The sequence below is a fragment of the Streptococcus sp. NLN76 genome, assembly GCF_015686645.1.
Lineage (GTDB): Bacteria > Bacillota > Bacilli > Lactobacillales > Streptococcaceae > Streptococcus.
This window is the reverse complement of sequence record NZ_JADPMS010000012.1, coordinates 1-44968: the sequence shown is the minus strand read 5'-3', so window position 1 is coordinate 44968 and position 44968 is coordinate 1. Positions and strand designations below refer to the sequence as shown.

40 protein-coding genes, 1 rRNA gene and 1 other RNA gene are annotated in these 44968 nt (G+C 44.3%); 5 read left to right on the top strand and 37 right to left on the bottom strand.

The window, feature by feature from the left end:
- The 4 genes from I1A59_RS03660 to I1A59_RS03645 form a co-directional block, all read right to left on the bottom strand.
- Positions 1 to 119 (bottom strand): 16S ribosomal RNA (locus I1A59_RS03660); the annotation flags it as partial.
- A gap of 464 nt (positions 120 to 583) precedes the next feature.
- Positions 584 to 1126, bottom strand: a complete 543-nt coding sequence (gene raiA / locus I1A59_RS03655; RefSeq protein ID WP_196091460.1) for a ribosome-associated translation inhibitor RaiA — start codon at positions 1124 to 1126, stop codon at positions 584 to 586.
- A gap of 80 nt (positions 1127 to 1206) precedes the next feature.
- Positions 1207 to 1626, bottom strand: a complete 420-nt coding sequence (locus I1A59_RS03650) for a ComF family protein (protein WP_196091459.1) — start codon at positions 1624 to 1626, stop codon at positions 1207 to 1209.
- A gap of 242 nt (positions 1627 to 1868) precedes the next feature.
- Positions 1869 to 3158 carry a DEAD/DEAH box helicase gene (locus tag I1A59_RS03645; RefSeq protein WP_196091458.1) on the bottom strand — a complete coding sequence of 430 codons (1290 nt, stop codon included), beginning with the start codon at positions 3156 to 3158 and terminating at the stop codon, positions 1869 to 1871.
- Between the two features lie 54 nt (positions 3159 to 3212).
- On the opposite strand from I1A59_RS03645, the gene I1A59_RS03640 reads away from it, so the two are divergent.
- Positions 3213 to 3860 carry a YigZ family protein gene (locus tag I1A59_RS03640; RefSeq protein WP_196091457.1) on the top strand — a complete coding sequence of 216 codons (648 nt, stop codon included), beginning with the start codon at positions 3213 to 3215 and terminating at the stop codon, positions 3858 to 3860.
- A 38-nt stretch (positions 3861 to 3898) separates the two neighbouring features.
- Here I1A59_RS03640 and I1A59_RS03635 read toward each other — a convergent pair whose 3' ends face one another.
- The 18 genes from I1A59_RS03635 to I1A59_RS03550 all read right to left on the bottom strand — a co-directional run bounded on the left by I1A59_RS03635 (position 3899) and on the right by I1A59_RS03550 (position 23408).
- Positions 3899 to 4261, bottom strand: coding sequence for a S1 RNA-binding domain-containing protein (locus I1A59_RS03635; protein ID WP_196091456.1), 363 nt, complete (start codon positions 4259 to 4261; stop codon positions 3899 to 3901).
- Positions 4258 to 5658, bottom strand: a complete 1401-nt coding sequence (locus I1A59_RS03630) for a Cof-type HAD-IIB family hydrolase (protein ID WP_196091455.1) — start codon at positions 5656 to 5658, stop codon at positions 4258 to 4260. The genes I1A59_RS03635 and I1A59_RS03630 overlap by 4 nt, the downstream gene beginning before the upstream one ends.
- 9 nt (positions 5659 to 5667) lie before the next feature.
- Positions 5668 to 6306: a response regulator transcription factor gene (locus I1A59_RS03625; protein ID WP_196091454.1), complete on the bottom strand. Its 639-nt coding sequence runs from the start codon at positions 6304 to 6306 to the stop codon at positions 5668 to 5670.
- Positions 6284 to 7297: a sensor histidine kinase gene (locus I1A59_RS03620; protein ID WP_196091453.1), complete on the bottom strand. Its 1014-nt coding sequence runs from the start codon at positions 7295 to 7297 to the stop codon at positions 6284 to 6286. The genes I1A59_RS03625 and I1A59_RS03620 overlap by 23 nt, the downstream gene beginning before the upstream one ends.
- Positions 7294 to 7983 (bottom strand): cell wall-active antibiotics response protein LiaF, encoded by a 690-nt coding sequence (gene liaF / locus I1A59_RS03615; RefSeq protein WP_196091452.1) that lies wholly within the window; start codon positions 7981 to 7983, stop codon positions 7294 to 7296. Before liaF ends, I1A59_RS03620 begins: the two co-directional genes overlap by 4 nt.
- A 217-nt stretch (positions 7984 to 8200) precedes the next feature.
- Positions 8201 to 10123 (bottom strand): Stk1 family PASTA domain-containing Ser/Thr kinase, encoded by a 1923-nt coding sequence (gene pknB, locus I1A59_RS03610; protein WP_196091451.1) that lies wholly within the window; start codon positions 10121 to 10123, stop codon positions 8201 to 8203.
- The gene (locus I1A59_RS03605; RefSeq protein WP_196091450.1) at positions 10120 to 10860 is read right to left on the bottom strand and encodes a Stp1/IreP family PP2C-type Ser/Thr phosphatase; all 741 of its coding nucleotides are present in this window, start codon (positions 10858 to 10860) and stop codon (positions 10120 to 10122) included. The genes pknB and I1A59_RS03605 overlap by 4 nt, the downstream gene beginning before the upstream one ends.
- Positions 10861 to 10882: 22 nt before the next feature.
- Positions 10883 to 12202 carry a 16S rRNA (cytosine(967)-C(5))-methyltransferase RsmB gene (gene rsmB, locus I1A59_RS03600; protein WP_196091462.1) on the bottom strand — a complete coding sequence of 440 codons (1320 nt, stop codon included), beginning with the start codon at positions 12200 to 12202 and terminating at the stop codon, positions 10883 to 10885.
- Positions 12189 to 13118, bottom strand: a complete 930-nt coding sequence (gene fmt / locus I1A59_RS03595; protein ID WP_247644692.1) for a methionyl-tRNA formyltransferase — start codon at positions 13116 to 13118, stop codon at positions 12189 to 12191. Before fmt ends, rsmB begins: the two co-directional genes overlap by 14 nt.
- A 20-nt stretch (positions 13119 to 13138) precedes the next feature.
- A complete protein-coding gene (locus tag I1A59_RS03590) occupies positions 13139 to 15517 on the bottom strand; it encodes a primosomal protein N' (protein WP_196091449.1) in 2379 nt (792 codons plus the stop codon).
- 102 nt (positions 15518 to 15619) lie between these two features.
- Positions 15620 to 15934: a DNA-directed RNA polymerase subunit omega gene (rpoZ, locus tag I1A59_RS03585; RefSeq protein ID WP_196091448.1), complete on the bottom strand. Its 315-nt coding sequence runs from the start codon at positions 15932 to 15934 to the stop codon at positions 15620 to 15622.
- A 27-nt stretch (positions 15935 to 15961) separates the two neighbouring features.
- Complete coding sequence (gene gmk / locus I1A59_RS03580) at positions 15962 to 16588, bottom strand: guanylate kinase (RefSeq protein ID WP_196091447.1); 627 nt, start codon at positions 16586 to 16588, stop codon at positions 15962 to 15964.
- Between the two features lie 120 nt (positions 16589 to 16708).
- Positions 16709 to 18316: a ribonuclease Y gene (locus tag I1A59_RS03575; RefSeq protein ID WP_196091446.1), complete on the bottom strand. Its 1608-nt coding sequence runs from the start codon at positions 18314 to 18316 to the stop codon at positions 16709 to 16711.
- A gap of 924 nt (positions 18317 to 19240) precedes the next feature.
- Positions 19241 to 20833, bottom strand: a complete 1593-nt coding sequence (locus I1A59_RS03570) for a cell division site-positioning protein MapZ family protein (protein ID WP_196091445.1) — start codon at positions 20831 to 20833, stop codon at positions 19241 to 19243.
- A 16-nt stretch (positions 20834 to 20849) separates the two neighbouring features.
- Positions 20850 to 22010, bottom strand: a complete 1161-nt coding sequence (locus tag I1A59_RS03565) for a class I SAM-dependent RNA methyltransferase (RefSeq protein WP_196091444.1) — start codon at positions 22008 to 22010, stop codon at positions 20850 to 20852.
- 53 nt (positions 22011 to 22063) lie between these two features.
- Positions 22064 to 22430, bottom strand: an RNA gene (rnpB, locus tag I1A59_RS03560) — RNase P RNA component class B.
- A gap of 13 nt (positions 22431 to 22443) precedes the next feature.
- Complete coding sequence (gpsB, locus tag I1A59_RS03555) at positions 22444 to 22812, bottom strand: cell division regulator GpsB (protein WP_196091443.1); 369 nt, start codon at positions 22810 to 22812, stop codon at positions 22444 to 22446.
- Positions 22813 to 22874: 62 nt separating this feature from the next.
- The gene (locus tag I1A59_RS03550) at positions 22875 to 23408 is read right to left on the bottom strand and encodes an SLOG family protein (RefSeq protein WP_196091442.1); all 534 of its coding nucleotides are present in this window, start codon (positions 23406 to 23408) and stop codon (positions 22875 to 22877) included.
- A 66-nt stretch (positions 23409 to 23474) separates the two neighbouring features.
- On the opposite strand from I1A59_RS03550, the gene recU reads away from it, so the two are divergent.
- Positions 23475 to 24074 carry a Holliday junction resolvase RecU gene (recU, locus tag I1A59_RS03545; protein WP_196091441.1) on the top strand — a complete coding sequence of 200 codons (600 nt, stop codon included), beginning with the start codon at positions 23475 to 23477 and terminating at the stop codon, positions 24072 to 24074.
- Entirely contained in the window at positions 24071 to 26281 is a 2211-nt protein-coding gene (gene pbp1a / locus I1A59_RS03540; RefSeq protein ID WP_196091440.1) for a penicillin-binding protein PBP1A, read from the top strand. The genes recU and pbp1a overlap by 4 nt, the downstream gene beginning before the upstream one ends.
- A gap of 230 nt (positions 26282 to 26511) precedes the next feature.
- Here pbp1a and nadE read toward each other — a convergent pair whose 3' ends face one another.
- The 11 genes from nadE to rsmH form a co-directional block, all read right to left on the bottom strand.
- Positions 26512 to 27336, bottom strand: a complete 825-nt coding sequence (nadE, locus tag I1A59_RS03535) for an ammonia-dependent NAD(+) synthetase (protein WP_196091439.1) — start codon at positions 27334 to 27336, stop codon at positions 26512 to 26514.
- Positions 27333 to 28793, bottom strand: a complete 1461-nt coding sequence (locus I1A59_RS03530; RefSeq protein ID WP_196091438.1) for a nicotinate phosphoribosyltransferase — start codon at positions 28791 to 28793, stop codon at positions 27333 to 27335. Before I1A59_RS03530 ends, nadE begins: the two co-directional genes overlap by 4 nt.
- A gap of 162 nt (positions 28794 to 28955) precedes the next feature.
- Positions 28956 to 29867, bottom strand: coding sequence for a thioredoxin-disulfide reductase (trxB, locus tag I1A59_RS03525; RefSeq protein ID WP_196091437.1), 912 nt, complete (start codon positions 29865 to 29867; stop codon positions 28956 to 28958).
- A 78-nt stretch (positions 29868 to 29945) separates the two neighbouring features.
- Complete coding sequence (locus I1A59_RS03520; protein ID WP_196091436.1) at positions 29946 to 30137, bottom strand: DUF4059 family protein; 192 nt, start codon at positions 30135 to 30137, stop codon at positions 29946 to 29948.
- A 14-nt stretch (positions 30138 to 30151) separates the two neighbouring features.
- Positions 30152 to 30895 carry an amino acid ABC transporter ATP-binding protein gene (locus I1A59_RS03515; protein ID WP_196091435.1) on the bottom strand — a complete coding sequence of 248 codons (744 nt, stop codon included), beginning with the start codon at positions 30893 to 30895 and terminating at the stop codon, positions 30152 to 30154.
- A 10-nt stretch (positions 30896 to 30905) separates the two neighbouring features.
- A complete protein-coding gene (locus I1A59_RS03510; protein ID WP_196091434.1) occupies positions 30906 to 31664 on the bottom strand; it encodes an amino acid ABC transporter permease in 759 nt (252 codons plus the stop codon).
- Between the two features lie 16 nt (positions 31665 to 31680).
- The gene (locus I1A59_RS03505) at positions 31681 to 33021 is read right to left on the bottom strand and encodes a DEAD/DEAH box helicase (RefSeq protein ID WP_196091433.1); all 1341 of its coding nucleotides are present in this window, start codon (positions 33019 to 33021) and stop codon (positions 31681 to 31683) included.
- Positions 33022 to 33342: 321 nt separating this feature from the next.
- The gene (gene mraY / locus I1A59_RS03500; RefSeq protein ID WP_196091432.1) at positions 33343 to 34335 is read right to left on the bottom strand and encodes a phospho-N-acetylmuramoyl-pentapeptide-transferase; all 993 of its coding nucleotides are present in this window, start codon (positions 34333 to 34335) and stop codon (positions 33343 to 33345) included.
- Between the two features lies 1 nt (position 34336).
- Positions 34337 to 36604: a penicillin-binding protein PBP2X gene (gene pbp2X / locus I1A59_RS03495; RefSeq protein WP_196091431.1), complete on the bottom strand. Its 2268-nt coding sequence runs from the start codon at positions 36602 to 36604 to the stop codon at positions 34337 to 34339.
- Complete coding sequence (gene ftsL / locus I1A59_RS03490; RefSeq protein WP_196091430.1) at positions 36601 to 36912, bottom strand: cell division protein FtsL; 312 nt, start codon at positions 36910 to 36912, stop codon at positions 36601 to 36603. The genes pbp2X and ftsL overlap by 4 nt, the downstream gene beginning before the upstream one ends.
- A gap of 10 nt (positions 36913 to 36922) precedes the next feature.
- Positions 36923 to 37870 carry a 16S rRNA (cytosine(1402)-N(4))-methyltransferase RsmH gene (gene rsmH, locus I1A59_RS03485; protein WP_196091429.1) on the bottom strand — a complete coding sequence of 316 codons (948 nt, stop codon included), beginning with the start codon at positions 37868 to 37870 and terminating at the stop codon, positions 36923 to 36925.
- Between the two features lie 130 nt (positions 37871 to 38000).
- Between rsmH and I1A59_RS03480 the strand changes: the two genes are divergently transcribed.
- Together I1A59_RS03480 and I1A59_RS03475 are read left to right on the top strand one after the other, a co-directional pair.
- Positions 38001 to 39356 carry a potassium transporter TrkG gene (locus I1A59_RS03480; RefSeq protein WP_196091428.1) on the top strand — a complete coding sequence of 452 codons (1356 nt, stop codon included), beginning with the start codon at positions 38001 to 38003 and terminating at the stop codon, positions 39354 to 39356.
- Between the two features lie 11 nt (positions 39357 to 39367).
- Entirely contained in the window at positions 39368 to 40039 is a 672-nt protein-coding gene (locus tag I1A59_RS03475) for a TrkA family potassium uptake protein (protein WP_196091427.1), read from the top strand.
- A 146-nt stretch (positions 40040 to 40185) separates the two neighbouring features.
- On the opposite strand, the gene I1A59_RS03470 is transcribed toward I1A59_RS03475, so the two are convergent.
- From I1A59_RS03470 to glyQ, 4 genes are all read right to left on the bottom strand, one after another.
- Positions 40186 to 41028 (bottom strand): aldo/keto reductase, encoded by an 843-nt coding sequence (locus I1A59_RS03470; protein WP_196091426.1) that lies wholly within the window; start codon positions 41026 to 41028, stop codon positions 40186 to 40188.
- Positions 41029 to 41140: 112 nt separating this feature from the next.
- On the bottom strand, positions 41141 to 41401 hold the full coding sequence (locus tag I1A59_RS03465) for a DUF896 family protein (RefSeq protein ID WP_196091425.1): 261 nt from the start codon (positions 41399 to 41401) through the stop codon (positions 41141 to 41143).
- A gap of 8 nt (positions 41402 to 41409) precedes the next feature.
- On the bottom strand, positions 41410 to 43434 hold the full coding sequence (gene glyS, locus I1A59_RS03460) for a glycine--tRNA ligase subunit beta (RefSeq protein ID WP_196091424.1): 2025 nt from the start codon (positions 43432 to 43434) through the stop codon (positions 41410 to 41412).
- Between the two features lies 1 nt (position 43435).
- Positions 43436 to 44350: a glycine--tRNA ligase subunit alpha gene (glyQ, locus tag I1A59_RS03455; protein WP_196091423.1), complete on the bottom strand. Its 915-nt coding sequence runs from the start codon at positions 44348 to 44350 to the stop codon at positions 43436 to 43438.
- Positions 44351 to 44968 lie beyond the last annotated feature (618 nt).

The window sequence follows — 44968 nt, the reverse complement described above, 5'->3', positions numbered from 1 at the left end:
GCGTTACTCACCCGTTCGCAACTCGTCCAGAAGTGCAAGCACTTCCTTCAGCGTTCTACTTGCATGTATTAGGCACGCCGCCAGCGTTCATCCTGAGCCAGGATCAAACTCTCATCAAAAGTTTGAGCTGTTGCTCATTTTTCTGTCGCTGACAGATTTGTTCTGCGTTAAATCTTCAGACTTCTTTGTTAAACCTCCTTGGTGAACCTTAGTTCTACCTGCGTCAGTTTGCCTTGAAGTCTTTTGATTTAGCTTCGAATTTATTATTGACAGGTAGTATTCCTACTACCCACACATTGGTATTCATCTTGTTCAGTTTTCAAAGGTCATGTCTCTCACGAGACAACTTAATCAGTTTATCAAAACCTCAACGACTTGTCAACACTTTTGTTTAACTTTTTTAAAGTTTTTTTGTTTTCGTTCGTTTGAGCCGAACTATTTTACTGATTGCGTCCCGTTTAAGGAACTCTCCCTTCAGGACTTTATTAGTATACAACATGATGATGGTCTTTGCAAGGGGGAAATGTAATTTTTTTCAAAAAAATGAAGGCTGGGTGAATTCCCAGCCTCGATATGAAGGTGTTTATTTAACTTCGAGAAGTCCAAAACCACCGTCTTCACGTTTGTAAAGAACGTTAGTTGAGTCATCTTCTGCATCTTTGTAAATAAAGAAGTCGTGACCAAGAAGGTCCATTTGAAGAATAGCCTCTTCTACACTCATCGGTTTAAGATCGATTTGTTTAGAGCGAACAATTTTGACTGGATCTTTTTCTTCTGCCTCAATCAATTCATTGGTGAAAATTTGACCTGTCGCAACTTTGGCTCTATGTTTTTTCTCAATCTTGGTTTTGTTTTTACGGATTTGACGATCAATTTTATCGACCACTAGGTCAACGGAGCCATATAAATCTTGGGAAATATCTTCTGCACGAAGAGTTAGGGAGCCAAGTGGAATGGTTACCTCAACCTTAGCAGTTTTTTCACGATATACCTTTAAATTGACCCGTACATCGAGTTCTTGTTCATCCTGAAAATACTTGGAAAGCTTTTCAAGTTTTGCAGTAACATAATTACGTATTGCTTCTGTTACTTCAATGTTTTCGCCACGGATACTATATTTAAACATATATATACCTTCCTTCTAAGCTAGAAGCTTTTCTATATATATAGTATAACGTTTTCACTTCAAAAATGCAAGCCCTTTCCTCATCTTGCGATGGAAAATGTGAAAACATTTTGACTTATGTTTTCATAAATTATTTTCTTAGCCTGGGCCAGAGTCGCTCCTGTTGTGTAAACATCATCCACTAATAGTACTCCTTTAGAGACCTTAAGAGACTGCTTCAATTCAAATACCTGCTCCATTTCTAACCGTTTTCTCCTCCCCTTTCCAATTTGATGCTCAACCTCAGCCTTTTTCAATAGTGGATAGTAGGTAATTCCTGCAGCTTCTAGAAATCCTTCAACTTGATTGAAGCCCCTTTCTTGATACCTGTGGTCTGATACCGGTATTGGTACCACGGTATAGCCCTTCCATTTTCTAAGGCTTTCTTTTACTTCTTTTGAAAAAGCAAAACGAAGCTGGTAATCTCCCCAGAGCTTGTAACGAACAAAATAGTCGGCCATGTTCTTCTCGTATTGGTAAAGGGCTGTATGACAGATCGGGTGTCCTCGTTCTTGCCATAACATACAATCTGAACAGAGTTCTGAGCTACCTGACTTTTGACAAGACGGGCAGCAGTTTTTATCTATTTTTCGAAAGGATAGTCGGCAGGTGGAGCATAGATACTCTTCATTTTTTACCATAAAAAATAAATCTGCGAATAATAGGGGACTTACAATGATGCTTTGACAAAGGATACAACGGTTCAAAATCCGGCCTCCTGATTCATCTGCTTGATTTCTTGAATAGCTTGCTTGATAGCGCGAGTCTGTTCTTGGGCGAAAAAAAATACGAGGCCAAGTGGTCGTTCTGGGCTACGGCCAACACGTCCTGCTATCTGCACTAGGCTACTTTTCGTATAGAGAGGATGGTCAGCTTCCAGAACAAACACATCCACCTTTGGAAAAGTAACCCCCCGTTCTAAAATTGTGGTTGTGATCAGAACTTCCACGCGCCCTGTCCGAAAGTCTTCGACCAGTTCTTTCCGATTGGGAGTCTGAGAGGAGACGAAGGCTGCTCGAAGATGGGGATGCAGTTGACTTAATTTTTGATAAAATGCTTTGCCCCATTGGATCAGAGGAAGAAATATCAAAAGCGGAAAGTCACTTCGACGTTGTTCTTTAAAGGAATGGAGAAACTTCCTAGGCAATCGACCACCAGCTTGATAACCAGACCAATAATGTACTTGAGGGACAACCAAGGGATTCTGGTGAAAACGTTTAGCCAAGGCCAAGCGTTTTAGGTCTCCTCTTTGAATCCATTCTTCCAACCTAGGCGTTGTCGTGGCCGTAAGAAAATGTAAGGGTGCCTTCGGCTTTCGTGCTTGGTCAACAGCTGCATACAACTGGTCGTTTTCATCAAAAGGAAAAGCATCCACTTCATCAACAATCAGCAAGTCAAAAGCTTGATAGAAGCGAAATAACTGCTGAACTGTCGCCACAACGAGTTGACTTCTCCGATAGGGCTCTCCCTCACCATAGAGAAAACAAGAAGCCACTTCAAAATCTCTTTGTAAACGATGATGGAGCTCCCGACAAACGTCAATCCTAGGACTTGCCAATCCCACCACTCCACCTTGATTGAGGTAATGAGTCAGCAAAGGATAGAGCATTTCCGTTTTCCCTGCACCGGTTACAGCATGAACCAGACAAGACCACCCTTTCATACTATAGTCACGCAGCATCCGAGCTACCTTTTCCTGGTCGCTGCTAAGTTGGCCCAACCAACGACAACTCTCTGTCGTCGGAAAAGGCTGCTGTTTCAGATAATACAGCTGTTCATCCGATCGCACGCGCCCCATCTGGATACACTCACGACAATAGAGGGCCCCTTGCGGGAGACGATTTTTTTCATTTAACTGACTTTGGCACCTTTGGCAAACCCATTGACCCTTGATTTTTTCAATACCTGGCATCGTAAGAGCCACAGACTTCAGTTTTTCTGGCCATTCCCTTGCAGGGAGACGTCTGCCCCAATAATTTTTTTCATCTTCCATACTTCTTTATTCGAAAAAACTTGCATTCTTTTTTACTTTGACTACAATAGAATTATGGAATTTAGAACAATTACTCAAGACGGCGCTGCCGAACAAACTATAAAAAAATCCCGTTTCCTCTGTCAGGCTAAGCGGGTTGAGACGGAAGAAGAGGCACGTGCCTTCATTCAAGCTGTGAAAAAAGAACACTACAAGGCGACTCATAATTGCTCGGCCTTTATTGTGGGAGAAAAATCCGAAATTAAACGCTCCAGTGATGATGGCGAACCAAGCGGAACAGCTGGTGTACCTATGCTGGGAGTTTTGGAAAATCACAATCTTACCAATGTCTGTGTCGTTGTCACTCGCTACTTTGGCGGAATTAAACTGGGGGCGGGTGGGCTGATTAGGGCTTACGCTTCTAGCGTGGCTCTAGCGATAAAAGAATTAGGCATTGTCCAACGTAAGGAGCAAATGGGCTTGCAGGTGGAACTCTCCTACTCCCAGTATCAAGAATATGGAAATTTCTTAAAGGATCAAGAATTGGAGGAATACGATACCCAGTTCACAGATACGGTTCAAACTCTGCTCTACCTAGATAAGGAACGACTGGAATCAGTCCAAGCAACTTTGACTGATTTTTATCAAGGAAAAGTAAACTACCAAGAAGTCGGCTTGCGGGAAGTTGAGATTCCCCAATCCCTATATGAGAACCAGGAATAGAAAAAGAACTTGCCTTGAAATGAAGGCAAGTTCTTTTTCTATTCCTCATGATTTTTCAGATAATCCAAGGCTTCTTTGGTCCAGTTAGAAAGGTTCTTTCCTAATGGACGAAAACCAGATTTATAGCGGTCGTTCGTAAAACGTCGACGTCGAGGGAAGCGATGTTTCTCCTCTTCCAAGGTTCGCATAGATAAACTAGCTTTACCAGAGTATTCGTCATAATCTACGACTTGAACAGTAATACTTTGTCCTACCTTCAAAATGTCACTGATATTCTCAATAAATCCAGTCCGAATTTCGGAAATATGGATTAAACCCGTTGTACCATTCTCAAGCTCTACAAAGGCTCCATAGGGTTGAATACCACTAACAACACCCTTGTATTTTTCGCCAATTCTCATTCCTCCACCTCAATTTTCAGAATGATCACGGGTTCTAAAGGTTTATCCATCATGTCTACTTCAACATGGGCAATCTTATCAAGAACTTCAAAAGAAGTGGGATCCATTAACTGACCAAAGACTGTATGTCGACGATCCAAATGAGGAGTACCACCCGTTTCTGCATAATATTCTGCAATCGGTGCAGGCCAGCCCCCTCGAACCAATTCTTTTTTATTGTAGGTTCCACCTGTGTTCTGAACAATGAAGAATTGACTACCATTGGTATGGGGACCAGCGTTGGCCATAGATAAGGCACCACGGAGGTTGTAAAGTTCTTCATGGAATTCATCTTCAAATTCACCACCATAAATGGATTCTCCACCCATACCAGTTCCGGAAGGGTCTCCGCCTTGAATCATAAAATCTTCAATGATGCGGTGGAACGTTACCCCTTCATAATAACCTTCCTTGGCAAGACCAAGGAAATTGGCAACTGTTTTAGGTACACGATCAGGAAAAAGTTTGATCTTCATAGTCCCTTGGTTGGTCTCCATGCTAGCCACAGGTCCTTCGACTTTCTCCAAATCCAATTGTGGAAAGTTTAACAGTTTAGGAATCAGCCCCATTTCCACTAAAGCATGTTCAATTCCATTCTCTTCCACTAACTTGGTCACAAAGTCCGCCTTGTCCTTAACGGAATCAAGAGCTCCTCCCATGGCAACTGCCAATCCAGCTAGATCAAACACCTCCAAATCATTTAGACCATCACCAAAGACCAAAAGATTCTCCGGCTTGAGGTTTAAACTTTCCAGAACTTTTTTGACACCAACCGCTTTTGACATATCCTTGATTACAACATCGCATGAATTAGTGTGCCAACGAACCAGACGAAGATCTTTAGCTAATTCCTCTGGCAAGGCTAAATCCTGTTCTCCTTCCTCGAAGGTCCACATTTGGTAAATGGCTTCTTTTTGATCCAAGTCCGGATCGATCTCAAGTCCAGGATAGACAACGTCAATGGCTTCATTTATGAGTGGGGAACGTTTAGAGAGGCTAGCCTGATCTTTTCCAACCAACCCATAAGCCACTTCTTGGTTAGCAGCCCAATCTTTATAAGCTTGAACCTGTGCCTCTGGGATGGGTTGGCTAAAAACAACCTCACCCTTGGCATCTTCCACATAAGCCCCGTTTATCGTTACCAGATAATCAGGTTTAAGAGCTCGCAATTCTGGTACAACACCAAGAGGTGAACGGCCAGTCGCAATTCCCACCTTAATTCCAGCTTTTTTTAAGTCACGAAAAACACGCTCAATCGAAGCTGGGATAAAGCCTGTGTCCTTCACCCGTAAGGTATCGTCAATATCAAAGAAAACAATTTTTATTTTTTTTGCCTTATATTTTGTTTTAGTATTCATGTTTACTCCTTATCCCCAATCCTCATCTGATTGCACCAAATGATGTTGAAAGGCATAGATAACTGCCTGTGTTCGATCACTGACTGCCAATTTTGAGAGGATATTTGAGACATGTGTTTTAACTGTTTTTAATGAAATAAAAAGTTCGTCTGCAATCCGCTGATTTTCATAGCCTTTGGCCAAAAGGGCGAGGATATCCCGCTCCCGGGGGGTTAAGTCTTCGTGCAAAGGACGATTGAGGCGGTGTTGTTCGAATTTTTGAGAAACTTCAGTCTGGATAGCCATCTCCCCTTGCGAAACTTTCCGAATCGCACTGAAGATTTCATCCGCCGAGGAAGTCTTGAGAATATACCCCTTGGCTCCAGCTTCTAAAACAGGATAAATCTTTTCATTGTCCAGATAAGAGGTCAAAATTAAAATTTTAGCTTCCGGCCAAGCTTCCAAAATATTCAATGTGGCTTGAATTCCATCGACATCAGGCATCAAAAGGTCCATGACAATCACATCTGGTCGCAATTCCAGCGCCAATTCCAAGCCTTCCTTGCCATTATTGGCTTCACCAATAACCAAGGTATCCACCTGCAAGTTAAGATAACTTTTGAGGCCCAATCGGACCATCTCATGATCATCCACTAATAGAATTTTCATCGAGTTCTCCCTTTAAAATTGGTATGCGAATATCAATCGCGACTCCCTGATAGGGAGCCGTTCTGAGGGTCATTCTACCTGCCATATCTTCTACCCTCTCTTCCATATTGGCCAAGCCATAATGGAAATCTTTGGTTTGATTTTTTTGAAACCCTACCCCATCATCGACCATTTTCAGCTGCAACTGACCCGGTGTCTGTCTAAGATAGACTTCAATATGTTTTGCTTGAGCGTGGCGCAAGGTATTGCTGATAAACTCTTGCACAATCCGATAACAATGGTTTTCAATTTCAGACGACAAGTTTCCAACCGAAACTTCTAGACGTGTGGAAATTGAGCTCTTTTCCTCCACTTCTGAAAGCAACGTTTTAAGAGCAGTGACTAGGTCACGTCCCTCCAGTTCCCTGGGACGCAAGTGAAGTAACAGGATCCGTAAATCATTCTGGGCGGTATTCAAGATACCCTCCACTCCTTGCAGCTGTCCCCGCATTTCATCCGCATCGATACTGGATTGCCGGAGACCCGAGACCATCATGCTTGCGGCAAAAAGCTCTTGGCTGACCGTATCATGTAGATCACGGGCAATTCGTTGCCGTTCTTCAGTGATAACCTGGGCCTTCTCAACCAACTCCTGGTTCTCCTGCTCCTGACGATTTTCCTGCAAACTTTGAATAGACTCTCCTAGTAGCTGGAGATCAGCGTCTAAGATAGGGTCATCCAAACTCGTGTAGGTTTGGCCTTTACGAATTTGTTCTAGGGCTGGATGCAGGCGATTGCGCATGGTTTGGGCACGCCATATCTGAGCCAAAAAGGCCAAACCGACTGTTCCTACCGACAAAGCTAGCAACATTGCCAAAATCTGGAGTCCAATCCAATCTCTTAACCAGAGATCAACCCAATTATAGTCTAGTAATTGTAAAAATTTTGTCGTTAAAAAAAAGAGGAGTCCAAAGGTTGCCACAAAAATAAAGAGATAAACACCCTTTCTCATCGGCGAATCACCTCCACGTTCCCCAAGAGGCTGGAAATAACCAACTTGACAGAGCGATTGGCCTGATACAAATCCTCGCTATGAATCTGTAACTGTTCATTGCGCAAATAGTAGGATTCATCGAAGAAGTGAACATCTCCATACAAAGTGTTCACAGATAACTCAACGGCAAGGTCTATTGGGACATAGATCTTGGTGTGACCGACGACCTTGCGAATCAGGATAAGATTAGCTTCAGGACCAATGACCACTTGGTCTAGATAGAGAGTATCATTACCACTAAAGCGAAAGAGATTCAAATCCTCAAAATCCTGATCTTCTGCTAAAAAATAAGAGAAATCTCCAATCCAAGTATTACGCTGCTTTGTTCCAGCCTGTGGTAGATGAGTAACTACTGTAGGCTTATGTTCCCGATAAAGGTAAGGAATACTGGCTGTAAATCCATAAATTAAGCCAAAAATAATAGCTGCCATCCCAAAGGGGTTGAGACTAAAGGCTAGAAAGAGAAACAAACTCAAGGCCACCAGGAGTAGATTGGACTGGCTGTCCACCCGATAATAGTGATACAACAAGAGACAGAGTACTAAAAAGAGTATCCCCCTTGTCAGATCATCTGTAAACATCGTTAAGAGAGCGAGTGTTACTAGAATTAACTCGATCAATACAAAAAAATGAATTTTTCTCATCACAAGCTCCTTGTACCTTCTTATTGTATCAAATGGGAAGCCTCCTGAACAGTAACAACCCACGGAGAACCAAAAAAGGCCTGGTCTAGTTCCCAAGCCTTCTTCATTTTGTATACTCTTTTAGTTTATCTTTTATTACTGTGTTAGCTCGTCTTGCCGTACTTCAGTACTGTCTGCGACTCGCTGCCTTGTACTAAAAGCAAACTCAAAGACTATATTATTCCTCTATGTTGGATTGTGAGGATGTATCACTTCGACTAGAGGTTGAGGTTTCCGTGCTGGTATCCGTATCGATCAAGCTATCATCTGTTGGTGATGAATCAAAACTGGAACTATTAGATGAATAGCTGGATTGATTTTGAACAACCGCTGCAACCGTCAATTCAATATTTGCAGACTTAACATCTATAATATTTCCCACCAAGGGATTTTGCCGAACAATGATATCGGACTGGGCAGCTGTCACATCATTCGTCACGCGCCGTGTGATTCGGTTAGCTGGAACTCCTAAGTTAATGAGAATATCCCGCGCATCCCTATAAGTCATCCCCGTGAAATCAGGCATCTCAATCGTGGTCGCTTGGCGAGCTACTTGCAATACAATCTTCGTTCGTCCGGTCGGATCAAATTCTGTTCCTTCCTCAGGAGTCTGAGCTAGGACAGTCCCAGCTTCTTCATAGGTATCATCTACTTCTTCAATCTGAATCAAGCGGTCAGGCACCTGATGTTCCTCCCGTAGGATATGCTCAGCTTCACTAAGAGTCCTTCCCACCAGATTTTCCATCTTAAAGCGGGTTCCCTCAGCCGACACAATTAAATCAACCGTCGAACCTTCACGTCTTTGGGTACCAGATTTCGGATTGGTCCGAATGACATTTCCTGGTTCTATTTCTGTCGAAGCTTCTTCGGAAACATTCCCAACGACAAGTCCTGCAGCCTCAATCTGGCTCCTTGCATCGGCTAAGGGTAGATTTTCAACTTGAGGAATGACTGCAGATGCCGGACTAAGGAAGATCAGGGATAAGACTGCTAAGACTACCAATACAAAGGCTCCAAAAACCACCTTGTAACGCATACGAATACGCCGACGACCGTGTTTCATTTTGGCGGTAGCCCCAGATTTCTTCTTGTTGACTGGCTTTTTCTTTGGAGTAGCTGGCTCTTCTGCTTTAGAGTCACCCTCTTCCTTTTTGGCAGGAAGTTCTACTGGACGGGCTGGTGCTGGAGTCACCTTTGGACTGGGAGTAGATTTGGGAAGTGTTTTAACTTCTGATTCTTTTTCGGAAAATTGTAGGATTGGCTCATTGCGGCGCTCGTAAGAAAGACTGGTGGAAAGATCCAAGTACATATCCGCAACCGTCTTATATCGGTCTTCCAGTTTCTTAGCAGTGGCCTTTATGACAACATTTTCCACGGGATTCACTACCCGAGGATTCTCTTCCCGAATAGAAGGGAGGGGTTTTTGAAAATGCTGTAGGGCAATCGTAACTGCACTATCCCCGTCATAGGGAATATGCCCCGTCAACATTTCATAGAAAATAATTCCCATCGCATAAATATCCGATTGGACAGTTGCCTTGGAACCCCGCGCTTGTTCAGGCGAAAGGTAATGCACGCTTCCTAGCATTGAATTGGTTTGCGTCAAGCTGGTTTCCGCAAAGGCTACCGCTATCCCAAAGTCTGTGACCTTAACAGTCCCACCCTTGGTCAAGAGAATATTTTGCGGCTTCAAATCACGATGGACAATCCCTCGCATATGGGCTAGACGCATAGCCAGAAGAATTTCCCCCATGATACGGACAGCTTCTTCATTACTAAGAGGAGCTTTTTCCTTTAAGTAACGTTTTAAATCCAGGCCAGACACATATTCCATAGCCAGATACTGCTGACCTTCTTCTTCCCCAAGATCTGTAATACGAACGATATTGGGATGGTCCAATTCGGCCATAGCTCTAGCCTCACGTTGGAATCGAGCTACTGCTACCGGGTCTGTCTGATAGTTTGTCCGTAGAACCTTAACAGCTACTTCCTCCCCATCCAAAATCAAATCCTTAGCAAGGTAGACATCTGCCATTCCTCCACGTCCGATCTGCTCCAGGATTTTGTAACGACCAGCAAAAATTTTACCGATTTGGATCATAGCTGGTCCTCCTGCTGATAACGAACAAGCGCAACCGAGATGTTATCCAGACCACCTGCATCATTGGCCATTTGAACCAAGGTTTCAGCTTTTTCATGAAGCGATAATTCGCTAGCCAGAATTTCCTTAATTTGCTGATTGGTCACCATATTGGTAAGCCCATCACTATTAATAATTAGGTAATCCCCTTCCTGAAGCACAGCTAAGCCAATATCTGGCTTAACTGGATCTTGTTGTCCAATAGACTGGGTAATAATATTTTTTTGAGGGTGATTCATAGCTTCTTCTTCTGTAATTTGCCCCGCTTTCAAGAGCTCATTAACCAAAGAATGATCACTGGTCAACTGGATATATTCCTGTTGATCCCAGATACTAACCCTTGAATCTCCGACATGTGCAAAAACAGCCTGGTTGCCAATGATAGCAACAGCATCCAAGGTTGTACCCATTCCACGAAATTCTTCTTCTTGTCCCATGGCATGGATTTTTTGATTTTCGATTTCCAATTGGGTTTCAAACCAGGCACGCATGGTATCAATTGAATTGATATCGGTATTGACCCAAGCAGCTCCCAGGTCAGTCACCGCCATCTCACTAGCAATGTTGCCAGCTCGGTGACCTCCCATTCCATCGGCTAACACAATCAGAGGATTACCCGCGTGGTTACGAAATTGATTGACAAAATCTTGATTATTGGAACGTCTTTGTCCCACATCTGTCAACAATGCAATCTCCATGTCTTCTTATTTCCTCCTTCAATCAGGATTTCTTTCTTAGTTGGCTGATAAAAAATCCATCCGTCCCGAATAACTCAGGTGTGATTAGAAGACAGCCATCTACCATCATCTCTGTCTTAGGATGAATGAGCGGAACCTGTTCAAAGTCAGGATGTCCTTCTAAAAACTTTTGGATCACTTCTTGATTTTCTTTTGCAAAAATTGTACAAGTACTATACGTTATTATACCACCTTCTTGCAAGGTTTGACAAACACTATCCAATATCTCCAACTGAACCGCTTGGAGTTGGTTCAAGTCCTCCTGATTTTTACGATATCGAATGTCGGGTTTACGACGCAGGAGTCCAATTCCTGAACAAGGAGCATCGACCAGAATCTTATCAAAGTACCTAGGTGGAAAAACCTTGTGAACAGCACGCGCATCCAAGCGTTGGGTTTTAATTCGATCTGTCAAACCCAGGCGGTGAGCAGTTTCCTCAATCAGAGCCAACTTGTGGTCATATAAGTCCAATGCTACCACCTGCCCCTTATCCAAATAAGAAGCTATATGGGTGGTTTTCCCACCAGGTGCACTACAGGCATCCAAAACGCGTTCCCAACCTTCTAAGTTCAAAGTGGGAGCCACCAGCTGGCTGGACTCATCTTGAATAGTCACGAGTCCTTCTTTAAAAGCCTGGCTGGCAGCGAACGGACCATGGTCTTTGACCAAACCGCAAGGTGAAATCTCAGAGTCCCTAGCATCCAATTGGTCACGCAAGCTTGCTTTTTCCGCCAAGTTCTGAATCCGAATGCTAGCTCGATTTCGCCAGAGAAGACTGGCCATAATAGCTTCAGCACGTTCCTGTCCGTATTCAGTAATAAGATCGCGAACCAACCAGACAGGTAGCGAATAGGTCACCGATAGGCGCTTATTAAGGCGCTTGATGCTAGCTGGATCAGGTACACCTTGGTCCTGAATTTTACGCAGAACTGCATTAACATAGCCGCCAGCTGCAGAGTGCAGGCGTTTTTTGACCAAGTCAACTGCTTGGTGGATGGCTGCCCGATTTGGAATTTTTTTCAAATAGAGCATTTGATAAAGGGTCAGGAGCAAGACGGGATAAACTGGGGAATCTAACTGATCACGGTCTGGGATAAAAGAGGATAAATACCACTCCAAAGTAATTTTGCGAGTCAAGGTGCCATAAACCAATTCAGTCACCAGGGCCTTATCTGTGTTAGAAAGGTGACACTGGTTCAACGCCTTGTTCAAAGCTAGGTTGGCGTAGGCTCCTTGTTCTAGAACTGCTTCAAGAATTTCAAGGGCAAGCCCCCTTGCCGTTATTTGTTTACTCAAAGCGATCTCCTACCTTTACTTCCCGTCCAACGCCATTAAGGAAATCCTGAATAGGCATAGCCGCCTTACCAAAGGGTTGTAGACGAAGAATGGCTACGGCACCACTTCCAGTCCCCACATGCAAGGATTTCTTATCGCGGAAAATGACCTGCCCCGCAGGCCCATGCCCATCAACGAGCTGAGTTTCTTGAATTTTTAAGCGTTCCCCCTGCCAGAAGGTATGGGCTACTGGCCAAGGATACATGCCTCGGACTTGATTAACCAAGGCCACCGCAGGCTTACTCCAATCCAACTGCTCTTCCTCCGGTTTGATATTAGGAGCGAAGGTTACTAAATTAGGATCCTGGGGCTCTGGTTGAATTTCTCCTTTAGCATAGGTCTCTAATTTTTCCAACAAAAGGTCACGACCCAAAATAGCTAATTTTTCAAAGAGGGTTCCCACATTGTCTTCTTTCTCAATTTCAAGCGAAGCCTGCGCAATCATATCTCCAGCGTCCATCTCTTTGACCATCTCCATCAAGGTCACGCCAGCTTCTTTATCCCCATTAATCAAAGCATAGTGGATGGGTGCTCCACCCCGATACTTGGGCAGAAGGGAAGCGTGCACGTTCACTGCAAAGTCAAAGGCAGCTAAAAGCTTTGTTGGTAAAAACTGGCCAAAAGCTGCTGTGACAATCCCATCCGCATCCAGCTGCATCAAAACTTCCATTTCTGGACTTCCGGATAGCTTTTCTGGCTGAAATACAGGTATGTCATGAGCTAAAGCCACTTCCTTAACTGGAGTCGTCCGCAGCAGTTTCTTGCGACCAACTAACCGATCTGGCTGCGTAACAACCGCAACAACCTGAAACCGTTCATCTGCTAACAAACCTTCCAAAACCGTGGCCGCAAAGGCAGGGGTTCCCATAAAAATGATATTCATGAATCAATCCTCTTCTTTCCTTACTGGGGTTCGTGGTCAATCGTCAGTCGAACCTGTTGAAATTCTTTAGTCTGGCTCAAATCCAAAACGCGGTTAAGCGCCGTTTCTAAACCAGCTTCTTTCCTGTATTTAATCAATATTTGATAGTGGTATAGATTGTGGGTCCGACTAATGGTCGATGGAGTAGGTCCAAGAACCACTACTTCAGCAGACAAGTACTGCCGAATGAGACCAAGAGTGCGATAGGCAATCTCCTCTACGACCCGTGCCTCCCTGTGGGAAAAATGCAAAGCCACTGTGAAATAATAGGGAGGGTAGCCTGCTAATCGACGAATACGCATTTCCTCTTGATAAAAGCCTTCGTAATCCTGTCGGGAAGCAAAGCCAATCGCATAGTGTTCTGGATTGTAGGTCTGCAAATAAACCCGACCAGGCTTATTGGCCCGACCTGCCCGACCTGCCACCTGCGTCAAGAGCTGGAAAGTCCGCTCAGCAGCCCTGAAATCAGGAAGGTGAATCCCCGTATCCGCATTGAGCACACCCACCAAAGTCACATTTGGAAAATCCAATCCCTTGGCAATCATTTGTGTCCCTAAAAGGATATCTGCTTCCCCACGACCAAATTGTCCCAATAGTTTCTCGTGGCTACCTTTTTTTCGGGTTGTATCCACATCCATACGGAGAACTCGAGCCTGAGGGAGAAGCTCATTTAGCTCCTCTTGCGCTCTTTCAGTCCCAGTTCCATAGTAGTGGATATCTCGACTCTTGCAGTTCGGACAGGTCTGGGGAATTCCTTTTCGAAAATCACAGTAGTGACAATTCATGGTTCGGGTAGACATATGTAAGGTTAGGGAAATATCACAATTAGGGCAGGTATCAACTTCACCACAAACCCGACACATCATAAAACTAGAAAAACCACGCCGATTCAGCATCAAGACAGCTTGCTCTCCCCGCGCCAAAGTTTCCTCCAAGGCTTCTAAAAGAGGGGGGCTAATATTGCGGTCTTCCTTACTGGTCTGGTAATCCCGTAAATCTATGACTTCGACTTGTGGAATCAACGCTTTGGGGTTGGCTCTCTGCGTCAATTCAACAAAATCATAGACACCACGCCAGGCTCTTGCTCGCGATTCTAGACTCGGTGTTGCCGACCCCAAAACCAAGGCAGCCTGATGATACTGGGCCCGCAACAATGCCACATCTCTTGCATGATAGCGTGGATTCGTGTCCTGCTTATAACTCGACTCATGTTCCTCATCAATAATGATAATACCAATATTGGTTAAGGGAGCAAAGATTGCTGATCGAGCCCCAATCACAACGCGAGCCTGACCATGGGCGATTTTCCACCACTCATCATACTTTTCTCCAGCTGAAAGCCCCGAATGCAAAATGGCTACCTCTTGACCAAAGCGGCCAATAAAGCCCTTTGTCATTTGGGGGGTCAGAGAAATTTCTGGTACCAAGACAATCGCATTTTTCCCGGCTTTTAAGACCTCCTCAATAACCTGCAGATAAACCTCAGTCTTCCCGCTTCCCGTAATCCCTTCTAGCAAAACGGGTTGGGTCTTTTCTTCCCCAACATGAGCCAGAATTTTCTTTTTAGCCTGAGCTTGTTGATCATTCAACCTGGGGGCCTGAGTGGGCTTAATCCCTTCAAAAAAACTGGCAGACCGCGAGACACTTTTCTCAAAAACTTCTAAAGCACCTTCGTCCGTTAAGTACTTGGTCACTGGACTGGTGAACAATTTATTCAGTTCCGTCAATCGACCTTCATTTGGATGTTGCAAAAGGAACTCACGCGCCTCTAGCCGTTTAACGGCTTGTTTGCGTATCTCAAGCTTTGACAAGACTTGAGGGTTGGGCCGGTACCACTTCTCATACTTGAGAGTCGCCTGATCCTCAGCAAGATATTTCACTTCAACTTGTCCCTTGGCTACCCATTTTTGTACCTGGACTAACTCCTCAGGGCTCAGCTTAGAAGCACGCCGCCCTCCTCCGCTTGGAAAAAAGGTAGTGGCATCCGCCAGGTCTAATCGATCAGTGGGGAGGTACAATTTATCATACTGAGATTGCAACAGGCTGGGCATCATCATTTTGAGCAGTTGGATTTTAAATGAAAATACTTGGTGACGTAGTTGCTCCACCAACCACAACTGCTCCTGGTTCAGAATGGGGATCTCATCCAGAACTTCGACGATCTCTTTGAGTTCTAAACCTTCTTTCTCCTCTCCCTTAAGGCCTATAACTACCCCCTGAATCAAGCGATTCCCATTGCCAAAAGGCACATGTACACGAACCCCGACTTGGATATCCTCCTGCCATTTATCTGGAACTCTATAAGTAAAGGGACGATCGGTTTGCCCCGTCGGCACATCTACAATAATCTCTGCCAGCATCTTTACCTCCTTAAAGGCTCAAAAAGGGAGTCTCTGGGACCTCTTTTACACGTGTCCCCTTTGACTCCCTCCATTTTGTGGACGTCTAAGAAGCTGCCTTGCTTAGATTTTTCCACCTTCTTCTTTTTCTTTGGCAATTTGTTCTTTAATTTTCTTCTCTTCTTCTTCCTGACGCTTGCGCTCTAGCTCAGCCTTCAAGCGAACCAATTCACGCTTAGCTTCCGGATCAGGGTGAATCACCACCGTACCAGCCTCGATTTCTTCCAAAGCACGAAGCGTTGACTTCACAGATTTGAAATCTTGAGTCGCTTCCGCACCCGCTTCTAACTCGTGAGCCCGCTTGGCTTCAAGAATAACAAGGGAATACTTGGAGGGTACTTGATCTAGCAAGGTGTCAATAGAGGGTTTTAACATCATAATGGAATACCTATTTTTCTATAAAAACTAACGAACGGTCGCAGTATTGCGCACCATGTCTTGGTAATGGCCGATAACGCGATCAACGCGAAAATGTTCCGCTTCGATGACACGCTTCACACGCTCTGCCGCAAGGGATACTTCATCATTAACGATGGCATAGTCATATTCCCGCATCAAGGCAATCTCTTCTTTCGCCTTTTCGATACGTTGGGCAATGACATCCGCAGAATCGGTCCCACGACCAACCAACCGGCCCTGAAGTTCATCTAAGTCCGGCGGAGTCAAAAAGATAAAGACCGCATCTGGAACCTTCTGCTTAACTTGCAACGCTCCTTGAACTTCTATTTCCAAAAAAACATCTATCCCTTTATCCAGGGTTTCATTGACATAGTTCAAAGGTGTGCCATAATAATTGCCAACGTATTCAGCATACTCCAACATTTGACCTTGGCGAATGAGTTCTTCGAACTCTTCGCGAGTCCTAAAGAAATAATCCACACCATCGACTTCTCCAGGACGCTGAGCTCTGGTGGTCATGGAGACTGAGTACTGAAATTGGTTATCAGAACTTTCGAAAATTTCTCGTCTAACAGTCCCTTTCCCAACACCGGAGGGACCTGAAAATACTATTAATAAGCCGCGATCAGCCATGAGTTCTCCTTCAATATCTTTAAAGTCTAGTCTATCAAAAATGACTACCATTTTCAACCAATTTTCTTGTATCTAAATGAAAAGCCCCTCTTGGTTTGAACCAAAGAAAGGACTTCTCAATTATTTAGCAAATTCAATGGCTCGAGTTTCGCGAATAACAGTGACCTTGATGTTTCCAGGATAATCTAAGTTGTTTTCAATTTTTTCACGAATATTGTGAGCCAAGAGGGTCATCTGGTCATCTTTTAGTTTGCTTGGGTTGACCATAATGCGAATTTCCCGTCCCGCTTGAAGTGCGAAGCTGGATTGAACACCTTCAAATTCGGTAGCGATATCCTCAAGATCACGTAAGCGTTGGATATAATTTTCCAAGGATTCACTGCGTGCACCTGGGCGGGCTGCACTGAGAGCATCTGCAGCAGCGACAATAACTGCAATTACAGAAGTTGGTTCGACATCACCATGATGGCTTGCGATGGTATTAATGACCACAGGGTGTTCTTTATACTTACGAGCCAATTCCGTTCCAATCTCAACGTGACTTCCCTCTACTTCACGATCTATCGCTTTCCCTAAATCGTGAAGGAATCCAGCCCGGCGAGCCAATACTGGATTTTCACCTAACTCACTGGCAATAATACCCGAAAGTTTGGCCACTTCAATGGAATGTCGTAGAACATTCTGTCCGTAAGAAGTCCGGAATTGCAAGCGGCCCATCATTTTCATAAGATCCGGGTGCAGATTGGGTGCCCCAATTTCATAAGCTGCATTTTCCCCGTATTCACGAATACGTTGGTCCATCTCAAGTCGGTTTTTCTCCACCAACTCCTCGATTCTAGCTGGGTGAATCCGACCATCCTTGATCAAAGCCTCCAAGGTCATCCGGGCGATTTCTCTACGAATTGGGTCAAATCCAGACAACACAACCACTTCTGGAGTGTCATCAATGAGGACGTCAATCCCAGTTAAACTCTCAAAGGTTCGAATATTACGACCTTCTCGACCGATAATACGACCTTTCATATTGTCGTCAGGCAAGTGAACGATGGCGTTCGTTTGTTCTGAAACAAATTCTCCCGCCATGCGTTGCATGGCCTGTGAAAGGATGTCTTTTGCGACCTTATTGGAACGCTCCTTGATTTCCCATTCTGCCTCCCGAACCCGATTGGCAATCTCAGAAGTGAGTTTGACCTCAACCTCTTCTAAAATCTGTGTCTTGGCCTGATCTGGGGTCAAACTTGCAATACGTTCGAGTTCTGCTCTCCCTTGATCTTCAAGGGCTGCGACACGTTCCTGACGTGCATCAATTTGTTTAGACTGTTCTCCAAGAGACTGCTCTTTTTGATCCAAAAGCTCTTCCTTACGAGCCAACTTTTCATCTTTACGATCTAAGCTACCGGCTCTCAGAGTCAAACGATTTTCCGTTTCCTTGAGCTCTTGACGTTCTGTTTTGAATTCAGCTGCTACATCTTCTCGGTACTTCCGAGCTTCTTCTTTTGCTTCTAGCAAAACTTCCTTTTTAAGGGCCTTAACCTCACGCGTCGCCTCCTTCATTAAGGATTTAGCTTCCCGCTCAGCCTGACCACGAACAGTTGTCGCTTCTTGTTCAGCATTTAAGAGTGCCAACGCAGCTTCCTCCTGCTTCTTGGCCGTCGCTTTGAGACCAAGGGCACTTCCTGCTCCTAAACCAATGATGACGGCAAAAACAAACAATCCAATTGTTACCATGTTTTCACCTCATTATTTCAAATTGAATGCTCTATAACATTCTTTACTATTTTATCACAAATCATCTCTATATTGTTCATTTATACTAAAAATCCCACATATAATGTCCCATAAATGCAAACCAATCAATTTGATTTAGCCAAAAAATATCGCTATACAGCCTCTTACTTGAAAAAGAATTCAACGTTAGCTTCAAAGGTGAAACATTCAAAGAATCACAAGCTAAGTTCTAGGAGGATCTTACGATAGGAATAGGGACCTAGGATACCTCTATAAACTTCAGATAGTCACTCAGAAAATCAAAAAAGCTTGCAGAGACTCTTTGCAACTCCCTAGACCTTTGCTGTCTGTACTGTTGTTATTTTTACAAGTGGGTTGGAGGTAAAATGAAGGGCTGGGTAACAGACTTAATAATGAAGACTGAGTAACAAAGAGTGTAAGAAACAACCATGAGTCCATTCCATAGCTCTATTGTTCTGGGAAACATTCAATAATTAATGTTCAAACCGGGTTTTAATAATCCGCTAAACTTATATTACGAGGAGGCTGTAAGGATTTAAAAACACAAACCTCATTTTTTTAAAAAGAATTTTTTAATATTTTTCATACTGGACAAACTTCAAAATCGGAATACTCGAAAAATTTCAAAAAACTGACTAGGAAAACCGATGATGGTTGAACTGAAGTTCACCGAAGAGTCTTGACAACGTCAGATTTTGAAATTTAATGAGTATAGTCTTTTAGTTTACTTTTAGTACAAGGCAGCGAGTCGTAGACAGTACTGAAGTACGGCAAGACGAGCTAACACAGTAATAAAAGATAAACTAAAAGAGTACATCACTTTATAGATTTCCTCCAATCCTCTCATCACACCACTTTCAAAAAAATAAGACTGGATGATGTTTCCAGTCCTATTTCTACATGTTAATAATCAAGAGCATCCGCTCCACCAGGTGCGTTCCCTACGTAATAACCAGTTTTAGCATTAATACTGAAGAGATAGGTTCCGTCAGGTTTAAAGAGGTTGAAGTAGGCGTTCCCATTAATGATATTCACCCGCTCCAGGATGTACTGGTTGCCTACAATGTAGCCGTTGCGACGGGCATCATCCAAAATCCGTTCCAGTACACCCGGAGTAAAGAACCAAGCTTGATTTTCAGAGTCCACCAATTTTGCAGGATCATATGGTACGCGACTCAACTGACGTTGGATTGGAATACCCCAGTTGATGTAGCCGCCACCAGCTGGAACAACTGCTGTTGCTGCTTCAGGCGTAACCACCATTGCTGGATAGGCTTGTCCACCTGGAGAGATCGTTGTGGTCGCAGGTGCTGGATTTACTGGAGCTGTCGCTTGCACGGGTGCCACAGGCGCAGTCTCAGTCGGAGCCGGTGTTTGTGCTTGTGCCTCTGTCGTTGCAGATCCGGCGTTGGAAGCAGCGTTAGCCGTTTGTGGTGCTGGCGCTGCCACAGCCTCTTGCCGTCCTTTCTCTAAGCCTTGTTTAATTAAGGCGTTTAAGCTCTCGTTGCCACTATCGATATCACCAAAAGATGCATTAGCTTTGGGTCTAGCATCTGCCTGAATTTCACCATCAACTAAAACTGGTGACTCAAACTGCGCATTGAGGTCTTGAATAGCAGAGATTTCCTTGGACAATTTGTCATAAGTCTCCTTAGCCTTATCATACTCTTTGGTATTTCTTAGCTTATTCAGAGCTTCTTGTAGTTTTGGTAAATCTCCAAAGGCAGCATTCTTCAATGCTGTCTTCTCTGACGAAGTATAAAAGGTATCCAACAAATCATTGAAGGCCTTCAAATTTTCTTCCACTGTCTTTTCATCCTGGCTCGAACTCGAACTAGATGAGCGACTTGAGGAACTAGATGAAGTGGTTTGTTGGTAAGACTGTTGCGATTGTTGCAACAAGGCATAGCTAGTCCCACCTAAAACAAGAATCGCTAAAGCAGCAGCCGCTGAGTATACAAAGGATTTTTTCTTATAAAAAGGAAGGTTGGCCACATGCCGTGCCCCCTCAGCAGCAAACTCCTCGGTTGCTGAAACCGTTGAATGAACCGAAGAAACTGCTGCAGGACTAGCCGCAAATGTCACATCCACCTCACTGGTTTCTTCCTCCGGCCCCGTAGAAGATGCTACTGATTCCACCGGGATCGAGTCAAAAACAGTTGTTTGTCCCAAATCATCAACCTTATCCGCAACTTCAGAAATTGCTTCACTGTTAAAAGTGGAAGCCACTTGAATGCTGGTCTCAGAGCTTAGGTTCTCCGAAACTCTCCTAGTTGCTTCGGACAAGTCAATGGTCTGGGTATCAAATTTAGCTTGCTGGATTTCATCTTTATGCTGCTTGATATACTTGTCCAAGGCATTATCCCCGGCCACAATCCCCGCTTTACTTTCTTCATTCTTGCGGACCGCTTCTGCGACGGTTAGATCTTGCGCCTGTTCTAGGTCCAAGATGCCATCATGTTCCGATTGCGGCGGAATTCCATCTTGTTTCGACATATGATTCTCCTTCTAATTAAGATTCACTCTCCGAACGTCTCACGCGCTCTCCGTAATATTGATAATAATCTACTCTTAGAGTTCCATTATACAATTTTCTCTTCTTATCCGCCACACTGCCAAATTTCTCCTCAAATTGACTGTCACTAGTCAGAATGAACTTACTCCAAGTTTTCAGGGGAGCAAACGTTTCTCCCATTTCCTGATACAAGCGGGTCACGCCTTCATCATCCATCAAGCGTTCCCCGTAAGGGGGATTGGCAATAATGACGCCATTAATAAGATCTGTCCGAAAGTCTTGTAACCGCATTTGCTTAAAGGAAATACTTGAAGCCACACCGGCTCGTTTCGCATTTTCCTGGGCCAAGCTCACCATCTTCCCGTCAAGATCGGAGGCCATAATTCTTAGATCCAGATTCGTCTTCTTGGCTGCTTTAGCCTCTTCTTTTACCATTTTCCAAAGAGCTTGATCAACCCAAGGCCATGCCTCGAAGGCAAAAGACCGCTGCAAACCAGGAGCCTGGTTGAGTGCCTTCATTGCAGCCTCGATCACAATGGTTCCAGACCCACAGGTGGGGTCGACTAAAGGTTTATCTGGGAACCAATTCGAAAGATTAACTAAGGCAGCGGCCATATTTTCCTTGAGGGGCGCCCCTCCCTTCTCGGTACGGTAACCACGTTTAAAGAGACTGTCGCCACTAGTATCTAGCAGAACCGTAACTTGATCCTTAAGAATGGCTACTTCAATAGAGAATACAGGGCCTGTTTCAGGCACGGGAACACCTTCTGGGCGCGCATAAACTTTCTGCATTTTTCGAACAATCGCCTTTTTAGTAATCGCCTGCACACTAGGTTCATTATGTAACTTGGATCGAACACAACGAGCCTTAGAAACAGGAAATTGAACACCAAGCGGAAGATAGTCTTGCCAATCGATGGCAAAGACACCTTGATAAAGGTCCTCAAAAGTCTTGGCTGGAAACTGTCCCAAGACTAATTTAATCCGATCAGCAGTACGTAGCCAAAGATTGGTGCGCATAAATATCTCCTGGCCGCCTTGAAATCGAACCTTGCCATTTTCAACCTGACAGTCAATTCCCATATCTCGTAGCTCACGCCCCACCAAGGCTTCCAGACCCGCTGCAGCCGTTGCCACTATTTGAAATTCTTTTTTCATACTTTTCCTCTATAAAACAAAAGCTAGCATACGCTAGCTACCTATGTGTAATTTTCTATAAGCCATGTTCTGTTCCGGAAATAACTAGGTCTTATTTCCTTCGATAATCATCTGTCTACCGGTATCCCGGTCAGGATGCTCCGTTCGGATTCCAGGCATCCCATGCCCCGACCAAAATTTGGGTTGCTAGCTTGAGGGGTTTACCGCGTTCCACTTTTCCCGTTTCCAGGAAAACTCCGTCACTGTGGCACTTTCAGGTCTAGTAAAGCTTATCCGTGGACTTAGCTTTTTCGACCGCCGTAACGATTTCTCGTCCCTAGGCTTATGTCTTCGCCTAGCACAAACACTACCAGCATCACAGCTGGTGCTAGCATGGACTTTCCTCATACTTGACAAGCAAGTATGCGATTATCCAAAAATTACACGTTCTTGATTACAAACCTTTTTCGACAATCTGTTTGCCAAAGACCTCTTTCTCAAGACGGTTCAAACGGCGTAAAATATCATAATTGGAAACTGAAACCGCCTGTTCCTTGGGAAGAGCTGTCTGAGTATAAGTCGGTTGTACAGGTGCTTGTGCCTGTACCCGTGGTTGTACTGGCTCCTGGGGGCTTGGTTTAGCAACTTTTTTCTTTAATTCTTGGATTTCTTGTTGCAATTCTTTAACCAGAGCTGCATAGGTTTCATAATCTTTGATGACATCATCTAGAAACTCATCAACTTCTTCTTTATTATAGCCCCTTACGGCTGTCTTAAAATCTTTGTCAAAAATATCTTTCGAGGTAAACTGAATACTGGCCATCTCTCTCTCCGTTCTGATTTATAAGTCTAATTATATAAAATATTTTGTAAGTTTAGCAAGGGCTAGCCATTATCTTTTGAAAAATTTTCCGCTTCTTCGTTTAATTCGGAAAAACCCAGCAATTGTAAGGGGATTCCTTTTTCTTGGGTTGCAATCCTCAAATAGTTGAGGTTAGTTGGATTTTCCTCATCATATAATAGTAAAACTTCTCGGGCATGCCTTAGCAGAAGTTCTTGGTAAGCCTTGAGCTGTCCCGGATTTTCATAGGTTTCATATGCCGCGGCAACATAATCTAGACCTTTAAAACGCTCTAAGACTGCTTGATTGGCTTCGTTCCAATTTTTTCCTTGATCTTGAAAAAGAAAAACACAAGCCATCTGAAAATCGTAACCTTCAGCTCGAAGTTCTTCCAAAACATCAAGTGACCAGGCATCGAAACCAAGTTGACCACGAAAAACAATATAATCAATGCCTTCTTCAAGGTAGCGACGATAGGTGCGCTTAAGAAGACTTTTAAGGATTGGAAGACGTGCATCTTTGGTACCAAAAATGCCCAGTTCAAAACTGGTGTAACCTGCTGCTAATAATGTCGCCATTTTAAAACAGTTCCTCTTTCTAAAGTGTGGTATAATGGTTGGGTGTAATGTTGCAAAAGGAGGCTTATGGTTCAGTATCCGTCCAAACTTGCAAGACAGACCCGTTCAGGCCTGCCTCGGTCCCAAAAGAAGAGGACCAATTTTGCCAACCGGGGAATGTCTTTCGAAAACATGCTTAATGAAACCAATTCCTATTATCTCACAAAAGGGCTAGCTGTGATTCATAAAAAACCGACGCCAGTGCAAATTGTCCGGGTGGACTATCCCCAGCGAAGCCGCGCTAAAATTGTAGAGGCTTATTTTAGACAAGCGTCTACTACGGATTACTCTGGAGTTTATAGGGGCTATTACCTCGACTTTGAAGCCAAGGAAACGCGGCAGAAAACAGGTATGCCTTTGAAAAATTTCCACGCCCACCAGATTGAGCATATGGGACAGGTCTTGGAACAGGAGGGAATTTGCTTTGCTTTGCTCCACTTTTCAACATTGCAGGAGACCTATCTGCTTCCGGCAGAAGCTCTCATACGAAGCTTCCAAGATAATTGGAAGTCTCTTCCTATAGAGTTTATTCGGGAACATGGCTACTCGATTTCTTTGGGGGCCTTCCCTAGCGTACCCTATTTGGAAATCATCGAAGAACATTTAATAGGTGGTAAGTCTAAATGAAGAATTTTTCATGGCCGAGACTAGGCAAGTTTCTTGTCCTCGGAATGCTATCGCTCTTCTTGGCATTGGTTGCCTTGGGGGGAGCGGTTTTCCTTTATTTTGCAATCACATCCCCAACCTTGTCTGAGGAACAATTGATTGCGACAACTTCCTCCAAAATCTATGACAATCAAAACAACTTGATTGCAGATTTGGGTTCGGAGAAACGAGAGAATGCTTCGCCGGAAGAAATTCCAGTCGAATTGGTCAATGCCATCGTATCCATTGAGGACCATCGCTTCTTTGACCACCGTGGCTTGGATGCCATTCGGATTGCGGGAGCAGCCCTCAATAACTTGACAAGCAGTGGAACGCAGGGAGGATCAACCCTAACACAGCAATTAATCAAGCTGACCTATTTCTCTACCGCTGCATCTGACCAGACTTTGAGCCGGAAGGCACGGGAGGCTTGGCTAGCTATGCAACTGGAGCAACAAGTGACCAAGCAGGAAATCCTAACCTACTACATCAACAAGGTCTATATGTCCAACGGAAATTACGGAATGAAGACGGCCGCTCAAAGTTACTATGGAAAAGATCTCCGTGACTTGAGTTTACCACAATTGGCTCTCTTGGCTGGAATGCCTCAGGCACCTAACCAATACGATCCATACACCAATCCCGAAGCAGCCCTAGAACGTCGGAATTTGGTCTTGCGTGAGATGAAGGACATGAATTACGTCTCCGCTGAACAATATGAGCAAGCCATCAACACACCAATTACCGATGGTCTTCAAAGTCTCCGCAGGACTGAAAGCTACCCAGCTTACTTGGATAACTACCTCAAACAGGTAATTGAACAAGTTGAAACGGAAACAGGTAAAAACTTGTTAACAACTGGTATGGAAGTCTACACCAACGTTGATATTGAAGCTCAACAGCAATTGTGGAATATCTATAATACCTATGATTACGTTGCCTATCCAGATGATGAAATGCAGGTTGCATCAACCATCGTGGATGTAACAAATGGACGCGTTGTTGCCCAACTCGGTGGTCGAAACCAATCCAACAACGTTTCATTCGGAACCAACCAAGCGGTTGAAACCAATCGTGACTTTGGTTCCTCTATGAAGCCTATCACTGATTATGCACCTGCAATCGAAAATGGTATCTATGATTCAACAGGAACTTACGTTTACGATACCCCTTATAACTACCCTGGCACTAACACACCGGTTTACGACTATGACCGCCGTTATCTAGGAACGATTACGCTTCAATATGCTATCCAAGACTCACGGAACGTACCGGCTGTCCGGGCCTTGGAAGCTGTCGGTCTTGAAGACTCCCTTCAATTCCTCAATGGTTTAGGAATCAACTATCCTGATATGGTTTATGCCAACGCCATCTCAAGTAACACCACGATTTCAGATCGTCAATACGGGGCTAGTTCTGAGAAAATGGCTGCAGCCTATGCTGCATTTGCTAACGGCGGAACCTACTATAAACCGCAATATGTCAATCGTGTGGTTTACCAAGATGGAACTTCCCAAGACTTAACAGATAAAGGAAATCGGGCTATGTCTGAACAAACAGCTTACATGGTTACCGATATGCTCAAAACTGTTTTAACGCATAATACTGGTAGAAACGCAGCAATCGCTGGTCTCTACCAAGCAGGTAAGACCGGTACCTCCAACTACGGAGATGACGAGGTCCCTTTGCTGACTCGATCTACCGCTGGTTCTTACATTGCTGCACCGGATGAACTGTTTGTAGGATACACACCACAATACGCCATGGCAGTCTGGACCGGTTACAATAACCGCTTCACACCAGTCCTCGATAGTGGTATTGACGTTGCGACTAGCGTTTACCGGAACATGATGGCCTACCTCCATCCAAACGGAAATGAGGACTTCCCAATGCCAAGCGGTCTCTATCGCAGCGGAAGTTATGTCTTCAAAAACGGAGCAGATACTTCAAATGCTGCTCGAGGTGCACGCCAAGTTCCAAACAACACCAATACCAACCGTTATGATGACGAAGACGATGAGGATACCTATTTACCATCAAGCTCTAGTAGCACTATCCCATCTTCCACTGAAGATGGAACACTTCCTTCATCTAGTTTCGATACAAGCTTCCCTAATCCCAACCTACCATCTTCAAGTGAAGGAAACGGGGCCAACAACACGGGAAGAAATCAATTCGGTTTTGAGTAGTAATGAGTAATCCCAGCGACTTATCGCTGGGATTTTTTCAGCAGATACTCAAAAAGCTCAAGTTTCGCATTAACTTGAGCTTTTTTAAATTACACTGAACTAATTTCAAAATTAGAATACTTTCGAAATTTCAAAAAAATAACAAGGAAAGCCGATGAGGCGTGCATGCACGCAATCAATAAGTCGATCAAAGAGGCTTGACAAAGTCAAATTTTGAAATTCAATGAGTATTACTTCCAAAAGTCATCAAATACTGTAATCGGGAGATGGCGTTTATGTTGGGCTTTGAACCAGAGTTCTTCAATTCGAGCTTGGTCTTGAGCTAAAACACTTTTCCCTTCTAAATAATCATCAATTGTTTGATAGGAAACTCCTAACGCTTGTTCATCGGACAAGAGCGGTTTCTCTTCTTCCAGATCTGCAGTCGGTACTTTTTCGTAAAGAGCAGCTGGCGCTTGCAAGGTTTGCAAGAGTTGACGACCCTGGCGTTTATTAAGTCGATACAGGGGGAGGATATCGGCGGCACCGTCTCCAAACTTGGTGAAGAAGCCTGTTAAATTCTCTGCCGCATGATCTGTACCAATCACAGCCCCTTGTTGCGCACCTGCAATGGCATACTGAACCTGCATCCGGGCTCTAGCCTTGATGTTGCCTTTATTAAAATCGGAAATACTTTGGCCTGCAAACTCTAAGCTTGCAACCAAAGCATCTACACTTTCTTTGATATTCACAGTTACAACTTGGTCTGCTTGGATAAAATCAAGTGCTGCTTGCGCATCCGCTTCATCTAGTTGTTGACCGTAAGGAAGACGTACAGCAATAAATTGATAGTTGGGATCACCCGTCTCCAATCGTAACTCTTCCATAGCCATTTGTGCCAAGCGACCCGCCAAGGTGGAGTCCTGTCCACCCGAGATACCAAGGACATAGGTTTTCAAGAAGGGATGTTTCTCCATGTATTCCTTGAGCAATTCAATACTTCTGCGGATCTCTGCCTGAGCATCAATTGCGGACTTTACTCCAAGAGCCTGAATAATTTCTGCTTGTAAGCTCATGCATCTACTCCTTCTTCCATAGCTTGACGGCGAACCTTTTCAATCAGTTCCATTTTGTTTTCCCAAACGTCTCGGGCCAAATCTACTGGATAATCCTGTGGATTAAGAACGCGTTTGTACTCATCCCAGAGTTTGTCAAAAGCTGTACGCGCATGAGCCTGAATATCCACCAAATTCGGAGACTGGTAAATCTGTACTCCATCTTCAAAAATTGTTTTTAAAAGAGGAACTGCTTGGAAATCCTTGACTCGTTTGTTGATATAGGTATAGGTAGGGTGGAACATTTCCAATTCAGGTAACTGATTCACATCCTGATCCGCAAAGGAAATGTAATCTCCTTCGGATTTTCCCTTACTGCCACTGGTAATTCGCCAAACCTGTTTCTTACCTGGAGTGGATACCTTTTCCGCATTGCTTGACAATTTAATGGTATCCCGCATTTGTCCCTGGTCATCTTCAATAGAGACAATTTTGTAGACTGCACCTAGTGCAGGCTGGTCGTAAGCTGTAATTAACTTGGTCCCGACACCCCAGACATCAATTTTAGCCTTTTGCATCTTGAGGTTAAGAATCGTCGTCTCATCCAAATCATTCGATGCGTAAATTTTCGCCTCGATAAAACCTGCATCATCTAGCTGCTGGCGGACTTTTTTTGAAATATAAGCAATATCACCCGAATCAATCCGGACACCTAAGAAGTTGATTCGATCTCCCATTTCCTTGGCGACACGAATCGCCGCAGGCACACCTAGCCGCAGTGTATCATAGGTATCTACTAAGAATACACAGTCACGATGGGTTTTTGCGTAAGCTTTAAAAGCTTGGTAGTCATTGCCGTATACTTGAACCAGTGAATGGGCGTGGGTCCCTGCCACGGGGATCGCAAACCGTTTCCCAGCCCGGATATTACTGGTTCCAGATGCCCCTCCAATAAATGCGGCCCGGGTTCCCCAAATGGCCGCATCCATCTCTTGAGCCCGACGGGTACCAAATTCTAGCAGCGGCTCATCCCCGATAACAGACTTAATCCGTGCAGCCTTGGTTGCAATCAAGGTTTGGTAGTTAATGATATTTAAGAGGGCTGTTTCCACCAACTGACACTGTGCTAGTTCTCCTTCAATCTGCATCAAGGGCTCGTTCGCAAACACCAGATCCCCTTCTTGCATGGACCGAACGGTTAAGGTTAACCGGAAATTCTTAAGGTAGGCTAGAAAGTCCTCCTGGTATCCCTGATCACGTAGATAACTTAAATCTGATTCAGTAAAGCGGAAATCCCGGAGGTATTGAATTACCCGTTCCAAACCAGCAAAAACAGCGTAACCATTCTTAAATGGTAATTTCCGGAAATACAATTCAAAAACGGAGTGTTTTTGGTGAATACCTTGTTCAAAATAAACCTGCATCATATTGATCTGATACAGATCTGTATGCAAGGTCAAACTATCATCTGGATACATATTGACTCCTTCAAAAATACTAGTCCTATTATACCACATGAAGGAAGCTGTAAAAAGCTAGGAATTGATGGTAGATTTCACTGCTTTCACAGTGTTTTCATTATGGACGTTTATTCTAGAATCTACATAACAAAAAAGGCTGAGACAAACCCAGCCTAATCATTATAATTCTGAAATATATTTATAGACCTGCTGACCAGCCATTGCTCCATCGCCAACAGCTGTGGTAATTTGCCGAAGGTCTTTTTGACGAATATCGCCAATGGCATAAATACCATCTACTTTGGTTTTCATCTCGTGATTGGTTGGAATCCATCCGTTTTCGTCCGTGATCCCTAAATCAGATACAAATTCACTAACAGCATCTAAACCAACATAGATGAAAACAGCTCCAAAAGCCTCTTCTGTCACTGTTCCGGTCTTAAGATTTTCAAGTACAACGCTTTGAACCTTCCGGTCATCGCCTTTTATTTCCTTGACCACAGTATCCCAAATAAAATGGATTTTTTCGTTTGCAAAGGCCCGATCCTGTAGAATTTTCTGGGCTCGAAGTTCATCCCGACGATGAACGATGGTCACTGTTTTTCCCATCTGAGTAAGGAAGAGGGCCTCTTCCACAGCCGAATCACCTCCACCAACAACCAAAATATCCTCATCACGGAAGAAGGCTCCGTCACAGACTGCACAATAGGAAACTCCGCGACTATTGTACTCTGCTTCACCTGGCACCCCCAACTGACGATGGGAAGAACCAGTAGCAACAACGACTGTCTTAGCTTGGAAATCCCCAGAGTCTGTATGGACTACCTTGTAGTCTCCTTTATCCTCAACAGATTGAACCCAGCCAAAAATATATTCCACGCCAAATCCTTCCAAAGGTTGGAACATGTGATCGGCTAATTCTGGACCAGAAATCTTAGCAAAACCTGGATAATTCTCAATATCTGCGGTATTATTCATTTGCCCGCCTGGAATCCCGCGTTCCAAGAGCGCAACCTTCAAATTACCACGTGCGGCATAAAGGGCAGCAGTCATTCCAGCCGGCCCGGCCCCAATAATCAGTGTGTCATACATAGATTTTCTCCTCTTGTAGCTTTTACTGTCATTATAGTCCCATCTCCTAGCAATTTCAAGAAATCCGTTTCAAGAAGATCAGAGCACAATCAATAAGGCCATCACTGCAAAGGAAAAAATCGGAATCACTAAACAAGAGGCAATAAAGACCTCATGCCTCATTTCTCGTTTACTCCGTCCCTTTCCCAATCCACGAAAGTAGAAGAACAAGGTCAGAACCAAAGTCCCGACCGTTGTAATCAATAAGCTCTGAAAGTAGAGCCTCATCATCTCCGCCAGCATCCTCAAACCTCATCTCTACGATAATTGGCCAAGAAGACCTTGGTCCGCTCCTGCTTAGGATGATGGAAAATTTCGTCTGGTGTACCCTCTTCGATAATTTTTCCTTTTTCTAAGAATAAAACTCGATCGGCTACTTGCTCGACAAAGGCCATATCGTGACTGACCAAAATCATGGTTTGCCCGTCATCCGCGGCCTGGCTAATAGCCTTCTCCACCTCACGAACCAACTCAGGGTCTAAGGCAGATGTTGGCTCATCCAGTAATAAAACACTTGGTTTCATGGCTAGGGCGCGAGCCAAACCAACCCGTTGCTTCTGGCCTCCTGACAATTGTTTTGGATACTGGTCCACCTTGTCAGCCAGCCCCACTTTGGTCAACTCTTTTAAGGCCAAATCCTTGGCTTTAGGTACAGGCATTTTTTTCACCTGAACCAGCCCCTCCATAACATTTTCTAACACTGTACGTCTAGAAAAGAGATTAAACTGTTGGAAAACCATAGACAGTTGTTGCCGCAAGGCCAAGATATCTTCCTTACTTGCAGTCTTCACATCCAACACTTTATCTTCTACTTGAATGGTACCGGCATCAGCGGTTTCTAAAAAATTGAGACTCCGAAGAAAGGTTGACTTACCAGCCCCTGAAGAACCAATCAAGGCAATCACTTCCCCCTTCTGTATCGTCACATCCAGCTTATCTAAAACCACTTGTTTACCGAATTTTTTGCTTAAACCTGTAACTGAAATCATCTGAGGCCTCCTATTCATCACCAATGGCTAGGCGGCGTTCCCACCAACGGCCAAATTGCTCAATCAAGATGCTGACAGCCCAATACACAAGGGAAACGGAAATAAAACGCTCAAAGTAGCGGTAATCAGTTCCTCCCAAGATTTGAGCTTGGGCAAAAATCTCAACTACCCCCGCATTGAAGGCCAAAGAGGTTCCCTTCGTTAAGCCAATCAAATTATTTATCAAGGTTGGCAGTGCAATAACAGCGGCATTCGGAAAAACAACACGACGGTAGACTTGACTTTCTGTCATACCCAAACTCCGCGCCGCTTCCATCTCTCCAGGATCTACTGCAAGAATTGCAGCACGAATGGTCTCACTGGCATAGGCAGCTTCATTAAAAGCGAAGGCCACCACTGCAAAAACGACTGCAGGAATCGCATTGATATTCCAATCGGTTCCCAGACTCTGGTTCAAAGCTTTCAAAAGAAGTGGAATTCCATAATAGGTTAACATTAACTGAACCAAAATCGGTGTTCCCCGCAAAAAGCTAACAAAAACTGCTTGAACGGGGTAAAGAATCCGCACGCGTCGGATCTTGACTAAAGCAAAAAGTACTGCTAAGAGCAGGCCAAAGATAGAACCCGCGAGGGTCAAGCCCAAGGTAATCGGCAGCCGCTCTAAAATCCGAGGTAGACCATCAAAAACTGCTCGTACACTAAAGAGTTGCCCATCAGGCAAACGATTCATCAAATTTTCATAAAAACTAATTCCTAGATTCGGGATCATACATTACCTCATATTCCTAAAAGGTCTGACGCTTAGCCTTCCGTTCTGCACGGCCCTGAGCACGGCGTTCAGCCCGTTTGGTTTTTCTGCGTTTTTCGTTGACCGCCCACTGAATCTTTTTCTTGTAGCCTGGCTTGATTTTCTTTTTCTTTTTCTTAACCAAACCAATCATTTCAGTGTCGAGTTTTTCTCGTTTTTTCTCCCTTTGGGCCCGTCGGTCCCGGTCATAGGTGTCGACAAAAGCTCCGTCTTTCATTTCTTTTGGAAGGAAGGAAATCCCCATTTTCTCCAAATCCCGAATGGCCGAGTCATCCTGCGGAGAATAAAGGGTTATAGCGGTTCCAGCCAAGCCATTTCGGCCTGTACGACCTACACGGTGAACAAAGAATGATAAATCTTGAGGAATGGCATCATTAATCACATGACTAACTCCTTCAATATCAATTCCACGTGCTGCGAGGTCTGTTGCCACTACATAGGTATATTCCAAATTTTTCACCTGGTTCATGGTCCGCTTACGTTCCCGAGGCGGAATATCTCCGTGGATACGAGCAACTTTCAAGCCCTGCTCCTGGAGATATGCATAAAGTTCCTCTGCCCGGCCCTTTGTATTAACAAAAATCATGGCCAAGTAAGGCTGAATCATTTGAGTCATTCGGTAAATTAACGCATTGCGGTCACGACCTTTGGTTGAAACCAACCAATTCTCAATGGTATCTGCGATAACCGTCTTGGTAGCAATCTGCTCTATAACTGGTTGTTGCAAATATTTTTTCAGGAAAGGTTGCAACTTTTGCGGAATGGTCGCAGAAAATACCAAGATTTGGACATCCTTAGGTAGACGTGAAGCAATCTGGTCAACCGTCTCTAGGAAACCCATATCCAAAGTCATATCCGCTTCATCTACCACAAAGGTCTGAGTCCGATGAATATCCAGATCACCACTGGCCACCAAGTCGTTGACTCGACCTGGTGTTCCAATCACAATATGGGGTTGGCTTTTAGATAGACGTTCAATTTGTCGGGCCTTATCTGTCCCACCAACATAATTAGCTAGGCGAACAGAAAAGGGTGCGTAGCTCGCCAGCTGCTTACAGGCTTGATAGATTTGGTCCGCTAGCTCTCGACTAGGAGCCGTAATGACCGCTTGTGTATAGGGCAGATCCTCTAACTTTTGGAAAATAGGGAGCAAGAAAGTGTGGGTCTTCCCAGACCCTGTTTTCGATTCTCCTACTAGATCCTTCCCACTCAAGACAACCGGAATTAATTTTTCCTGTACTTCTGTTGGTTTCTGAAAGTTGATTGCCTTCAGGGCTTGCTGAAGAAAGTCCTTAAATTGAAAATCTGTAAATTTCATGCGTCACATCCTTTTTTAACTTCTTACTATTATACCACATTGGAAAAAGGAAGAAGGCTGGAAAAATCCATTACAGCTAGACTTGTTCACAAAAAAGGAACACCACGTAAAAATTGGGCTGGAAAATTAATCATACTCGAAACAGTTCGAAATCTGAAAAGGCAATCCGATGAAGACAGAACTGAGGGTTCGGCGAAGAGGATTAACACATTCAGATTTTGAAATGTAATGAGTATCAATTCCACACGTATGTTCCCAAAAATATCAAAAAAAGATTCTCCGCAAACTAGACCTAAACCAGTTCTGGAAGAATCTTTTTCATTACAAGTAAAGAATAGCTAGTGCTAAAAGCGAAGTTAAGAGCCCCAGTCCCCATAGGAAGAAGTCAACCTTCCATTCAGACCATGCTGGCCCATGACCAGAAAGGCCACCTAACTCTAGGTGGTGATGGAAAGGAGTCATGCGGAAAATACGACGCCCTTCCCCATATTTTCTACGAGTATACTTAAAGTAAGCCACTTGCAACATTACAGATGCCGTTTCAATGACATAGACCAAACCAATCAATAAAAGGGTCCACTCCTGGTGCAGGGCCATAGAAATCGCCGCCAGCATACCACCAAGGGTTAGACTACCGACATCCCCCATAAAGACTTTAGCCGGCTTGCGGTTAAAGAGGAAGAATCCAAGAAGACCACCAATCATCGAAGCAATAATCAAGAGGATATCCCATTGTTGTTGCATGTAGGCAATCACACCATAGGCAGAAATCGAGATTACCACCGAGATACTCGATAAACCGTCAATCCCATCGGTCAAATTGACTGCATTGGAAAATCCAACCAACCAGAAAAGAACAAAAGGTAGGTACAATATCCCTAAAGGCAATGGATACCCGAAGAGATTCAAGGTCCCCATATGATTGTCTGCAAAGAAGAAAAACAAAACCCCACCTATCAATTGCAAGAGTAGCTTCTGACGTGGATTCAACCCTTCATTAATCCGGCGAAAAACTTTCAAGAAGTCATCCAAAAAACCAACTAAGCCATATAAAACTAGGATTAGCAAAACCATCCCAGCATTGGCTGTCCAATTATCAGACCAAATCAAGCTAAGAAAGGCTACGAGACTGCCTACTAGAAGAAAAACAATCCCCCCCATCGTAGGTGTCCCCGCTTTGGCCTGATGTTGTTTAACATCTTCATGCATTTGCTGACCAGAAATCTTGGCCTTGTTATAGGTTCGAATGAAGACTGGCATCAATAGAACCGTCAGTAAAAAAGAAATCATACTGACAAAGAGTTCGGTATTCATATTATTCTCCCAAGGTCACTCTAATTTTTTTGACTTTTTTCAATTGTGTGTTTGGATCTACATTTTGACGAACCACATGGTTACCTGAACCACGAATATCCATCTCGATGCCCATCCATTCCCCGAATTGTTGAATCATCACTGGACTCCACCCATAGAAATCAGGAACTTCTTCAAAACTATTGGTTAAAATCAAGACTTGTTGATTAGCCTTAAGCTTGTTTCCTGTATTGGCAGATAGCTTACGAATAGACGTTCCTGTCCCTAAAATAATCGGTTGCACTACATTCTGCCGGAGGGTATCCGCTAGATTCCCTGGTGTCACATCCGTAGTATCTGGCATCTCGTAGGTAAATTCCTTAGTGATTTGATCCAATACCGGGCTCGTTTCTGTCAGATTTAGTGTATCTTTCATGGCTATCGCTTCTTCTAAGACCGGATTAACAATATCCCGCCACATCAATGGGTCAAAAGTCTCGGGTTCCGCTGTGGCCACATACATGATAAAGTCAGGGTCTTCAGCAGAGGACATGGCCACTACCGAGTTCATATAGGTCCCCTCAAGGTACCCCGTTCCATCCTCTTTAGCAATTTCGGCCGTACCTGATTTCACCGCGATATTCTGACCACCAGCCTGAATAATGGGTCCTTGCAAACTCAAGTCCGAAGAATAGCGATCATACAAGGTTCCATAAAAGGGATCGCTCCCAACTGTTACCATATAGTCCCGAGTCTGACTAGCAGCCTTTTGTGATACCGGATTCCCCATAATTTCTACTGATCCCTTTCGGGCTGCATCTTTATTTTCATCATAAATGGCAGAAATAAATTTCGGTTCCAACATGACCCCGTCATTGGCAATGGCTGAAAAAGCGCGAAGCAATTGCACCTGGGTCACAGAAATCCCCTGTCCAAAGGAGGACATGGCAATCGAAACAACATTATCCGCTGGTAAGAGGCCAGAGGATTCATTCCCCATTCCAAAACGAGTAGGGACTCCGAAACGGAAACGGGACAAATAATCCAACCACTTGTCATCTCCCATCTTCTGTTCCAACTGGACCATCCCGACGTTAGAGGAGTATGCAAAACCTTGAGCAAAGCTCATAACCTGACCAGTAGAGGTTCCATTATTAACCGACCAGTCCCGAATCGTGGCATCAATGACCTTCAACTCCGTATTGTCGAAAAGTTCATTAGCTGGGAAGTTGTTGTCGTCTATAGCTGCCGCCAAGGTCATGACCTTCATAGTTGACCCTGGCTCGTAGTTGCTCTGATAAAGAGAGGAGGACCAAGTGAAGTTTTCATCATCCAAACCTTCCTTGGTATCCGGATTAAAGGTTGGTCTCTGAGTCGTCGCCAGAATCTCACCCGTTTTAGCCGAAATCAACGTTGCAGTAGCCCACTTTCCTTTGGTTCGTTCTTGAAAGGTATCCATCCGAGTTTCCAGGTAAGTCTGAAGGTTGGCTGACAAAGTAGTATAAACATCTTGTCCATCCACACGCTTACTTTCAACCTTTTCTGTTCCTGGAATAATGCTTCCGGTACGGTTTTTCTCATAGGTGGTCACTCCGTCTGTCCCAGCAAGGGTACTGTTCATCGACGCTTCCAGACCGGTATTTCCCACCAAAGTCTTGCTACCGTCTTCATGTTCAGTCAACTGAGCCAGTCCAATAAATTGAGAAGCAAAATTTCCATTCGGATAACTTCGGCTAGGGCTAGTTGAAAAGTCAATCCCCTTAATGCCGGCTTCTTCCGCTGCCTGCTTGATCTCCGTCATGGTCCCATAGGACAAATTATTCCCTTTGCTCCCAAAAGAAACCTGCCGTAAGCCCTCTTGACTGAGCTGCTTGCGTACATAGTCAGGTTCCATCTCTAGATATCTCTCAAATAGATCTGCCACCAGCTGGTACTGATCCGTATCCACATACAACTTCTCCCCTTTGGCTGAAGTGTATTCTTTATCAATCACAGCAAAGACATTATAGGTAGTAGAATCTTCCGCAATCGGAATCCCATTTCGATCATAAATGGTCCCCCTTTTAGCCGGATTAACTCGAACTTCTTGGTGTACCCGTCTGGCCGCTTCTGATAAGTCCACGCCAAACTTCGTGTCCGTACCAATGATAACCGCAAAGTTAATCAAAAAAACAAAGAACAGAAAGACCGTTAAAACACTGAGCTGCTTCCCAACCCGTTGCCGATTTTCCGTTGTCGATTTGCGCGCCTTCAAGATTGAGTGACGCCAATTCTTCCACAGTCGTCTCATGGTTTATCCGCCGTTACTAAATTATCGTTTTTCACAGACATTCCTTGCTCTTCCGCCAATTTTTGGAAGCGTTCATAGCGGCTCAACTCATTGACCTGTTGCTTGGCCTCGGTGATTTCCGTTTGCTTCCGTTCTACTTGAGAATTTAAAGTGGCCAAGTCCCGCTCTACTTGCAGAATCTGAGTCTGTAAAAAGACTGTTGCAATAGCGACAATCACCGTCGTCGCTACAATGGTACCGTAAAATAGTTTTTCAAGTCTGCTCAAGGGACGACGAAAGCGCCCCCCGGGCCGGTTATCCTGGGGCATAGCTAGCTCCTTATTTAACACGTTCAATGACTCGTAGCTTGGCTGAATGAGCCCGGTTGTTCGCTTCCAATTCTTCCTTGGACGGCAAAATAGGCTTCCGATGTACCAAGCGATAGTCTGCTTGCAATTGGTCTGGTAAAAGTGGAATCCCTTTAGGGACTTCTAGCGTCGAAGCCTCTTTAAATAGAACTTTAGTAAGTCGATCTTCCAAGGAATGGAAGGTGATGACTGATATTCGTCCACCTGGTTTGATCATCTCCAAAGCCTGGTCCAGGGAGGTCTCCGCAGCCCCTAATTCATCATTCACTTCTATTCGAATAGCTTGGAAAATTTGCTTGGCCGGATGACCTTTTTTCTTAAGTTCCTTTGCCGGCTTGGCAGATTTAATAATTTCCGCTAGTTGCGTAGTCGTATCGATTGGTGCTAATCTCCGTGCACTTTCGATTTTCCGCGCCACTTGTTTTGAAAATTTATCTTCCCCATACTTAAAGAAAATACGTACTAAATCTTCGTAAGGATAATCATTGACCACTTGATGGGCTGTCAATGAAGCCGATTGATCCATCCGCATGTCGAGAGGAGCATCTTGCTTGTATGAAAAACCACGCTCCCGCTGGTCTAGTTGGGGACTAGAAACTCCTAAATCATAACAGATTCCATCGATAGCAGTCACTCCATGCTGAGCTAAGGCAAGCTGTAGGTTTCGGAAGTTATCCTCAATAAAAGTCACCATGCCACGCTCCACATAGGGAGCCAGACGTACCTTAGCATGATCAATGGCATTCCGGTCCTGGTCGAAGGCATACAAATGGCCTTGGTCACTTAATTGTGACAACAAGTATTCACTATGCCCCGCCCCCCCCAAGGTCGCATCCACATAGATACCGTCGGGTTTAACTGCAAGAGAATCAACTGTCTCCCTTAATAATACTGTTACATGATGGAATTCTTTTTTCATATCCAAACTATTATACCGCAAAGCCGGTCCATTTTCAAAAATCACCTTTGCTGGAATCTGACTTCACTTGAAACAGGAATGTAAAAATATGATAGAATAAACACAGCATTTCAAAAGGATGATCGAGCTTATGTATCGTTTTTTATCCAAGCAACCACCGGCCAGACGAATTTTTATTAGCTTCGCCCTGGTCAGTTTTATCGGGTCGCTTGCTCTCAGTCTGCCTATGGTGCAGACTCCCTATTCCATGGCCACCTATTTTGACCACCTCTTTATGGCTGTGTCCATGGTCTGCGTGACGGGACTATCTGTCGTTCCTTTGTCAGAGACCTACAATATCTGGGGGCAAATCATTGCCATGATCCTGATTCAAATTGGCGGTCTTGGTTTTATTAGTTTTATAGGTCTCTTCTACATGCGTTCGCAACAGAAGCTGAGTTACTCCAACCGAGCGGCGATTCAGGAAAGTACGAGTTATAGTCAACCCCAATCCATGAAATCTTTCTTGAAATCAGTGTTTCTCATTACTTTCTTACTTGAGGGTATCGGAACATTCTTATTGAGTTTTCGCTTTGTGCCTCTGCTGGGATTCTGGGACGGGCTCTTCACTTCGCTTTTCCTATCCGTATCGGCCTTCTGTAATGCCGGCTTTGACAATTTAGGCCGATCCAGTCTGATTCAATACCAGATTGATCCTTTGGTCATTCTGACCATCTCCTTTTTGATTATTACAGGGGGATTAGGATTCTCAGTTTGGTTTGACTTACGGACCAACTGGCGAGAAAAACACCGTTTTAAACGCCTTCGCTTTCACACTAAGGTAGTTCTCCTCTATAATCTCTTACTTTTGGCGATTGGGACCATTACAACCTTGATTACTGAATACAACAACCCGGCTATTCTTGGTGAATATGATTTCGGAAATAGCCTACTGGTGGCTTTCTTCCAAAGTGTGACTGTTCGAACAGCTGGTTTTTCAACCGTTGACTTTACTCAGATGCGACCGTCGACCATCATCGTTCTAGTTCATCAGATGTTTATCGGTGGGGCACCCGGAGGGACTGCTGGTGGTATCAAAATCACGACTTTTTTGGTTTTACTGGCCTTTGCGCGTTCAGAAATTTTGGGGTTACCTCATGTGAATTTCTGGAAAAGAACTATTTCACCAAAGACTGTTCAGAAGTCATTCATCATACTCATGGTCTACTTCGTGGCTTTGATGTCTAGTCTGGCTCTCCTCTCATATTTTGATGGAGATAGTCACCGATTCTTATATGTCATGATGGAGGCTGTATCAGCCCTATCCACGGTCGGTGTAAGTGCCAACTTGACTTCTTCCCTCAACCACGCTTGCTTGACCATTATTATGCTGTTGATGTTTATGGGACGAATTGGTCCGCTCACTCTTCTAATTTCATTTGCAGACCATACACCAAGTCGTAAATCGACTTTGAAATATGCAAAAGCCAATCTTCTGGTTGGTTAGAAAGGAATACCATGGCAAGACCTACCATAGGTGTCCTGGGCCTTGGAGTCTTTGGACGCAGTATTGTCAATACCCTTAGTAATTTTGATTGTGATATTATCGCAGTTGATGATCATGAGGAAGCCATTAACCATTACGAAGCAATTTTAACGCATGGCGTTGTTGGGGATTTTACCGACTTCGAACTCCTCCAAGCCGCAGGCATTGATACCTGCGACACAGTTGTCGTAGCAACCGGTCAACACTTGGAATCGAGCGTACTAGCCGTCATGCACTGTAAGAACCTTGGAGTTGAAAAAGTCATCGCCAAAGTTAAAAGCAAAACCACGCGTCAAGTCTTGGAAAAAATTGGAGCTGATCGGGTTATCTCACCCGAACGCGAAACCGGGGTTTCCCTGGCCAAGCACATTCTCCATCGGGAAACCACAGATATTATACAGCTGGACAAGGATGTTTCCATTATTGAGTTTTACCCGCCTCAGCGCTGGATTGGAAAAAGTCTCAGCCAGCTAGAGTTACGCCGCAACTACAAACTTAATATCATCGGTTTTCGTGAACAAAGAGACTCCAACCTCAATATTCATGTCTCAGCCGACTATGTCTTCAAGGAAGGAGAATTGCTGATGGCTGTAACAGAAAGTGAACTCGTCGATAACTTCGAATCTCTGATTTCCCGACTTTAACATGATATAGTCTTTTAGTTTGCTTTTAGTACAAGGCAGCGAGTCGCAGGCAGCACTAAAGTACGGCAAGACGAGCTAACACAGTAATAAAAGATAAACTAAAAGAGTATAAAAAGGCAGATTTTCCAATCTGCCTTTTCTCTTATCTAAAAATCAACTTGATCCGGATCCAACTGCCCCTTAACACCTTGCAGTTTGTCTAAAACTTCAACTGCATGAGGGTCAATTTGAAGTCCTTCAATCGCTAGATTCGCCTGAATATTCTCTGGACTGGTTGATTTTGGAAGGGGAACAAAACCCTTATCCAATGACCAAGCCAAAGCTAACTGGGCTAGGCTTAAGCCTGCTTCACGCGCCAATGTCGCAGCTTCTTCATTCTCAAACAAAGTCCCCGTTCCGAAAGGACTGTAGGCTTCCAGTTGAATTCCCTTGTCTTGGCAGTAGGCTACCAAGTCCTTTTGTGGAGTTCCAGGAGCAAGCATAACCTGATTCACTTGAGGTGCAACTTCCGCTGTCTCTAACAGAGCTTCCAAATGATGAATCATGAAGTTAGACACACCAATCGCCTTGATTTTTCCTTCACGATAAAGAGACTCCAGCGCCTTCCACACTTGAGCATTCCGCTCCTGCCATGGTAACTGTTCTCGACTTGCAGCTGGATTGGGCCAATGAATCAAAACCAAATCAATATAGTCCAAACCAAGTTTTTCCATGGATTCTTCGAGAGAAGCACGAGTGTCCTCAACCCCTATCTTGTCATTCCAAACTTTGGTGGTTACAAAAATATCTTGACGATCTAAGTCGCTCTGTGCGAGAGCTTGCCCGACACTGGCCTCATTCCCATAGATCTGAGCCGTATCAATATGACGATAACCAGCTTCCAAGGCATAGGCAACTGATTGGACAGCTAATTCCCCTTCCGGAATTTGCCAAGTACCAAAACCAATCTTGGGAATCTGAACACCATTTGACAGAGTATAGACTTCCATCTCATTTCCTCCTTTATTTTTCCTATATCCACTATAGCAAAATCTGCTTCCAATTTCCAAGAATATGAGAAAGAGACCAGGAAAATCCTGGTCTCTGACACTCTACTTTTACTTAGGCTTCCCCGTCGTCTTCCAAATGACGGCCATGCAAGCCTTTTTCTTTTTGAATTTGTTTCAATTTGTCCGGCGTTACATCGTTGCCATCTTCGTCCACCAGCTTAATCCCCTCAATATGGGCCTGCAGGCTGCGACGATAGCCATGAATATATTCCTTGCGAAGAGCTGCCTGCTCTTCCAATTCCGCCTCCGTTAGACCAACTTCTTTTTTCTTTTTGGCCAACTCATTGATGCGTTGAATTTTTGAATCTTCCATTTTTTCTCCTATTTCGTTTGAAGCAAGGTAAAGTGGGCGAGACGGCTAGCTTTTTGGCGTAAACGAGCCAAAAGGGCTAGGCGGTTGGCACGGACAGCAAGATCATCTGCCATGACCATGTTGTTCTCAAAGAAAGCGGCAATCAGTGGAGCCAAAGCAAAGAGCTCCTGCATATTTACGGTCATATCCTCAGACCAGGATAGGTTATCCACTGCATCCGCTAGAGCTTTCTCTGAGTCAGACTCTAAGAGACTGCTGTCTACTTCCACTTCCTCGGTTTTTTCTGCAAGGTTAAAGACACGCGAAAGGTTTTCAACAGCTTCTTTGAAGCCTTCTGATTGAGCTGCTTGCGCTAGAGCTTTTGCTGCTAAAAGACGAGAAGAAACCTTGAATTGGCTATTGGCCAAAACTGCTCGAACAATGTCCTTATTGATAGACGCATCCATCATTTTTTCAATACGAGCGTTAAAGAAGTCCAACACTTCGTCCTTATGCTGGTACCATTGATTTTCGTAGAAGGCATCTTGGAGATCCTGCAAATCCAAATCCCAACCAAAGGCATCCAAAATCCGCACAATCCCCTGAGTTGCCCGACGTAGAGCATAAGGGTCATTGGAACCACTTGGAATCAATCCAGCAGTAAAGAAGGAGAGCAAGGTATCCATCTTATCTGCCACAGCCAAGACAGCTCCAACTCGACTTTCTGGTAGTGCACCCTCACTGGAATTTGGCAAGTAGTGTTCCCGAATGGCTTGGGCTACAGCTGGTTTTTCACCTGCAAGAAGAGCATATTTCTCACCCATAATTCCTTGTAATTCATCAAATTCACCAACCATACCTGTCAAGAGGTCAAATTTATAGATTTGAGCTGCGCGTGCGAGATCTTCCTTCTCTTCTTCCGTCAACCCAACTTGATCGGCCAAGTAGGCTGCAATATGAGCTGTCCGCTCCATATGTTCTGCAAGACTTCCAATTTTCTCATGGAAGGTCACCTTGGCCAATTTAGGAAGCAGGTCTTCGATGGCCAACTTCTGATCTTCTTTCCAGAAAAATTCCCCATCTTCCAAACGAGCGACCAATACTTTTTCATTCCCCTTAATTATATTGGCCAAATGCTCCGCATTTCCGTTTCGAACAGAAACAAAGTGCGGCAAGAGGTTCCCATCCTGATCCCGAACAACAAAATAGCGTTGATGCGCCTTCATAGACGTTACCAAAACTTCTTCCGGCAATTCTAAGTATTTAGGATCAAAGGAACCAAGAAAGGCTGTTGGGTATTCAACCAAGTTAAGAACCTCATTCAAAAGGGCTGCATCAATCTCTACCCGAACCCCATTAGCCTGCTCCAAATCCACGATTTGATCGAGAATCATTTGAGTCCGTTCTGCTGGGTCTGCAATCACAAAGGCTTGACGCAAATCCGCTTCGTAACTATCCGCTGACGCTAGGCTGACTTCCTGTCCCAAGAAGCGATGTCCACGGCTGATACGACCCGATTCTAAATTCAAGAAACGAGCTTCAAGCAACTGATCATCCACCAAGAGGGTCAAGGTATGAACCGGACGGATATAATCAAAAGTGTAGTTGGCCCAATGCATGCTGACAGGGAAAGTCATGGCTTCCAAAGTTTCTGTCAGATTTGGGAGAATTTCTTCCGCAGCCTGGCCTTTTTCCTCTTTGGTAACATAGACATACTCTTCCCCCTTGATTTCCTCAAAGCGAATCGCGTCTGTTGTCAACCCTTTCCCTCGAACAAATCCCTCTGCGGCTTTCGTAAAATGACCGTCAGCGTCTAGGGCAATTTTCTTACTTGGTCCTTTGAAATCTTCGACCAGGTCCGTCTGGCGGTCTGCCAAGCCCTTAACCCGTACTGCCAAACGGCGGGGTGTTGAAAATGTTTCAATTTTTTCAAAATCCAAACGATGAGCTTTCAAAAAGTCTGCCACGCGCTGACCTAATTGATCCATGCTCCGTGTCACAAGATAGGCTGGCATCTCCTCTAAACCGAGTTCAAGCAAAACTGTCTTTGTCATCTTAATCCTCCTCCGCTAGCAATTCTTGACGGCTGGCTTCATCCAATAAAGGATAGCCCAAACGCTTGCGCTCCGCCACAAATGTCTTCGCAACTTCTCGAGCCAAATTCCGAATCCGCGCAATATAACCAGCCCGCTCTGTAACGGAAACCGCTCCACGCGCATCCAAAAGGTTAAAGGTGTGGGAACACTTCAACACATAATCATAGGCAGGGTGAACCAAATCGGCTTCCAAAGCTGCTTGCGCTTCCGCTTCAAACTGATTAAAGTTGTCCAACAGCATCTCCTGATTGCTCAACTCAAAACTATATTTTGAATGCTCAAACTCAGGTTGGTTAAAGATTTCACCATACTTAACACCGGCTGTCCACTCAATATCATAAACAGAATCCACTTCCTGGATATAAGAAGCCAAACGCTCCAACCCATAAGTAACCTCAGCGGTCACCGGTTGAGTCGCCAAACCACCCACCTGTTGGAAGTAGGTGAACTGGGTGATTTCCATCCCATCCAACCAAACTTCCCATCCAAGACCTGCAGAACCCGTTGAAGGATTTTCCCAGTTATCCTCCACAAAACGAATGTCATGTTCCAAAGGATTAATTCCCAGAACCTCCAAGGATTGCAAATACAATTCTTGAATATTACTTGGACTTGGTTTCATCACCACTTGGAATTGGTGATGTTGATAAAGGCGGTTTGGATTCTCCCCGTAACGACCATCCGCTGGACGACGAGAAGGCTCCACATAAGCCGCATTCCAAGGCTCAGGCCCAATCGCCCGCAAGAAGGTATAAGGACTCATAGTCCCCGCCCCTTTTTCATTATCATAGGCCTGCATCAACAAACAGCCTTGATCACTCCAAAACTGTTGCAAGGTTAAAATAATTTCTTGAAAAGTTAGTTTCTTTGCCATATAGACCTGCTTTCTATTTTTTCCATCAATACTCTTTTAGTTTATCTTTTATTACTGTGTTAGCTCGTCTTGCCGTACTTCAGTACCGTCTACGACTCACTGCCTTGTACTAAAAGTAAACTAATACTCATTACAAATATTTCCAGCTAATCAAAAAGAACCGCATTTCACACCCCTGTCCTCGGACAAGGGGCGTCGAAACGCGGTTCCACCCTATTTTTGCTTATTAAGCCTTCATTCTTTTTTAACTGGTAAAAAGGGCCACTTATTCCTCTCCTATTCGGCTTCCACCATCCCGAACTCGCTTTCTACTCTTTACATTTTAAAATCTGATTTCGTTAATCTTCTTTGGTGAACTCCAGTTCAACCTTCATCAGATTGCCTTATCAGATTTCAAACTGTTTTGAGTATCAGTCGATAAGAATAATCAATCTTTTCAGTGCTTATTGTAACAAAAAGGAATGAGGGAGTCAAGGAGGCGAACGGGATGGCACGACAAACGCATGAAGAAAACTCCCTATTGAAAATTTTCAGTAACCGATAAATATTCGTAAAAACGCCCTCTTAAGCCTATAATTAGCTTAGGAGGGCGTTTTTATGGATGTTATGATTTCATAT

Bases quoted from the DNA above. Each gene is read 5' to 3' on its own strand.
- gmk (WP_196091447.1), bottom strand. From the start codon at position 16,588: ATGGCTGATCGCGGCTTATTAATAGTATTTTCAGGTCCCTCCGGTGTT.
- I1A59_RS03465 (WP_196091425.1), bottom strand. From the start codon at position 41,401: ATGGAAGATTCAAAAATTCAACGCATCAATGAGTTGGCCAAAAAGAAA.
- I1A59_RS03645 (WP_196091458.1), bottom strand. From the start codon at position 3,158: ATGGAAGATGAAAAAAATTATTGGGGCAGACGTCTCCCTGCAAGGGAA.
- I1A59_RS03515 (WP_196091435.1), bottom strand. From the start codon at position 30,895: ATGATTTCAGTTACAGGTTTAAGCAAAAAATTCGGTAAACAAGTGGTT.
- I1A59_RS03480 (WP_196091428.1), top strand. From the start codon at position 38,001: ATGTATCGTTTTTTATCCAAGCAACCACCGGCCAGACGAATTTTTATT.
- fmt (WP_247644692.1), bottom strand. From the start codon at position 13,118: ATGAATATCATTTTTATGGGAACCCCTGCCTTTGCGGCCACGGTTTTG.
- I1A59_RS03520 (WP_196091436.1), bottom strand. From the start codon at position 30,137: ATGATGAGGCTCTACTTTCAGAGCTTATTGATTACAACGGTCGGGACT.
- ftsL (WP_196091430.1), bottom strand. From the start codon at position 36,912: ATGCCCCAGGATAACCGGCCCGGGGGGCGCTTTCGTCGTCCCTTGAGC.
- I1A59_RS03570 (WP_196091445.1), bottom strand. From the start codon at position 20,833: ATGTCGAAACAAGATGGAATTCCGCCGCAATCGGAACATGATGGCATC.
- I1A59_RS03510 (WP_196091434.1), bottom strand. From the start codon at position 31,664: ATGATCCCGAATCTAGGAATTAGTTTTTATGAAAATTTGATGAATCGT.
- rsmH (WP_196091429.1), bottom strand. From the start codon at position 37,870: ATGAAAAAAGAATTCCATCATGTAACAGTATTATTAAGGGAGACAGTT.
- nadE (WP_196091439.1), bottom strand. From the start codon at position 27,336: ATGAGCTTACAAGCAGAAATTATTCAGGCTCTTGGAGTAAAGTCCGCA.
- I1A59_RS03605 (WP_196091450.1), bottom strand. From the start codon at position 10,860: ATGGAGATTGCATTGTTGACAGATGTGGGACAAAGACGTTCCAATAAT.
- rpoZ (WP_196091448.1), bottom strand. From the start codon at position 15,934: ATGATGTTAAAACCCTCTATTGACACCTTGCTAGATCAAGTACCCTCC.
- trxB (WP_196091437.1), bottom strand. From the start codon at position 29,867: ATGTATGACACACTGATTATTGGGGCCGGGCCGGCTGGAATGACTGCT.
- I1A59_RS03505 (WP_196091433.1), bottom strand. From the start codon at position 33,021: ATGAAATTTACAGATTTTCAATTTAAGGACTTTCTTCAGCAAGCCCTG.
- I1A59_RS03565 (WP_196091444.1), bottom strand. From the start codon at position 22,010: ATGAAAAAAGAATTTCAAATAGTGGCAACGGCTGCAGCGGGTCTGGAA.
- recU (WP_196091441.1), top strand. From the start codon at position 23,475: ATGGTTCAGTATCCGTCCAAACTTGCAAGACAGACCCGTTCAGGCCTG.
- pbp2X (WP_196091431.1), bottom strand. From the start codon at position 36,604: ATGAGACGACTGTGGAAGAATTGGCGTCACTCAATCTTGAAGGCGCGC.
- mraY (WP_196091432.1), bottom strand. From the start codon at position 34,335: ATGAATACCGAACTCTTTGTCAGTATGATTTCTTTTTTACTGACGGTT.
- glyQ (WP_196091423.1), bottom strand. From the start codon at position 44,350: ATGGCAAAGAAACTAACTTTTCAAGAAATTATTTTAACCTTGCAACAG.
- I1A59_RS03550 (WP_196091442.1), bottom strand. From the start codon at position 23,408: ATGGCGACATTATTAGCAGCAGGTTACACCAGTTTTGAACTGGGCATT.
- glyS (WP_196091424.1), bottom strand. From the start codon at position 43,434: ATGACAAAGACAGTTTTGCTTGAACTCGGTTTAGAGGAGATGCCAGCC.
- I1A59_RS03620 (WP_196091453.1), bottom strand. From the start codon at position 7,297: ATGAGAAAGGGTGTTTATCTCTTTATTTTTGTGGCAACCTTTGGACTC.
- I1A59_RS03625 (WP_196091454.1), bottom strand. From the start codon at position 6,306: ATGAAAATTCTATTAGTGGATGATCATGAGATGGTCCGATTGGGCCTC.
- I1A59_RS03470 (WP_196091426.1), bottom strand. From the start codon at position 41,028: ATGGAAGTCTATACTCTGTCAAATGGTGTTCAGATTCCCAAGATTGGT.
- I1A59_RS03640 (WP_196091457.1), top strand. From the start codon at position 3,213: ATGGAATTTAGAACAATTACTCAAGACGGCGCTGCCGAACAAACTATA.
- I1A59_RS03575 (WP_196091446.1), bottom strand. From the start codon at position 18,316: ATGGTAACAATTGGATTGTTTGTTTTTGCCGTCATCATTGGTTTAGGA.
- raiA (WP_196091460.1), bottom strand. From the start codon at position 1,126: ATGTTTAAATATAGTATCCGTGGCGAAAACATTGAAGTAACAGAAGCA.
- I1A59_RS03530 (WP_196091438.1), bottom strand. From the start codon at position 28,793: ATGTATCCAGATGATAGTTTGACCTTGCATACAGATCTGTATCAGATC.
- I1A59_RS03590 (WP_196091449.1), bottom strand. From the start codon at position 15,517: ATGCTGGCAGAGATTATTGTAGATGTGCCGACGGGGCAAACCGATCGT.
- I1A59_RS03650 (WP_196091459.1), bottom strand. From the start codon at position 1,626: ATGGCCGACTATTTTGTTCGTTACAAGCTCTGGGGAGATTACCAGCTT.
- pknB (WP_196091451.1), bottom strand. From the start codon at position 10,123: ATGATCCAAATCGGTAAAATTTTTGCTGGTCGTTACAAAATCCTGGAG.
- liaF (WP_196091452.1), bottom strand. From the start codon at position 7,983: ATGAGAAAAATTCATTTTTTTGTATTGATCGAGTTAATTCTAGTAACA.
- I1A59_RS03475 (WP_196091427.1), top strand. From the start codon at position 39,368: ATGGCAAGACCTACCATAGGTGTCCTGGGCCTTGGAGTCTTTGGACGC.
- pbp1a (WP_196091440.1), top strand. From the start codon at position 24,071: ATGAAGAATTTTTCATGGCCGAGACTAGGCAAGTTTCTTGTCCTCGGA.
- I1A59_RS03630 (WP_196091455.1), bottom strand. From the start codon at position 5,658: ATGAATACTAAAACAAAATATAAGGCAAAAAAAATAAAAATTGTTTTC.
- gpsB (WP_196091443.1), bottom strand. From the start codon at position 22,812: ATGGCCAGTATTCAGTTTACCTCGAAAGATATTTTTGACAAAGATTTT.
- I1A59_RS03635 (WP_196091456.1), bottom strand. From the start codon at position 4,261: ATGAGAATTGGCGAAAAATACAAGGGTGTTGTTAGTGGTATTCAACCC.